This is a genomic window from Collinsella sp. AM13-34, assembly GCF_003473055.1.
GTDB lineage: Bacteria > Actinomycetota > Coriobacteriia > Coriobacteriales > Coriobacteriaceae > Collinsella.
The window spans coordinates 60246-117916 of sequence record NZ_QRLE01000005.1 but is presented as its reverse complement, the minus strand read 5'-3'; the positions used below and the strand labels follow the sequence as shown (position 1 = coordinate 117916).

Genomic DNA, 57671 nt, shown 5'->3' with positions numbered 1-57671 from the left:
CTTTTGTGATGTCTCCGATCACCAACTGGCTCGAGCATCACGGCGTCGGACGTGGCCTCGGTTCGCTCATCGCACTCATTGTGGTTGTTGCCGTGCTCGTCGGCGTCGTCTGCATCCTATCGCCTATTTTGCTCGGTCAAATCATGGAAGTCCTGAGCCGCCTGCCCGAGCAGCTTCGTGTTGCGGGTGGTGATCTCAACGAGATGCTCTCGCACGCTAAGACGCTCAACAACACGCCGCTCAAGGAGTATCTGGACGACAATCTTTCTTCGTTGGTTACCGTAGCGTCCAAGTACGTCTCGCAAATCGCTGCTGAGCTCGGCCGCGGTGTGTTTCCGCTCATTACCAACACGGCCTCGCAGCTGTTCGTCATCTTCCTGGGTCTGGTGCTTGCCTACTGGCTTGCCTGCGATTATCCCCGCATGCACCACGAGGTCTGCACCATCATCGGGCAGGAAAAGGAGACCTCGTACCGCTTTATGGTGGCCATCCTTTCGCGTTCGGTCGGCGGCTACATGCGTGGCATGGTCATCACATCGATCTGTGGCGGTTTTCTTGCCTTTATTGGTTTTACGATCATCGGCCATCCGTATGCAGCACTCATGGCTATCTTTACCGGCATTATGCACCTGGTTCCGGTTGTCGGTCCCTGGGTGAGTGCGGCGATCGCCACGGTGCTCGGCTTTATGTTCAGCCCCATGCTGGCGTTGTGGACGCTTGTCGTGACCATGGTGGCTCAAAACGTCACCGATAATGTCATTTCGCCTAAGGTCATGCAGAGCTCGGTGCAGGTGCATCCCGTTATGAGCCTGACGGCTCTCGTTATCGGTTCGGCACTCATGGGTCCCATCGGCATGGTTATCGCCATTCCGCTGTGCGCGGCCCTCAAGGGCATTTTCGTCTACTACTTTGAGAACGAGACCGGGCGTCAGCTCGTGGCATACGATGGTGCCGTGTTTAAGGGCACTCCGTATCGCGATACCGAGGGTAACCCAGTTGCCGTCTACGACGCGCTTGGCGACGATACGTTCATCTATGAGTCCGAGCTCATCGGCAACGAGACCGCGCCCGAGGCCCAGGCCATGCCCAAGCCCGAGCTCGATAATCCCTGGATTAAGCTCTCAGGCCTGCAGCCCGACGCGACGGGTTTCTTTAAGAACCCCTTTGCCAAGGACGACGACACAAGCTCTGACGACGACACCAAAACCGGCATCGACGGCTCCATGGACGATTCGGATTCCAAATAGGCCCTGTTAGCGTTTCTTGATGTTGTAAATAACAATAAACGCGATCAAAGCGATTGATAAGGGGCCAGCCACATAGAAAAAGATGGCGTCAATTGCGCTTAGGGTGTAATACGCTTTATCGCCAGATGTTACTGCGTACAATGCGTAGCCAAATCTCGGCTGGTTCACATACCAGCTCGAGTAAGCGAAGATTGCTAAAAGGGCTACCGAGGTTAGTGCATTCACGACAAACCGTTTGCTATTCATCGATCGCTCCTTCCGGACGATTCTTATATGCAATTATACCGAAATCATTTTTTTCAAAGTATTTGACAGACCTAAATAACGTGCACTTTCGCTGGAGGGTCGCTGTTTGGCGGCCCTCTTTTTTGCACAGGCGCGGTGGGATGGTAATATCGTTACGTTTGAACTGTTTCGATGTGAAACCGAGGAGATTCCCTCTATGAGTGCTGACTACCCGTCAATGACTACGGCCGAGATTCGCTCCAAGTTCCTCAACTTCTTTGAGGAGCGCGGTCTTAAGCTCTATCCTTCTTCGTCCCTCGTCCCTGACGATCCTTCGCTGCTGCTTGCCAACGCCGGCATGAACCAGTTTAAGGAGTACTACCAGGGCAAGAAGACCATGAAGGAGATCGGCGCGATCTCCTGCCAGAAGTGCGTCCGCACCAACGACATCGACTGCATCGGCGAGGACGGCCGTCACCTGTCCTTCTTTGAGATGCTCGGCGACTTCTCCTTTGGCGGCGTCTCCAAGCAGCAGGCCTGCGCTTGGGCCTTTGAGCTCATCACCAAGGAGTTCAAGCTGCCGCTCGACCGCCTGTACTTCACCGTCTTTACCGAAGACGACGAGACCCACGACGTGTGGCGCTCTCTGGGCGTTGCCGAGGATCACATCTCCCGCCTGGGCGAGGACGACAACTTCTGGGCCGCTGGCCCCACCGGCCCCTGCGGTCCGTGCTCCGAGATCTACTTTGACATGGGCGAGGAGGTCGGTTGCGGCAGCCCCGACTGCAAGCCTGGCTGCGACTGCGACCGCTTCCTTGAGTTCTGGAACCTCGTGTTTACCCAGTACGACCGCCAGGAGGACGGCTCCATGCCGGAGCTGCCGCACCGCAACCTCGATACGGGCATGGGTCTGGAGCGCATGGCCGCTATCATGCAGCACAAGACCGCTAACTACGACGGCGATCTGATGCAGCACCTCATCAAGCTCGGTGAGAAGATCAGCGGCAAGACCTATGACGCCGACGATTACTCCGGTGCCAGCCGCTCCCTGCGCATCATCGCCGACCACTCCCGTGCCGTCGACTTTATGATCTCCGACGGCATCCTGCCCGGTAACGAGGGTCGCGAGTACGTCCTGCGCCGCCTGCTCCGTCGTGCCGTGTTCCACGGTCGTCTGCTGGGCATCGAGGGCGCCTTCCTGACCAAGTTTATCGACGAGGTCAACGCTCAGATGGGCGAGGCTTATCCCGAGCTGCTCAAGAACGTCGCGCTCGTTAAGGGCATCGTCGCCTCCGAGGAGGAGCGTTTCTCAACGACGCTCGACAACGGCCGCGTTTACCTGGACGAGGCCCTGGCCGCGCTCGCCGACGGCGCTGTCCTTCCGGGCGATGTTGCCTTTAAGCTTCACGACACCTTTGGTTTCCCCATTGACCTGACTGTCGAGATCGCCGGCACCGCCGGTCACGACGTCGACATGGATGGCTTTACCGCTTGCATGGAGGACCAGAAGGCCCGTGCCCGCGCCAACGCTAAGGGCGATGCCTGGGGTAGCTTTAACGACGTGTGGGTCGAGCTTTCCGACAAGGTTGCCGCGACCGAGTTCGACGGCTATGACAACGACGCCATCGAGGGCGCCAAGGTTGTCGCCATCGTGCGCAACGGCGAGTCCGTCGAGTCCGCTGCTGCCGGCGAGGATGTTGAGGTCGTGCTCGACCGCACCCCGTTCTATGCCGAGATGGGTGGCCAGCAGGGCGATGCCGGCAAGCTTTCCGCCGAGGGCGTTGTTCTGGCCGTTGCCGACACCAAGAACCACAACGGCCTGTATGCTCACGTCGCGCACGTTGCCGAGGGCACGCTGACCGTCGGTGCTACCGTGACCGCCGCGCTCGACGCCGAGCGCCGTGGCTTCCTGCGCCGCAATCACACCGCCACCCACCTTCTCGACGCTGCGCTTAAGCAGGTTCTGGGCGAGCATGTCTCCCAGGCCGGCTCGCTGGTGACGCCCGAGCACCTGCGCTTTGACTTCACGCACTTCGAGGCTCTGTCTTCCGAGCAGCTCAAGGCTGTCGAGGACCTGGTCAACCAGCAGATCTTCGCTTCCAAGCCGGTTGTGACCCGCGTTATGGGCATCGATGAGGCCAAGGCCGCCGGTGCTGTTGCCCTGTTTGGCGAGAAGTACGGCGACGTCGTCCGCGTCGTTTCCGTGGGCGCCGAGGACCAGCCGTTCTCCCGCGAGCTCTGCGGTGGCACCCATGCCGCCAATACCGCCGAGATCGGCCTGTTCAAGATCATTTCCGAGTCCTCTACGGGCTCGAACGTCCGTCGTATCGAGGCCGTGACCTCTAAGGGCGCTCTCGATTACATGGCCGACCGCCTGGCACTTGTTGACGCCGCTGCCGCTGCGCTCAAGTGCCGCGCGGACGAGGTTCCCGCTCGCGTGGAGAACCTGCAGGCCGACCTGCGCGAGACGTCCAATAAGCTCAAGAAGGCTCTGACCGGTGGCTCCTCCGATGCCATTTCCGGCGCCATCGACGGCGCTGTCGAGCTGAACGGTTACAAGCTCGTTGTCGCTGAGCTCCAGGGCCTTGAGGCTGCTGACCTGCGCAACGTCTGGGATACCGTGCACCAGAAGGTCGCCGGCCCTGTCGCCTGCGTCGTCGCCAGCGTGACCGAGAAGGGCACGCCTGCGCTGCTCGCCGCCGGTTCCGATGACGCCGTGAAGGCCGGTTTCCACGCCGGCAACGTGATCAAGCAGATCGCGGGCCTGGTCGATGGTCGCGGTGGCGGCCGTCCCAACATGGCCCAGGCCGGTGGCAAGAACGCCGCCGGTATTGCCGATGCCCTCGCGGCCGCTAAGACCGCGCTTGGCGCCTAAGAAGTCGCTGTGGTCGCGCTCGCGCTGGACATAGGGGAGACCAGGATCGGTATTGCCGTCTCGAGCCGTGATGGCAAGATGGCGATGCCTGTCAAGGTGCTTCCGGCTGCCGAGGTCACCGGTATGGCCAAGACGTTTCGCTACCTGGTCGAGGACTATGAGCCCGATATCCTGGTAAGCGGACGTCCCTTGACCATGGCCGGTGAGCCCGGCCCCCAGGCCGAGCGCGTTGCCGCCGTGGCCCAAAAGATTGCCGACAAGCTCGAACTTCCGCTGGAGTTTGAGGACGAGCGCTTGTCCTCGCAAGAGGCCAAACGCATCCTGCGCGAGCAGGGCCTCAACGAAAAACAGATGAGAGGCAAGATTGACATGATCGCCGCCAGCCTGTTTTTGCAGACATGGCTTGATCGTAAAAACGAGGAGGTCTCGCATGCCTAGCGCTTCCGATCCGCGCCAGCCGATTCGTACACGTCAGCCTGTGCCGCGCCCTGCCCAGCCTGGCCAGCGTCCGGCACAGCCGACGCAGCGCGCAGCTCAGCCTGCCGCGCGCCCGGTGCAGTCCTCCTCTCGTTTGGCTCAACCTGCTCAGCGGACGGTTCGACAGCCCACTGCTCGTACGGCCCAGCCTGCAGGCGGTACCCGCTTTAAGCAGCAGGCACCTACCCAGCGAGCACAGGCCCCCCAATCGCATTCGCATCACGCTCGCGGCTCGCATGGCGTTGCTCCGGCGACCCGCTCGAGCTACAACACGCATGCTCGTCGCGGTGTCCAAAAGAAGAGTTCTCCGGTTCCCATGATCATCGGCGTTGTGGTGGCGGTGCTCGCGCTTGCTGCGATCGCTTTCTTTGTCGTGCCTGCCGTCAAGGGCTTCTTTGCCGGTGAGGATACGAAGGTCACGGCTGGTCAGCAGGTTACGGTGACCATTCCCGACGGTGCTTCGGGTGATGCGATCGCCTCGATTCTCTCCGAGAACCATATCGTCGAAAATCCCAAGGATTACTACGCGGCGGTGAAAAAGCTTAACGCCGATATGTCGCTCAAGCCTGGTACTTATTCGTTCACCACACTCATGGATGCGACCAAGGTTGTTCAGCAGCTCATGGAAGGCCCCAACGCGGGTTCCAATGCGCTGACTATCCCTGAGGGCCTAACGGTCGATCAAGTCGCCGACCGCGTGGCCCAGGCCTACGACAGCATCTCTAAGGAAGACTTCCTCAACCAGGCCAAGGCCTCCAACTACGTTGACGACTATAGCTTCCTTAAGGGCGCCGCCAACGACTCGCTCGAGGGTTTCTTGTTCCCCAAGACCTATTCGTTGGGTGATTCGCCGACGGCCGATGACGTGATTCGCGCCATGCTCGATCAGTTTAAGACTGAGTACAAGTCGCTTGACTTTGCGAGCTGCGAAGCCAAGATCAAGGAGCGCTACGGTGTGGAGATGTCCGACTACGACATCGTCAACTTGGCCTCTATCGTTGAGCGTGAGGGCCTCAACGCCGATCAACGTGCGCACGTGGCCTCGGTCTTCTACAACCGCCTTGCCGGCAAACTCGACGGTCTGCGCTATCTCAACAGCGATGCGACCATGATGTATGTCACCGGTGGCGAGGTTACCGCCGACGACCTGCAGAGCGATAGCCCGTATAACACCTATAAGCACGAGGGCCTGCCACCCACGCCCATCTGCTCTCCGTCGCTCGAGGCACTCAAGGCCACGCTTGAACCGACCGACTCCGATGACCTTTATTTCTACATTACGCAGGACGAGGAGTACTTCTCGCAAACCTACGAAGAGCATCAACAGTCTTGGAATTAGCATGAGGATTTTTAGCCCCAAACGATACGTTGCCTCGGTCGATCGCATCGACCTTGATACCCTGTGGGCCGGCGGCAAACGCGCCATTCTGCTCGATCGCGATAACACCCTGGTGCCGCGCGACACCGAGCAGGTTCCCGCCGCGGTTTCCGCTTGGCTTGACGCCGCCCGCGCCAAAGGCTTTAAGCTGTGCATGGTGTCCAACAACTGGCATCGCGACCAGGTCATGAGCTCTGCACGCGAGCTGGGACTCGAGGCCATTAGCCACGCCATGAAGCCGGCGCCGTTTGCCCTCAAGGCGGGTCTTCAGCGCCTCGGCGCCACGGCCGACGAGGCGGTACTGATCGGTGATCAGCTCTACACTGACGTGTGGAGTGGCAATTTAGCCGGCGTCGATACCATCCTGGTAAAGCCGCAGGCGACGCAGGACCTGTGGTATACGCAGATCTTCCGTATTTTTGAGCGCCGGGCCCTGCGCGACCTTCCCTGCGAGGAATAGGTTTCGCCATGTCTCAGCACATCAAACACGGCTGCGACCATATTTTCTTTATCGGCTTTTTGGGCGCGGGCAAATCGACGCTAGCGCGCAACGTCGGCACTATGTTCAAGCGGCGTTTTATCGATACCGATCGTTTGGTTGTGCGTCGATGTGGCAAGTCGGTGACCGAGATATTTGAGACCGAGGGCGAGGACCGTTTTCGCGAGCTCGAGACCTCGGCACTCCGTTCGCTTCAAAGCGAGCGCAGCCTGCTGGTGTCGTGCGGGGGTGGCATCGTCGAGACGCCGGTGAACATTGAACTGATGCACGAGATGGGTACATGCGTGTACCTCGAAGGCGACTTTGAGGACTCGTTGCGCCAGATTCGCCGTTCTGATACCCGGCCCGATTTCCGCTCGCCCGAGCATGCTGCGCGCCTGTTTGAGCATCGCCGTCCGCTGTATCGCCAAGCCGCCGATATTACCCTTGATATTCGCAACAAGTCCTTCGAGGACGTTTCCTACCTTTGTGCCGAGATGCTTTTGGAGCGTGGACTGCTATGATTCGCCGCCAACTTATCAATTTCCAAAACCGCAGTGTCGATGTCCGCGTCGGATTGGGCGCGTTCGAGGAACTGTCGCGCATGTTTGCCTCGGCTGTGGGCAAGCCTAAGCGCGCGATGGTGGTTTGGAACGACGCCACATCCGAGCGTTTTGGCGAGGCTGTCGAGCATGCGCTGGTTGACGCCGGTTTTGCCGTGTCGCTGCTCGTCCTCGAGGTTTCACCTGCTGGTGCTACGCTTGCCGATGCCGATACCGTCTTTCGCGCCCTGTCGGCTAACGGCATTACCTGCGACGATCTCGTTGTCGCTGTCGGCGACACGGCGACCTGCTCGGTCGTTTGCTGGTGTGCCAATCAGTGGTGCGGTCGCACCGAGTGCGCCTTGCTGCCGACGACGTTCGACGCCATGCTCACGGTCGCGACGACCATGAAGCCCCTCGTCGCCTCGTCCGCGCATGCGCTTCCCGCTATCGCGTTCCGTCCCGAGCCGGGCTTGGTCGTGTGTGACCTCGACCTTGTTCGCGAGGCGGACCCCGAGGACCTCAAGCTCGGCTATGCGGTACTTGTTGGCACCATGCTTTCGAGCAGCAAGTCCCGCTGGAATCAGTTTACCGAGACCGTTCCCGAGATTCTCGCGGGCGAGGAGGTCGCGCTCGTCAATGCCGTTCAGTGGTCTCAGACTGCCCGCAAGGACGTACTGATGGCTACGAATCCCAGCGCCCGCCATGCGCTCGATTTTGGCAAGACGGGGGAGCGTACCCTGCGCGCCTGCTTGGGCGATGCCGCTTCGCAGGTGCCTGCCTACCAGCTGTTGTCCGAGGGCATGCGCTTTGAGGCGCGCCTAGCACACGATGCCTGCGACTTCGATATCGATTACGTCTTCGAGGTCGATGACTGCCTGGAGGACTTTGGTATCGAGGAGCTTGCCTTCGATCTGGAGCCTGCCGCATATATCGAGGAGTTCCGCAGGCAGCAGTTTGTCCGCTCGAACCGCAGCATGTTGCCGCTGCCCGCGGCACTCGGCGCCATTCGTCTAACGAGCGTTGAGGACGAGGTTCTCGACCGCCATGCTCACGCCTACTTGGCTTCTCGCAAAGAACTTCTCTAAGATTTATTGACATCCATCGTCTTTCGTATCATGTTGAGGGGCGGGTTTTCAATCGGTTGCGGATTGCATGCGATTCCATCGTTCGGTTGAGACCCGTCCCGTCTTTATGGAGACAACAAGAAAGGAATCTGCATGTCTGAGTTTGCTGCCGGTCCTGCCGGTCGTATCGAGCGTGTCCGTGCCCTGATGGCTGAGCGCGGCTACGATGCTATCGTGGTGCGCGACGAGGCCAACCTTCGTTGGCTCACGGGCGTGAAGGGCGTCTTCGATTACACCTTCGAGTTCCCGCACGCTGCGTTTATTACGGCTGACCAGTGCCTGTTCCATACCGACTCGCGCTACCTCAACAGCTTTGAGGAGAACACGCCTGCCGGCAGCCCCTGGGTCTACGACATGGACGAAGGCACCATCCCCGGTTGGGTCGCCGGCAAGATCGCGGCCAACAAGTGCCGCGTCTGCGCTGTCGAGGACGACATGCAGATTAACTTCTACCAGGGTATTCAGCGTGGCCTTGAGGATCGTTCCGTCGCCTGCATGCTGCCGCTGATGCATGATGACATTCGCAAGATGCGCGCCATCAAGGACGCCGAGGAGATCGAGCTCATGCGCCATGCGCAGTCGATTACCGACGCCGCCTTCCAGCACATGCTCGGATTTATTAAACCCGGCATGACCGAGAAGCAGGTTCGCAACGAGCTCGAGAACTTTATGTTCGCCAACGGCGCCGACAGCTTGGCCTTCGGCTCCATCGTGGCGAGCGGCCCCAATACCGCCAACCCGCATGCCGTCCCGAGCGACCGCGTGATCGAGAAGGGCGACTTCGTTCTCATGGATTACGGCGCGGGCTACTGCGACTATCGCTCCGATATGACGCGTACCGTCGTGATGGGCGAGCCCACGCAGGAGCAGCTCGACCTGTACGCGCTCGTGCGCCGTACGCACGAGGAGTGCGTCGCCGCCATCCATCCGGGCGTCGAGGGCAACGACATTTTCAAGCTTTCCAAGAAGATCATTGGCGATGCCGGCTATGGTGATTACTACAACCATGGTCTGGGCCACGGCGTGGGCATTGACATCCACGAGCTGCCTAACTTCAACCGCAGCAAGAACATCATCGAGGTCGGCTCGGTTATCACCATGGAGCCCGGCGTGTACCTGCCCGGTGTGGGCGGCGTGCGCCTGGAGGACTACGGCGTGGTCACCGAGAACGGCTACGAGCCCTTCACCAAGACGCCGCATGACCTTCACGTCATCGATTGCTAGTCTACTTCGGTAGATAGTTTGGGGCGGGGCCTCCGGAGCAATTCGGACGCCCCGCGTTCTCTTTTTATGCGCTCGCTGCAGGCGCCGTCTGCAAGTGTATAATTTCGCTCGTATGTAATTTGGACGCTTGTGCGTTCTGCCCATAACAAGAAAGGTCGCTATGCCTACCATTTCTACCGCCGACTTCAAGAACGGCCTCGGTCTCCGCATTAAGGACAAGGTCTACACCATCGTCGAGTTCCAGCATGTCAAGCCGGGCAAGGGCGGCGCGTTTGTGCGCTACAAGACCCGCGACATCAAGAGCGGCCGCGTCGTCGAGAACACCTGCAACGCCGGCACCAAGTTCGAGAGCGTCATGCTCACCACCCGTGAGTTCCAGTACCTCTACAACGATGGCACCGACTACATCTTCATGGACAACGAATCCTATGAGCAGGTTCCCGTTCCCGAGGACATGGTGGGCGAGAACTCCAAGTGGCTGCGCGAGAACGACATTTGCCAGCTTCTCTTCGCCGACGATGAGCTCATGGGCGTGACTCCGCCGATGTTCATCGAGACCACCATCGTCCAGACTGACCCGGGCTTTAAGGGCGACACCGTCCAGGGTTCCACCAAGCCGGCCACGATCGACACCGGCGCCGTCATCCAGGTCCCCATGTACCTCAACGAGGGCGAGGTCATCAAGGTTGACACCCGCGACGGCAAGTTCGTCTCCCGCGTCTAGCAACCAACTCTTCTAGGAGGACTCATGCCCCAGGAAATCAAGATTGACGGCATCGGCATTTCGCCCGATGTTCTGACCGCCATCGTCTCGCGCGCCGTGTCGGATGTCGAGGGCATCGCCTCCGTTGGCGTCAAGGACCTTGCCACCAACCTTGTCTCCATGATGCTCTCGTCCAAGGCCCCGGCTTCCGAGCCGGCGGTTGAGGCCGAGGTCGTCGGCGACAAGCTCGCACTCACCGTGCGTGTCGTGGTGTTCTTTGGCTATCCGTTCAAGAAACTCGCCGAGGCCGTTCGCGCCGCCGTGGTCGCCGCCATCGATGCCCAGGTGGGCGTTGAGGTCGAGCGCGTTGACGTTTGCATCGACGGCCTCGTTTTCCCCAAGGAGTAACCTTTGAGCCTTAAGGTTTATCGCGGGCGTACGCTTGCCCGCAGTCAGGCGCTGCAGCTGCTATTTCAGGCCGAGGCCACGGACAGCCCGCTCGAGCGCGTCCTCGAGGGTGATTTCCTGATCTCGAAGGGCCCCCTCGACCCCTATGCGCTGGAGCTGTGCCGCGGTGCCTACGAGCATATCGATCGCATCGACTGTGCCCTGCGCGCCGTCGCCAAGAACTGGGATCTTATGCGCATGCCCGGCGCCGACCGCAATCTGCTGCGTATCGCCGTCTACGAGATGCGCTTCCTTACCGACGAAGAGGTCTCGGACGCTATCGTGATCAACGAGGCCGTCGAACTTGCCAAGGCCTATGGCACCGACCAGTCCGCGTCGTTCGTCAACGGCGTGCTGGGCAAGATCGCGCGCAGCGAGGAGTTGCCGGGCGAGGACCTGTACCAGGAACTGCTGGCCGAGGATCGCGCTCGCGAGGAGGCCCAGGCTGCTGAGGCTGCCGCCAAGGTTGCGGTTGCCCAGGCCGAGGCTGGCGTGCTGGCCGAGGATGCGGACGCCGCCGAGGCTGACATCGACTCCGTCGAGGAGTAGCCATGCCAGAGGGTTCTGTCCGCAACTTTGACGAGATCTCGGACCGTCTGGACCAGATCATCGCTACCGTTCGCTCCAAGGATACGTCCTTGGAGCGTTCGCTCGATCTGTTTGACGAGGCGATTGAGCTGGGCTCCCGCGCGGTCGATATGGTCGACAAGTTTGAGCTGACGCCGCGTGAGGCCGACAAGCTCGAGCAGGAATACGATGAGGATGCGGCAAACGAATCCCAGGATAGCTAGGCCGCATCTCCGGATACGAATGGTTGATGGCATTCATGAAACGCGTGCGTCTTGATGACGAACTGATTTCACAGGGCATCTGCGCCGATCGCGCGGATGCCCTTCGCACTCTTATGGCCGGCTTGGTCTCGAGCGGCGGCGAGCGCTTGACTTCGCCGGGGCTTAAGGTGACCCCGGGTCTGCCGCTGCACGTGAAGGGGCGCATTCCCTATGTTGGCCGCGGCGGTCTTAAGCTCGAAGGCGCGCTTGATGCGTTTGGCATCAATCCGACGGGCCTTAGCTGTCTGGATGTGGGCTGCTCTACCGGCGGCTTTACCGATTGCCTGCTCAAGCGCGGAGCTGCGACCGTTATCTCGGTGGACGTGGGTCGCGCACAGTTCGATTGGTCGTTGCGTCAGGACGATCGCGTGACGCTGCATGAGCGCACCAACGTGACGCAGCTGCCTGAGCTTGGCTATGCCGGCGCCATCGACCTGGTTGTTTGTGATGTCTCGTTTACCAGCATCGCGAACATTATCGATGCGGTGCTGGCGTGCCTGGCGCCTACGGGTGCATTCTGCACGCTCGTAAAGCCGCAGTTTGAGGCTCCGGCGGCGCTGGTGGGTGAGGGCGGCATTGTGACCGATCCCGCCGTGCGCCGCGATACACTCGTGGCGGCGGTTGAACTCTTTGCAGCCAAGGGCCTTTTTCCGGTCGATGTGTGCGTGTCGCCCATTCATGGTGCCAAGGGAAACGTTGAGTTTTTCTTGTACGGCACGAGGTATGCCCCCGGCGACCGCTCGCAAGACGAGCTGCAATCCCAGGTATCGGTTATGAGCGAGAAAGCTGCAACGCTATGAAGGTCTTTCTGGTTCCCAATTACTACAAGCAAGAAGCGGTCGAGAGCGGCCTGATGCTCGAGCTTTGGCTGACGCGCCAGGGCTATGAGGTCGCATGGGCTGCCGACCAGCGATCGAAGATTCAAAGCACGCCTGATATTGACGGCTCCGATCTGGTCATTACGCTCGGCGGCGACGGTACGTTGCTGCGCGCTGCCCGCATCCTCAACCATCGCGAGATTCCTATCCTCGGTCTTTCCTATGGTCACCTGGGCTTTTTGACGGCCGCGAGCCCCGAGGAGCGCGACATTTTGCAGGTTGTGAGCGATGCCCTGTCCGGTGAGCTGCACGTGAGCCGTCGCGCTACCATCGCCGCGGATATCGTGTCCGTGCGCGAAGACGGTACGAAGGATGTCGTGCGCACCTTCGCCCTCAACGACATGGCGCTTACCCGCGGTCCGCTGTCCGATATGGTCGAGTTCGACATCACGGTGTCGGGCCACCATATCGATCGACTGCGTGGCGACGGCGTGGTTGTATCGACGGCGACTGGCTCCACCGGCTACGCGCTATCCGCCGGCGGTCCCATCGTCAGCCCCGATTACACGGGCATGGTCTGTGTGCCGATTGCTCCGCATACCATTCAGGCTCGCGCCTTTTTGACCTCGCCGAGCGATGTCGTCGAGATCTTTATGTCTGATGACCGTCCGAGTGTTCCGGCGATCGCTATCGATGGACAGTTTATTACCTGCGATGGCACCGTTGAGAGCGTGGCGGTGCGTCGCGGTCCCGGAGACGTGCTGCTGCTCGATTACGGTCCCGAGAGCTTCTATAACTCGGTGAGCCGCGTGTTCTATGGAGTGCGCCATGATCGATGAGCTGCAGGTTTCCAACATCGCGCTCATTCGCGAGGCGACGCTGGTGCCGAGTGCGGGCCTAACGGTTTTGACTGGCGAGACCGGTGCCGGCAAGACCGCGCTGCTCTCGGCGCTCAAGCTCATTTTGGGCGAGCGTGCAGATTCGTCGACCGTGCGCGAGGGAGAGGCGCTGGCGAGCGTCGAGGCGCGCTTGTTCGACGACCCGCACGACACGGAGGGCTTTACCGTGCAGCGCAGCCTTTCTGCCGAGGGTCGCAGCCGCGTCAAGATTGACGGCCGCATCGCTAGCGTGCGCGAGCTTTCCGAGCGCGTCGGCGTGATGATGGATCTGTGCGGCCAGCATGAACACCAGCGTCTGCTCGATCCGGCGCATCATGTTGCCATGGTTGATGCCTGGGCTGGTCGCTCTGCGCTCGAGGCGCTCGACCGTTACCGTGCCTGCTTCAAGGCGTCGCGTGCGGCTGCCAAGGAGGTCCGTCGCGTGGAGGAAGCCTCACGCGCGCAGGGGAGCCGTGTCGAGGAGGCTCGCTTTGCCCTCGAGCGCATCGGCGAGGTCGACCCCAAGCCGGGCGAGTATGAGGAACTCGAGGAACTGCTGCCGCGCTCCGAACATGCCGAGGTACTGGTTGCCACAGCTAACGATGCCCATGCATCGCTTGCCGCCGAAGGTGGAGCGCTCGATGCCGTGAACAGCGCCGTGGCAGAGCTTTCCCGTATGGCTACCGTCGATCGCAAACTGGGCGACATTGCCGATGCGCTTTCGGATGCCTGCATCTCCCTTGAGGATAGCGCGAACGAGCTTCGTGCCTATCGCGATGGCGTCGCCTTCAACCCGCGCGAGCTCGCTCGCATGCGTGAGCGGTATTCCGACCTCAAGGGCCTGTTGCGTCAGTGGGGTCCCACGATGGACGATGTTTTTGCCATGCGCGATCGCTCGCAAGAGCTGCTGTCCCTGGTCGATGATGGCGATGAACAGATCAAAAAGGCGCGTGAGGCACTCGGGAGCGCCGAGCGCGAGCTGTTCGCTGCCGCCAAGGCACTCAAGCGCGCTCGCAATACGGCGGCCCCGCGCTTCTGCCACGAGGTCGGTCGTCAGATGGCACGCTTGGAGATGGGCGGTGCCGAGCTCGTTTGGGAGTCGCATGATCTTCCGCGCGCTGAGTGGACGCCGGCGGGTCCTTCGAGTTACGAGCTTTTGTATCGCAGCGGTGCCGGCTTGACGCCGCGTCCCCTGCGCCGAATTGCGTCGGGCGGCGAGCTCAGCCGCGTTATGCTCGCGAGCAAGGTGGTCTTGGGTAATGCTGACGGCGTCGATACACTGGTATTTGACGAGGTCGATGCCGGTGTCGGCGGCTCCACGGCTCGTGCTCTTGCTGGTGTGCTGGTCGATCTTGCCGCTACGCATCAAGTGATTGTCGTAACCCACTTGGCGCAAGTCGCCGTCATGGCCGACAAGCATTATGTTGTCAGCAAGGAGCCGGGCGATGTTCCCCAGACGCATTTGGACGAGGTAACCGGCGAAGCGCGTACCGCCGAGATCGCCCGCATGCTCAGCGGCGATCAGTCCGAGGCAAGCTTGGCCCACGCAAAGCAGATGCTCGAAGAAGTTCGAGGCTAGGTCGTATCAGCGGTGTTGGTGGGACAAAATAGACTGAAATTTTTGTCCCACTACGCGTTTTACTCAACGACCTTGTCCGGCTGGATGAGCTCCTCGTAGTAGCTGATATGTTCGCGAGCGTCTTCAATCTCGGGCAGCAGGAAGTTGTAGATAACTTCGATGATCATCGTGGCGCTGATCTTGGAGAACGCAAAGTCACCCGTCGTCAGCAGCGCCTCGTGGTTGACGGTATTAAAAGTGTAGTCTGCCAGGCGCGCGAGTGGAGACTTGCTGTCGCTGCTGATGACGACTACGGTGGCACCGCAGTCGCGAGCCGCTTTTGCCATGCGATTCAGTCGGCGCGACTTGCCGGAGTTTGAGATGAGCACGATGACGTCACCCGGGTGCAACGTGAGCGCAAAGCCGATTGATGTCTCGCTAATGGTGCTCGCCATGCAGCGCAGGCCCAGCTGCGAAAACTTAAACGTCGCATCGAGCGCGACCGCGTTCGTATTGCCCACAGCCGCAAACTCAATAACCCCTGCATGCTTAAGGGCATGCACAACAGCCGCCAACGTATCGTGGTCGATCCCGTCGATGGTCGCATTAAGCTCGCTCACCTTGGCAGCCAGGATGTTCTTAAGGCTCTGCTCCATATTGTCGAGCGAGACTTCGTCAGTCAGGCCCTCGTTGCGCTGGCTTTCCAAATCCCTCGCCAACGAAAACTGAAAGCTGCGGAAGCTGCCAAAGCCAAGCTTGCGGCAGAAGCGCGAAACGGTCGCCTCGGACGTGGCGGCGGCGCGCGAGAGCTGAGCCGCCGTGAGGCGTGGCGCCTCGGACTGGTGCTCCAATATATAGTCGACAATACGCTGCTCGGACTCGCTGTATCCCTGATGGGTACTAATGAGGGAAAGTGCGCTCTTGCTACTATCGGTCATGGATGGCTCCTGGTTGGCATGAAAATCGGACTCGTTTTGTAATGTCATAGTATAGGGGGATTTTCAATTACAAGATACACCTTGCCGTTTCAAGTGTTGATGGTAAACTTTCACCTACCGTTTACGGTTATGAAAGAACCTTTCACCGGAGAATTGCGCCTTGTCTCTTCTCACGCGGACGGTAGGTTGGTATCTTTCAGTTGTGGAAAAGCGCGCAAGGACGCGCGTGTAGGGGAGCGCCTGCGGGCGCAAAACTTAAAAAGGAGGGACACATGGCTAAGTTTGACATCATCGCCGCCACCGGTTGCCCGACCGGCATTGCGCACACCTTCATGGCGAAGGAGGCACTGGAGAAGGCAGCTGCCGAGCGAGGTCTGACTATTAAGGTCGAGACCCATGGCCAGGTCGGTGTCGAGAACGAGCTCACCAAGAGCGAGATCACCGGTGCCAAGGCCGTCGTCGTCGCAGCCGATAAGGATGTCCAGGCTGAGCGTTTCGCCGGCAAGCCCATGGTTTCCGTTGGTGTTTCCAAGGCCCTGTCCGTTGAGGCCGCCGGTAAGCTGATTGACCGCGCGCTCGCCGCCAAGGGCGACAACACGGTTGCAGCCGCTGCCGATGTCGAGGACGAGGCCGAGGAGAAGGAGTCCATCGGTCACGTCATCTACAAGCACCTTATGAACGGCGTCAGCCATATGCTGGTCTTCGTCGTTGCCGGTGGTGTCCTGACCGCCGTCTCGTTCCTGTGGGGCATTACGTCCTTCGATTCGACGGCGTCTGACTACAACAGCTTTGCTGCGATGCTCAAGATCATCGGCGGCATCGCCATGAACCTCATGGTTCCGGTACTTTCCGCCTACATCGCCGAGTCCATCGGTAAGCGCCCGGCGCTCGTCCCTGGTTTTGTTGCCGGTATGATCGCCATTCAGGGCCTGCCTGTTAACGCCGAGACCGGCATGATCGACGCCGGTGGCGCCGGCGTGGGCTTCGGCTTCCTGGGCGGCATCGTCGGCGGCTTCCTCGCTGGCTATGTCATCCTGCTGCTCGAGAAGGTCTTTGCCGGTCTGCCCAAGAACCTGGACGGCCTCAAGGCTATCTTCCTGTACCCGCTGTTCTCGACCGCCATCGTCGGTCTGGTCATGCTCGGCATCTCTGGCCCCATGGCTGCCATCAACACTGCCATGATGGACTTCCTCAAGGGCCTGTCCGCCTCTGGCGCCGTTGTCCTGGGTCTTGCCATCGGCTGCATGTGTGCCTTTGACATGGGTGGCCCGGTCAACAAGGCTGCTTACGTCACCGGTACCGCTATGCTCACCGAGGCGCTGGCTGCTGGCGTTGGCACCGATACCTACAACTTCGGCACCAACTTCATGGCTGCCGTCTCCGCCGCCTGCATCGTTCCGCCGCTGATCACCACCTTTGCCGTCGTTGTCGGCAAGAAGTACTTCAGCCAGGAGGATCACGACGCCGGTGTCGTCAACCTCATCCTTGGTTGCACCCACATCACCGAGGGCGCCATTCCGTTCATGACCAAGAACATCTGGCCGGTCATGCCCATCATGATGCTCGGTTCCTCTATCGCTTCGATCCTGACCATCATGTTCAACGTTCACGATCCGGCGCCTCACGGTGGCTTCCTGGTCCTGCCCGTTGTCGAGAACGGTCCGCTGTGGGTCCTCGCGATCCTCATCGGCGCTGTTGTCGGTGGCATCCTGTTCGTGGCCTTCAAGAAGTACGACTTCGAGAAGAATCAGAAGGCCGCTCCTGCAGCCAAGCCCGTTGAGGCCCCCAAGGCCGCTGCCGTCGAGGCTCCCAAGGCCGAGGCTGCCGACTTCGTGAAGGTCGAGAATGTCTTTGTCGCCGAGGACTTCGCTTCTCGTGACGAGGCTCTGAGCTTCGTTTCCAACCAGGCCGTCAAGGCCGGTATCGCAAACGACGCCGACGCCGTGATGAACGCCTTCCTGGCCCGCGAGGCCGAGGGCACCACGGGCATGATGGAGGGCTTCGCCATTCCGCATGCCAAGTCCGACGCCATTACCGAGGCTGCCGTCATCGTCGTCAAGGACGAGTCCGGCGTGACCGGTTGGGACACCATGGACGGCGCTCCCGTCAACGTGGGCATCGCCCTGCTCATCCCTGGTGCACAGGCTGGCACCACGCACCTCAAGATCCTGTCCAAGGTCGCCGAGGCGCTCATGGACGAGGACTTCCGTGCCACCGTCAAGGGTTCCACCGACGCCGCCGAGATCGCCAAGACGATCAACGCCCGCCTGGTCTAATTCCGCAGTACGCGAATAACATCGCCCCCTGTAACAAAGGCGAGGACTCCACCAGGAGCCCCCGCCTTTTTCTATGCCCTCCCATAAGTTACGGTGAAATGGGGACTGTTTAAACGATTCAACCCCAAATTCAGTCCCTATTTCACCGCAACTTACAAAAGGGCATAGAGTGGGCTGCCTATCGAGTCTTTGTCGCGAACAAGTCATCAGCCAGAATTCCGTTCGCACGATATTACTTTGGACCGACCGAGTTTCCGCAGCTTGCTCGCCCCGGACCCCGCGCGCGGGGGCCATGAGATTTATCGCGAGTTCCGCACGAGCCGAAGAGCACTTAATGTGCTCTTCGTGCGAGCAGGACTGTAGAGCAGGAAATCTCATGGGTCCGCGCGCGGGGTACGGGGCGAGCAAGCGGACAGAACAGACAACTGTCCAACAATTCGTGCGAAACACAATGAAAAACCGTTTGATGTGAGTTAATATAAACAACGTCGTGAATCTGACTCCTGCCACATGCATGACAGGGGTTAAACACAAAAAAGGAGTCAATTATGGTTTCTGAGAAGGCTACCCTCGTTAATCCTCAGGGTCTGCACATGCGTCCGGCTGGTCTGTTCGCCTCCACCATGGGCAAGTACGCCTGTGACGTGACGGTCGTCACCCCCGAGAAGGAGGTCAACGGCAAGTCCCCGATGGCCCTCATGGCTGCTGGTATCCCCTGCGGCACCGAGGTCGAGGTCAAGTGCGACGGCGCCGACGAGGCCGAGGCTCTGGCTGCTGCCATCGAGCTCATCAAGAGCGGTCTTGGCGAGTAGAACTCAAACGGGTCGCATGTTGAACAACTAAGTTCATATTTGGGGGCGCAGTGACCTGTCTTAAGGTAGCTGCGCTCTTTTGTCATGGATATGGCAAAACGCTTTATCACATGACACGGAGAGAGGAATGGGAATGTATCAGGGAGTCAACGCTTCCGAGGGCATCGGTATCGGCACCGTCATGGTCGCCGTCGATCCCGACTTGACGTTTGAGCCGCACGAGGTTGCTGATTCGGCAGCAGAGAAGGAGCGCTATCAGACCGCTCTTTCGGTCTTCTGCGAGAAGACCCAGGCTCAGGCCGACCACATGAAGGAGACGGTGGGCGAGGCCGAGGCCGAGATCATGAGCGGACACATTGTCCTGGCTCAGGATCCGGGCATGACCGACGCCATCAACGCCGCCATTGACGGCGGCACCTGCGCCGAGCAGGCGCTCATGGACACCTCGACCATGTTCGAGAACATGTTCCTGTCCATGGACGATGAGATGTTCCGTCTGCGCGCGGCCGACATCGCCGACATCCGCACCGGTATTCTGGCCGAGCTGCTGGGCAAGGAGGTCGTCGACCTTTCCGTCCTGCCCGAGAACACCGTCGTTGTCGTGCACGACCTCACGCCGTCCATGACCGCCACGATCGATAAGGCCCACGTTGCCGGTATCGTCACCGAGACTGGTGGCCGCACGTCGCACTCCGCAATCATTGCGCGCGCCCTCGAGATCCCGGCTGTCCTTTCGGTTTCCAACAGCTGCACCGCACTGCGCAACGGCATGACCGTTGTCGTTGACGGTGGCAAGGGTATCGTCGAGGCCGATCCCGATGAGGAGACGCTCGCCGCCTACACTGCCAAGGCCGAGGCTTTTGCTGCCGAGAAGGCGGCTCTCGAGGCCTTCCGCGGCAAGCCGTCCGTGACTGCCGACGGTATCAAGAAGATCATTGCCTGCAACATCGGCAACCCCGATGACGTGCCCAACGCGCTCGATCACGATGCCGAGGCTATTGGCCTGTTCCGTTCCGAGTTCCTGTTCATGGACTCTGCTGAGCTTCCTTCCGAGGAGGAGCAGTTCAACGCCTACCGTAAGGTCGCCAGCGCGCTCAAGGGCGCTCCGGTCATCATCCGCACGCTCGATGTGGGTGGCGACAAGGAGATTCCGTACCTTCACATGGTCAAGGAAGAGAACCCCTTCATGGGCTTCCGTGCCGTGCGTTACTGCCTGGCCAACCCCGATCAGTACAAGGTCCAGCTCCGCGCCCTGTTGCGCGCCAGCGCCTTTGGTGACGTCAAGATCATGATCCCGCTCGTCACCTGCGTCGAGGAGGTCGTGGCCGTCAAGGAGCTCGTCGAGCAGTGCAAGACCGAGCTGACCGAAGAGGGTCGCAAGTTCAACGAGAACATCGAGGTCGGCATCATGGTCGAGACGCCTGCCGCCTCGCTGCTCGCTGACCGCCTGGCCGAGGTCGCCGACTTCTTCTCCATCGGCACCAACGACCTGATCGGCTACACCATGTGCGCCGACCGTGGCAACGACACCATCTCCAACCTGTACCAGGTTTACTATCCCGCCGTGCTCCGCTCGCTCAAGAACATCATCGAGAGCGGCGTGAAGGCCGGCATCATGGTCGGTATGTGCGGCGAGGCCGCTGCCGATCCGTTGCTCGAGCCGCTGCTGATCAGCTGGGGCCTGGAGGAGTTCTCGATGAGCGCTCCGTCCATCCTGCGCGCCCGCAAGACCATCAGCCAGTGGACCAAGGCCGAGTGCGACGAGCTTGCCGAGAAGGCGCTCGCCTGCAACACCGCTGCCGAGGTCAAGGCACTGCTCGAGTCCGCAGCTCGCTAATTTGGTATCAGAGGTAACCGCGTGGTTGGAATGGGCCGGCCACGCGGCCCTCACATATACAGGGGGTACTGTAAATGTTCTACACGCTAACCGCTAACCCGGCTGTCGACATGACGGTTTCGAGCTCTCCGCTCGAGCCCGACGAGAACGTCCGCACCGGCTCGGCCAGCTACACGGCTAACGGCAAGGGCCTCGACGTGTCCTTCGCCTTTAAGAAGATGGGCGTCGACACCGTCGCTCTCGGCTTCTTCGCCGGCTTCACGGGCAAGTTCATCGTCGAGGAGGTCATGAACCTGGGTTGCCTTTGCCGCCCGGTCTGGACCGACGGTATCACGCGCATTAACACCTACGTCAACGATGGCCAGCACGAGTACGGCATCCTCAACCCCGGTGCTCCGATCACGCCGCAGCACCAGGAGGAGCTCTACAACATCCTGGACACCGCGGGCGACCTTGAGTGCCTGATCGTCTCCGGCTCCGTGCCTCCCAAAGCTACGCCCGACTTCCTGGCTCAGGTCATGGAGCACGCTCAGGCCCGTGGCGCCGACGTCGTCCTGGACCTGTCCTCCGACAAGCTCAAGGAGCTCGCTCACAAGAAGCCGCTGCTCATTAAGCCGAACCATCACGAGATGAAGGCTATCTTCGGCGTGCCGGTCGACACCGACGACGAGGTCCGCGTTGCCATGAAGCTGGCTCACGAGGCCGGCGTCCAGAACGTGCTGCTCACCCGTGGTAGCCGCGGTGACGCTTACTTCTCCAACGGCGAGGACATCTGGTATGCCAAGCGTGAGTTCAACATCAAGCTTGTCTCTTCCGTCTGCGCCGGCGACTGCACCCTCGCTGCGTTCCTGCACAAGTGGTACAGGGATCGCGACAACGTCGAGGAGGCCATGAAGCTCGCTATGGCCACCGGCGCCAACGTTGCTGAGTCCGTCGGCATCGGCGACTTTGGTCACGTCGACGAGTACAGCAAGCGCGTTGCTGTCCGCAAGCTCGATCGCAAGTAAGCGAAACGCGACAAACTCGTGCGCATACGGCGTCCCGGTTTCGACCGGGGCGCCGTTTTTTTGTCCCACTCGAACCTCGGAGCCGCGCTTCACGCGTTCCACACCGTTTACCGAGTTGTCCTAGCCTTTTACCGATGTGTGGAATATACTTTCATTAACACGTTGCTTCGTGAAAGGAACATTCATGATTTATACGCTCACTGCAAATCCCGCTATTGACTACAACATCTCCTGCGATGGCCTGTCCGCCAACACCGTCACTCGCACCCGTAACGCTGTCTACACCCCCAACGGCAAGGGTCTCAACGTCTCTTTTACGCTCGACCACTACGGCGTCGACACCACGATCCTGGGCTTCTTCGCCGGCTTCTCGGGAGAGTTTATCGTTAAGGGCGCCGAGGCCCTTGGCGTGCCCGTCAAGCCCGTATGGACTGACGGCATCACGCGTGTCAACGTGTTCCTCAACGCCGGTCCCGACACCGAGTACAACATGGTCAATGCCGGTGCCGCCATCAACGCTGCCAACGAGCAGGAGATGTTTGAGCTCATCGATTCACTTGACGACATGACCTGCCTGGTCATTAGCGGCTCGCTGCCCCCCAACACCTCTGAGGGCTTCCTGGCCGAGGTGCTTCGCCGCGTTAAGGCAAAGGGCGCCGAGTTCGTGCTCGATATTTCGAGCCATCAGTTGGCCGACCTCATTGCTATGGAGCCGCTCCTCATTAAGCCTAACGACGACGAGCTGCTCGACATCTTTGGCATTAAGGTGAGCGGTGGCGACGACGAGTCTGTCAAGGGCGCGATGGCCGAACTGCATGCCAAGGGCGCCAAGAACGTGCTGTTGACCCTGGGTGGCGCCGGCGCGTACTTCTCCAACGGCGAGCACATCTGGTTTGCCAACCGTACCTTTGAGGTCAATCTGCTGTCGACCGTTTGCGCCGGTGACTCTTCGCTGGCCGCCTTCCTGTCCGTGTGGCACGACGCTCCCGAGCGCGTCGAGGACGCCCTGCGCCTCTCGATGGCCACCGGCGCCAACGTGGTCGAGTGCCCGGGTCTGGGCGATTTTGCCAAGGTCGATGAGTATCAGAAGGGTATTGCAATCCGTCAGGTTTGCTAGTTCCGGCACCTTGCCTGAATAGTTCAATTATTTCGCATCCGTCTTAGACCAGGACGGATGCGTTTTTGTTTATCGGACTTGCGTGTGCAGTGGAGGCTGTTTCTTGCTAGACTTCTTGCAGACGCAATCGATAGCCAATTTGATAGTCGCAGGAGGCCATAGGCATGTGCAATGTTTCGCTCAACGGTACGCAGCCGACCGATGCCTCTATCCGTGTCCTGCGTGCGCTTGAGGCAGCAGGTCTTGAGGCTTGGTACGTGGGCGGTTGGGTACGTGATGCCCTGATGGGACGCCCCAGCCACGATGTTGACATGTGCTGCAGCGGCCTGTGGCAGGAGTCCAAAGAGGCGCTCGAAGCGGCTGATATTGCCGTGGTTGAGTCGGGCATAAAATTTGGCGGCATCACGGCTATTTGCGATGATGAGCGCATTGAGGTCACCACCTACCGCCTAGACGGCTTTTACACCGACGGCCGCCATCCCCAGAGTGTGGAGCGTGCGGCGTCGCTTGAGGACGATCTGGCGCGTCGTGACTTTACCGTTAACGCTATGGCCTGGCATCCCGAGCGTGGTCTTGTCGACCGCTACGATGGTCAGGGCGACCTAGACCGCAAGCTCATCCGCGCCGTTGGAGATCCCAAGCGTCGTTTTAACGAGGATGCCCTGCGCATGTTGCGCGCGGTGCGTTTTGCCTGCCGTCTGGATTTTATGATCGAGCCTAAGACTAAACAGGCGCTTGCCGAGTGCGCGCCGCTGCTCGATGCTGTGGCGCGCGAGCGCGTGGGCATTGAGCTCGAGGGTATCCTTTCGACCGGCCATGGGGGAGACGCGATGCTGCGCTACCCCGAGCTTGTTTGCGCCGCCGTGCCCGAGCTCGCGTCCGCTCGCGGGTTTGATCAACGCAGCGTCTATCATGCGTTTAACGTTTACGAGCATATCGCCCGTGTGCTGACGGTGGCGGGGGAGTTGGCGCTGTGCGACGGCTTTACACCCTCAATGAGCCTAATGTGGGCGGCGTTTTTGCACGACGTTTCCAAGCCCGATTGCTTTACGGTCGACCATGCGGGCAGCGGCCACTTTTACGGTCACCCCGAGCTCGGGGCCAAGAAGGCGCGCGCCATCATGGATCGCTTGGCGCTTTCGCACGACTTGGTCCGCGACGTGTGCCTGCTCATTAAGTACCACGACAAGCCGCTGCGCCCCGAGCGCTCCTGCTTGCTCAATATGATGCGCTTGCTTTCGGGCGAGGGCGTCGATACGCCGCGCCTGATGGACGAGCTTATGGACCTTAAGCGTGCCGACACGCTGGGCAAGGCGCCGTCGTGCTTCTATTACGTCGAGACGATCGAAGAGATGCGCTCACTCGCCCATGATTTGTTGGAGGCGGGGGAGCCCTATTCGCTCAAGATGCTTGCTATCAACGGCGGCGACTTGATTCGTGCCGGTGTGAAGCCGGGGCCCGAGCTAGGCCAGCTACTCAACGCCGCCCTCGAAGCCGTTATCGAGGACAACATCCCCAACGATCGCGAAACCCTTTTGGTTCATCTCAACTTGAATTAGCTAATTAGTTGACCTGCGCGTTCCATAACCTGTCGACAATTATTCGGCAATTTGGAATTTCTTCTTGCGCTGATGTTTTTTGTCCCGTAATATATTTCCTCGCAGCACGGCAGTGCAGATGTCATGTGGCCCGTTCGTCTAGCGGTTTAGGACGCCGCCCTCTCAAGGCGGAGATCACCAGTTCGAATCTGGTACGGGCTACCACTTCTTTTCTGCCGAGGCCTATGGCCCGTTCGTCTAGCGGTTTAGGACGCCGCCCTCTCAAGGCGGAGATCACCAGTTCGAATCTGGTACGGGCTACCACGCATCTGATACCCGGTCTTTCCACGGAAGGCCGGGTTTTTTATTATCAAACAACTGTCTGTCATTCCCGTTTGAACAAGAGCTTTGCGTTCTGCTTATGGCCCTTACGGGTACAATAACCAAGATATTTTGACTGTTAGAAGGAGTCTCATGACGGAGTCCTCTCAGCATACGTCCAAGCCCCAGGTCGAGGTTGAGGCCTCGGGCGGCGATGACAATAAGAGCGCACGCCGCGGCGCAATCTTTATCGGCGTTGTGCTGGTGGGTTATATCGTCTATCTGGTGGTAACCGGGCAGATGGGGCAGTTCTGGGCTGCTATGTCGAGCGTCCAGGCGCCCTGGCTCGTTGTCGCGTGTCTTTGCATGTTTATGTATCTGTTCTTTGGCATTGTGGCCTATGCGATCGCCGTCTGGCTCGACCCCAATTCACCCGTCGGCATTCGCGACCTGATCTCGGTCGAGGCGAGTGGCATCTTCTTTGGCAACCTGACGCCCATGATGATGGGCTCTACGCCTGCCCAGATCTACCGCCTGACCAAAGCGGGCCAAAACGTGGGCGAAGCGGGTGCCACGCAGTTCACCCGATTTATTGTGTATCAGTTTGGCCTCGTTGCCTGGGGCGCTATCCTATTGCTTGCTCGCATGCCGTTTTTTGCCGAGCGCTATGGCGACATGACGCTGCTGTGCGTCTTTAGTTTTGGCGGTCACTGCTGCATCCTGCTCGGCATCTTCGCCGTCGCGCTCATGCCTAAGACCGTCACGCGCGTCGCCCATTGCATCATCAATTGGCTCGAGCGCATAGGTGTCTCGGCCACTAAGATCGATGGATGGCGCTCGTTTGTCGATGGCGAGATCTACTCCTTCTCCGAGAAGTTCAAGCTTTCGGCCGGACATTTTTCTTCCATGCTGCTCACCGTGTTTATCACCATGCTGCAGCTCGCGTTTTTCTATCTGGTGCCGTATTTTCTGATGCTCGCCTTTGGCCACCACGAGGTCGACTTTTTCTCGGTCATGGCCGCGAGCGCCTTTGTCCAGCTGCTGAGCTCTGCGGTTCCCTTGCCCGGTGGAACTGGTGGCGCTGAGGGCGGCTTTGCTTTGTTCTTGGGTCATTTCTTTGGGTCGGCTTCGACCGCCGGCTATCTGCTGTGGCGTCTCATTACGTTTATCGCGCCGACCATTTTGGCTGCGCCCCTGCTGGGCCTTAAGAGCGCCCACAACGAGAGCATCCATGCGCGCTGGGATCGCGTGATGCGCAAGCTCGGCCGCGAGCCTCAGACGCCCTCTGCGCCCACTAAGCCGCACCCCACGAATGCTGTTACCGTTGATCCCAGGAAGCACGCTCAGAAGGCTTCTGGGACCGCTAAGCCGGCTCATAAAGCCTATGTGCGCCAGACGGGCGACGGTATCCGCGTATCTCCGTCGGCGCTCAATAAGAAGAAGCACCCTAAGTCGCGGTAGGGCAGTCGTGCGTTCTTCATGATGCGGGGCATATTTGAGCTGTATGGGGGATAATCCTCTTACGTAGATTATCTCTCATCTGTTGATGAATGCTCGCATATCGAAGGGACACACCCATGGCCACCAGTAAACCGCGTATTGATCGCCGTATCGTTCGCAGCCGCAATGCCATCCTTTCCGCTTTTGAGCGCTTGCTCATGGAAAAGCCGCTGGCAGACATTACGGTGAGTGCCATCGCGCGCGAGGCCAATGTCGACCGTAAAACCTTCTACGTGCACTTTGGTACGGTTGATGGCTTGCTCGATGCCATTGCCGTCGATGTGGTGGGGATGATTGTCGACTCGGTCGAGAAAACGCTTGCTTCCATGGACGGTGACACCAACGAGCGCGCCCTGGGCGCGGCGGCGACCTTCTTTAAAACCGTTAACGAGGCGCTGTGCAACAACCTGGTGCTCAATCGTCAGCTGATCGAGAACATTCCGCTCGATGATTTTATGGCTCGTCTTCGTGCGCCGCTCGAGCACGAGATTGCCGAGCGCGATCTGCTGCCCCAAGGTCTCAAGGACGAGATGTTCGACTACTATCTGGCGTTTTTGCTGTCGGGTATTATCGGAATCTATCGCACATGGGCGCTGTCTGACGGCTCGGTTCCTATCGAGCGCGTCTCGGAGGTCGCCAACGACCTGACTCTCAATGGCCTGTCGAGTCTGGAATCTCGCTTGGATTAGGCGCAGGCTTGAGTTCGCGAGGCGCTTGTCGGGGTGCAGCCCGATCGACCAGGCGACGAGCATCCCGCCGAAGCAGTCGATGACCGGGCTCAGGTAGACCTTCTCGCCGCCCGGGAGCCTGAACTCGGTGATGTCGGTGAGCCACAGCAGGTTGGGCTCGTCGGCGTGGAAATTCCTGTTTACGAGGTTCTCCGGCGCCTTGTAGACCTCGCCGGCGTAGGAGCTGTAGCCTGAGGATCCTTAAAAGAAAGTCCAGTTTATCCTTTCCACCCCAATTGGGAATCCTCCGATGCGCCTTCGCACGCTCGCATGACCTCGATACCGTGCGAGCGTGCGAACTCGACGAGCTCTGCGTTGCGGGCGTTTATGGTGCCGAAGGCGGCGGGACACACGATAAGGCGCGCGCAGTGGACGAGGAGCTCTTTGGCGCGGGCTATGGTTCTATCCCCGATCGGCTCGAAGGCGCGCTCGGCCACGCATTCCGCCGCCAGGTCGCGCGCGAGCTCGCAGTCGATGTCCCCTTCGTGCAGAACGCCCGTGTAGAACGCCTTGCCCTGCCGGATGAGCTGGCGAAACACAGCCGACCCCGTACCTGCGCCGGCGATGACGAACGTGTGCGCATCGCCGTGCGGGCGTCCAATTTCCACGCTGCCGAAGCGCTCGTTGAAGGTGCCATGTTGAAGGCCGTAGAGCTCGCCAATCGTCTCGCGCGTGAATATGTCCTCGGGTGCGCCGGCGCGGAAGACCCGGCCGTCCTTCACGCAAATCACCTTGTCGGCGCTTTTCTGCGCGAGCTCGAGTTCGTGGATGGACATGATGACAGCCACATTCCGCGATTTCGCAAGGTGGCGAAGTATTCGCAGCAGGTCGATCTGGTAGCGGATATCGAGATATGACGTGGGCTCGTCGAGCACGAGCACACGCGGATCCTGCGCGATGGCGCGTGCGAGCATGACGCGCTGGCGTTGCCCGTCGCTTATCTGCATGAAGTCGCGCTCGGCGAGCTCTTTCACATGTGCGGTTTTCATGGCCTCGTCGACCCGACTATGGTCGTCGGGCGAGAGTGTGCCCATTCGCCCGGTGTAGGGGTGCCTTCCCGCCTCTACGACATCGCGGCAGGTGAGGAGCTCGGTCCGGGGGCGATCTGTCAGCATAACGGCAAGGTTCCTTGCAAACTCCGCCGTCTTCCATCGGGAAATCTCCCGCCCGTCGAGCTCGACCGCGCCGGCAAGCGGTGCCAGATGGCGTGTGATGGTTTTCAAGATGGTCGACTTGCCCGAGCCGTTCGGCCCGATGAGCGCCACGACGTCGCCCGCGCGAACCTCCAGATCGACGCCTTCGACTACGACCTTCTTGTCGTAGCCCGCCGACAGGTCGCTTATGTGGAAAAGCGGCGCTCCGTCAGCCTGCGTTTCGACCGTAGTTTCGAGGTTCGGCTCCGCTCGGAAGAGGCGTTCCGCGCGCAGTTCCGCACGAGCCGAAAGTGCCTTCTGGCGCTTTCGTGCGAGCTCAGGACTGTCTAAGCATGGAATGTCCCCTCCGAGCGTTTTGGGCCGCGGCACGAATTCCCCCATCTACCTCACCCGCTTCTTCAACATGAGCGCGATAACCACCGGAGCGCCGAAGATGGCGGTGACGGCGCTGATGGAAAGCTCGACGGGAGAGAACAGCGTGCGCGCGATCAAATCGCAGCCCGCGCAGAAGATGGCGCCTCCCAAGAAGCACGCAGGAATCACGCGGATGGGCTTCGACGACTTTAGCGCCGACTTCACGAGATGCGGAACCGCGATGCCTACGAACGACACCGGACCAGCGAACGCGGTCACGCAGGCGGAGAGCATGCTCGCTAGAAGGACGAGCACCACGCGGAAGCGTTCGACGTTCACGCCGACGCTTTTCGCGTAGGCTTCTCCCAGCTGGAAGGCGGAAAGGGGCTTCGATATCGCGAATACGCATGCGCTCACGGTGATCACCACGACCGCGATGACCGCGATGTCGTCCCAGCTCGAACCCGAGAAGCTACCCAAAGACCAGTTGTGCAGGTTCACGATGGACTGGTCGTCGGCGAAGGCGATGAGGAAGTTCGTCGCCGCCGAGCAGATGTATCCCACCATGACGCCCGCCACGATGAGCATGGCCATGGAACTTATGCGCCGTGCGATGAGGAGCACGAAGCCGATGGTGATAAGCGAGCCCAGAAACGCTGCGGCCACCATGGCCGGCGAGGACATGGCCTGGTTCGCGCCTAGAAGTACGATCATCGTAAGCGCGACGACGAACTTTGCGCCCGAGGAGACGCCCAAGATGAACGGGTCGGCGATGGGGTTGTTGAAAAACGTCTGCAGCAGGAACCCGGAAAGCGAAAGTGCCCCGCCGAGAAGCACGGCTGAAAGCACGCGCGGCAGGCGAATCTCCCAGATGACCTGGCTTTCCATGGAATTGGCCGCGCCGCCCGAAAGGATGCCGGGGATGTGGTCTGCGGGCACGAGCACGCTCCCGATGCACAGGTTGGCCCCGACGAGCACGATAAGGGCAACAGCGAGCAGCGCCGTTACGACGCGACACCGCGCGGCGCGCCCCGATTCGTCGTATGCCATGGAAAGCCGGCTTCTCATGGCGCTAACCGAGCTTCCTCAGATAATGGAAGTCGCTCGCGTCATCGCCGGTGAACGCCCCGTGCAGCTCGTCGATAATGTCGGCGGTAGAAGTCATCTGCTGGTACATGTCGGCGCTTGTGACCCAGACGTTGCCGTTCTTCACGGCTTTGAACTGCGACAATAGCGCGTTTTTGCCTACGAAGTCGTTCAAGGTGGCAACCGATTCGTCGATGGTGCCGTTGTAGACGATGATGTCGGCATCCTTCGCTGCCGCGTAGAAGCGCTCCATTTCGAGCGTTACTGACGAACCTGACGTCGACGCCGTCTGCGCGTCATCGAGCGCGTAGCTGCCGCCTGCAAGCTCGATCATCTGCGCCACGTAGTCGCCCGCCCGCCGCGTGACGGCGGCCCCGTTCGAGTTAATGTAGAAATACGCCACGGTTTTACCTGACGACGCGAGCCCCGACGTTTGCTCGACGCGGGCCTTCTGCTCGTTGAACAGGTGCGCGGCCTCGTCTTCCTTGTCGAATAGGACGCCGAAAAGCTTAATCCACTCGACGCGCCCGAGTGCTTCGGGCTCGCTCGACGACTGTTCGGTGAGCACGACGAGCCCGAGCTTCTGCAGCTTTTCCTTCACATCGGGCGTGTGGTTGATCATGGTGTTCTCGATGGCGAGCGTACAGCCCGAGGCCGATATTCGCTCGTAGTCGGGCGCGCTGTACTTGCCGCCGTAGGCGATCGCCCCACTTTCGAGTGCGCTTTTGAAGCCCACGACCGAGCAGTCGTCGGCCTTCGTGCCCGACATGATGATATTGTCGTTCGCATCGAGCGCGTCGACTAGGCACATCGTCGCCGACGACACGAGGTACACCTTGTTGGCGGGGCGCCTTATGACCGCGATGTCGGAGCTCAACCCATCAGGTACCTTCGCATCTTGCGGCACCACGAGGAAACGTTCTCCATTCGAAACGCAGATAAGCCGCAGACCGCCTTCGAACTCGTCGACAGTGAAGTGCTCGGCGTATTCAAGCTGAAGCGCCCCCGTCGGCTCCCAGCCACAGCCCAAATCGGCGTTGTGGAAGTCGGCCGCGGCGCTTGAAGCCGTTCCCGCAGGGGAGCCGCCGCTTGCTTCTTCGCCCGATTTCTCCTTCATGGTGGATGAGTCGAAGTGGATCGTGTAGTCGATGGTGTGCGGCGTCGACATGGCGACGGTCTCGGCCGACACGGCGATGTCCTCGTCGAGCGTGACGGGTATCTCGAACGTGGAGTTGCCGCCGTCGTTTACGGGTGCGTAGTCCACGCCGTCGACGGTCATCTTGTCGTAGTTCGAACTCGACCAGGTGATGGTCGCGGTGTAGGTGTCGCCATCCTTCACAATTGTGGTGGGTGAGGCGATGCTTGCGCGCCCTGACCCGCCGGAAAGCGAGACATTCACAGTGTATTCCTGAGAGCCCGCCGTGCCACCGGTCGCGTTCGGGCTCGCACTGCACCCCGCGAAGGGAAGCGCGAGCAGGGCGACGAGAACGCAGGTGATCGCGCGCGCCGCGATGCTGTGGCGCTTCCTGTTTTCCCCCTTGGGGAGAATCAACCGCATGGCGTTACTTCAGTGCGTCGGCGCGCAGATCGACGCCGGCGGATTCGAACACAAGCGTGCGGTCGTACCACTGCTCTTTTCTAATACTCCACGCGGCACAGGCGGTGTCCTCGTCGAGCGCATCAACGGGCACGTCGTAGGTGTACTTGCCTTCCGCGTTTTCCACATAGGGGATGAAGTCGGCCTCGCTCGCGGCGGCAGCCTCGTCGCCCGTGCCCATGAAGAGCTTGCCGTAGCCCGTGCCGGAAAGCGTCATCACGCAGTGCATGGAGCCGTTTTCCACGATGAGCTGGGCGTCCACAATCCTGAACATGTTCGAGCTGGAATCTACGGTGATCGGATAGGTGCCGTCGGCCACCTTGTCGGCGGTGATGGGGGCAGCGCTTGCGCCCTCGGTCGCATCGGCCGCCTGCTCGGTCTTTTCCTGGGAATCGGTATTGCTTGCCTTTGCGCTGTCGCTTGAATTTCCGGCGCAGCCGGCGAGCGAGAACGCGAGAAGCGCCGCCGACAGGGCGAAGACGAGGGTTTTCTTCAACATGGAGGGGTTCCTTTCAATCGCTTCTACCGCCCGCGCCGTGCGGTGGGCGGGCGGGATGCGAATGCAACGGGCATGCGCCGTCGGTCGGGGAAGGCGCATGCCCGTTGCACGGGGACGCGACCGGCGCCCCCGTGCGCGGCGAGTTTACAGCTTGGCGATGGCGTCGTCCACGTGCGAGACGTAGATGTCGTCGACCGCGGCGTTCTGTCCCAGACCCTGGAGCAGGCACGTCACTTCGAAGCCGGCGGCCACGAACTTCGCAGCCCAGCTGTCGGGGTCGGTCTCGTCTGCCATGTCGTTGTTCGCGTGGTCGCCCGCGACCACCATGAACGGCGCGAGCACGGCCTTCTTGTACCCTGCGGCGCTCGCAGCGGCGATAACATCCTCGCAGGTCGGTTCAGCCTCGACGGTGCCGACGAAGAACTGCGTCAAGCCCTCGTTCTTGAACACTTCCTGCATCTTAGCATAGTCGGCGTTGGAATCGGCTTCGGTGCCGTGGCCCATGAGGCACAGCGCCGTCTTGCCGTCGTCGAAGGACGCCATGTTCTCCTTAATGGCTGCGGCCACCTTCTTGTAGTCGTCGTCGGAGGTGAGCAGCGGGTCGCCGAGCGAGATCTTGTCGAACTTGTCGGCGTACTTGTCGAGCTCGTCTTTCACGTCGGCGTATTCCAGGCCAGCCATGAGATGCGTCGGCTGCACGACGATTTCCTTCACGCCGTCTTCCACGCAGCGGTCGAGCGCCTCGGTCATGTTGTCGATCGTGATGCCGTCGCGCTTCTTCAGTTTGTCGATGATGATCTGCGCGGTGAAGGCGCGGCGGATGTCGTAGTCCTGCCAGTACTTCTCGCGGATAGCGTCTTCGATGGCGCCGATGGTGATGTGGCGCGAGTCGTTGTAGCTCGTGCCGAAGCTCGTGACGAGAATGACCGGCTTCACGGCCTTCTCCTTTTCGCTCGATTTCTCGGGACTCGCGGAGGTGCTGGAGCAGCCCGCGAGCGCGAATCCGGCGAGCGCGACGGCTCCGGTTGCTGCGGCGCCCATGAAGCCGCGGCGTGACATCTGGTCGGACATGGTTTTCCCTTTCCTCGGTTTGCCGGTCCCCCGGCGACAGTTGCTTATCGGCACAAGCGAAAGAAAAGCGCGCTCGTCCTCAAAGGGATAGCGCGCCTGTTTCTTGCATTCGAAAGGGAAGCGCACTCCTCGGGGTTCACAAGGAGATAACGCCACGGCGATGCCGTGAGGAAAAGGCGAAGCAGTCTGGCTTGGGGCGCGAGGCGGTTCGCCCGCGCGTCCTACACAGTAATGTCCCTTGCCCAGGATTCCCACCTGGTTCCCTCCGCAAGCCAGCGCGGGCTGTGTGGGCGCCGCGCCGGTCATTTCCTTTTATTCGATTGTCATATGCTCGTTGCCGAAACTACCACTATGATAGTGGGCGTTTGTGGGCGTGTCAAAGCCAGGGCGGGCGGCATTGCGCCTCCTGCCTACGTATTTGCGCCGATTGCCGCTGCGGGCGCCGTGTCTTGCCTGCTGCGCGAAGGTCGGCGTAAACGGTTGCGATGAGAAACGGGAAGGGAAGGCTCGGATGATTTATATCGTTGGCGCAGGTTCGGGCGCCGCCGACCTTATCACGCTGCGCGGGGCGCGTCTTCTGCGCGCGGCCGACGTGGTCGTTTGGGCGGGGAGCCTTGTGAACCCCGAGCTGCTCGCCGAGTGCAAGGAATCCTGCGTCGTCTACGACAGCGCGCACATGACCTTGGAGGAAGTGCTCGACGTGATGTGCGCGGCGGATGCGCGGGGCGAGGAAGTGGTGCGCCTGCACACGGGCGACCCGTGCCTGTACGGCGCCATCCAGGAGCAGATGGACGCGCTCTACGCGCGCGGCGTGGACTACGAGGTGGTGCCCGGCGTGTCGAGCTTTTGCGGTGCCGCGGCGGCGCTTCGCCAGGAATACACGCTGCCGGGAATCAGCCAGTCGGTCGTGATCACGCGGCTTTCCGGGCGCACCCCCATGCCCGCGGGCGAGGGCATGCGCACCATGGCGGAAAGCGGCTCGACTATGGTCATCTTCCTGAGCTCGGGTATGCTCGCCGAGCTTTCCGCCGAGCTTTTGGCCGCGGGCCGCAGCTCCGACGAGCCGGCGGCGCTCGTGTACAAGGCGACCTGGCCTGAGGAGCGCGTGGTGCGATGCACAGTGGGCACGCTCGCCGATGCGGGCGCGCGAGAGGGCATCGACCGCACGGCGCTCGTGGTGGTGGGCCGCGTGCTCGGAGCTCGCGGCGGGCTTGCGCACAACGGCGCGCAAGCGGAGTCGTACGAGCGCAGCAAGCTTTACGACCCTTCGTTTGCCACAGGGTATCGGAAGGCGAGCAGCTAGCGTGGCCTTCGAGCACTACATATATACCGGGACGACCCGCCTGCGCTGCGGCTACACCACGGGGAGCTGCGCCGCGCTCGCGGCGAAGGCGGCCTGCGAGATGCTCTTGTCACGAAAGCCCGTCGGCCGCGTGTCGATCGTCACCCCCGGCGGGCTGCCCGTCGAGGCGAACGTGGTCGACGCATGCATCGGCGAGGGGTGCGCCCAGTGCGCCGTGCGAAAGGACGCAGGCGACGATGCCGATGTGACCGACGGCGTGCTCGTGTACGCGCGCGTGGAACATGCGGGGTCGGGCACGGGCGCTGCGGGCAGCAAGGGCGTGCCCGCGCGCGAATCGGAAGTTTCCGTCGATGGCGGCGTGGGCGTGGGGCGCGTGACGTTGCCCGGGCTCGAGCAGCCGGTGGGGGCGGCCGCCATCAACGCGACGCCGCGCGCGATGATCACTTCGGCGGTGCGCGAGGTGTGCGCCGCGCACGGCTTTTCTGGAAATATTGCTGTGACGATTTCGGTACCCGAGGGTGTTGCCCTTGCCGAAAAGACTTTCAACCCGCACCTGGGGATAGAGGACGGCATTTCCATCCTGGGCACGACGGGCATCGTCGAGCCGCGCAGCCTTGCTGCCTTGCGCGACAGCATCGAGCTCGAGATCCGGCAGCATGCGGCTATGGGGCGACGCGGAGTCGTGCTTACGCCCGGCAACTACGGCGGGCAGTTCATCTTGGGGCATTTCCACCTAAACGGTGCGCCGGTGGTCTTCATCTCCAACTTCGTGGGCGATGCGATTGATTGCTGCGTTCGCGAGGGATTTACCAATGTCCTTCTTGTGGGACACATCGGCAAGCTGGTGAAGGTTGCGGGCGGCATCATGGACACCCATTCGCGTACCGCCGACTGCCGCGCGGAGATTCTGGCCGCCCACGCGGCCTTGGCCGGCGCTGGCGCGAAGACCGTGCGCGAGATCATGTCGTCGGTCACGACCACGGCGGCGCTCGAGGTAATCGAGGCCGCCGGCGTGGGGGACGCTGCGCGCGCCTCGCTCGCTGCGGCAATCGATGACAGGTTGCGCCGCCGCGCGGCGGGCGCATGCGACATCGCCGCGGTCGTGTTCGACGCCGAGCGCCGAGAGCTTTTCCGCACGTCGGGCGCCGATGCAGTTATCGGGGAATTGGGGGCTACGTATGAGTAAAGGCGTGCTGTACGGGGTGGGCACGGGGCCTGGCGACCCCGAGCTGCTCACGATCAAGGCCGTCCGCACAATCGAATCGTGTCCGGTCATCGCCGCACCGCAGACGGCGGACGGGGCCATGGTCGCGCTCGACATCGTGCGCGGCGCCGTCGACCTTACAGGCAAGACGGTGATCCCCGTGCGATTCTCGATGACGCGCGACGCCGAGCGCCGCACGGCCGAGCATGCCTCGCTTGTTCGCGAGCTTGTCGTGCATCTGGATGCGGTCCGCGACGTCGCGCTGCTGAACCTGGGGGACCCGAGCATCTACGCCACCTTCCAGCGCATAGCGCCCGACGTGCGCGCCTGCGGGTTCGAGGCGCGCGCCATTCCCGGCGTGCCGAGCTTCTGCGCGGTCGCCGCAGCGCTCGAGCGCGACCTCACGCCCGAGATGTCGTCGCCTCTGCACATCGTGCCCGGCGGCTACGACGACGTGCGCCGCGCATTCGGCTGGCCGGGGACGAAGGTGGTCATGAAGGCGCGCCGCTCGCTTGCGGACACGAAGCGCATCCTTCGCGAGGAGGGCGCCTTCGACGGTGCCGAGCTCGTAGAGGACTGTGGGCTTCCGGGCGAGCGCGTGTACCGCTCGGTCGACGATGTGCCCGATCGGGGCAGCTACTTCTCGACGATGGTGGTGCGCTAGATGAGGGTTTCCTGCATAGCGTTCACTGAGAGGGGATATGCGTTGGCGGAGCGCACCGCACGCGCGCTTTCCGATTGCGCGCAGACAGGTGAAGATGACCCTGGCTGGGACGTTTCCGTTTCGCGCGGGTTCGGCGAGGGGAAGGCCGACCTGCGCGCATGGACGGCGCTCGCGTGGGAAGCGTCGGACGCGCTCCTGTTCGTGGGCGCGGCGGGCATCGCCGTGCGGGCGATCGCGCCGCATGTCGCCTCGAAGGCAAACGATTCCGCGGTTGTGGTGATCGACGAGGCGGGGCGCTTTGCTGTCCCGCTTTTGTCGGGGCATTTGGGCGGTGCGAACGAGCTTGCGCAAACTGTGGCACGCGCGGCAGGGGCCATCCCCGTCATCACCACGGCGACCGACGTCCGCGGCGTGTGGGCGGTGGATACGTGGGCGCGCTGTGCGGGGCTCGCCGTTTCGAATCCCGAGGCCATCAAGCGAGTGTCGGCGCGGCTGCTTTCGGGCGGGCGCGTGGCGCTCTATTCCGACATGCCGATTTCGGGACAGCCGCCTGAGGGGGTTGACATTGCGTCCGACCGCGCTCGGGCCGATATTGTCGTGTCGCCGTTCGCTGGCGCGAATGCAGGTGCGTCCGTTCGCGCGGCGGAGACGACGGGCGAGGTCGTGCCCGCCGGTGAGACGGGGAAGCCGGCGGGCGTGCGGGCGCAGGCGTCTGCGCCCGAGCCGCTTCGCCTTGTCGTGCCCTGCATCGTTGCGGGCATAGGGTGCCGTCGCGGTGCGTGCGCCGAAGCGATCGGGGAGACGTTTCTTCTCGCGTGCGGGCAGGCGGGTATCTCGCCTTCGGCCGTGCGCGAAGCGGCGACGATCGACGTGAAGGCGCACGAGGAGGGTCTGCTCGCCTTCTGTCGCGCGCGCAATATCCCGCTTGTGACGTATTCCGCAGAGGAGTTGTCGCAGGTCGAAGGCAGCGTTTCGCCATCTGATTTCGTGCGCGCGACGGTGGGGGTCGACAACGTGTGCGAGCGCGCGGCGCTCGCGGACGGGGGCAAACTTATCTTCCCGAAGCTCGCTCACGGCGGCGTGACCGTCGCGTTTTCCAAGGTAACTATCGAACTTTCGTTTAAGGAGCGGTGATGGGAAAGCTCTTCGTGGTGGGGATCGGTCCGGGCGGCCCCGACGGCATGACGATTGCGGCTCGGCGCGCGCTCGAGGCGGCCGACATCGTTGTGGGGTACACGAAATACGTGGAGCTCGCGCTCGCCGCCGTGCCCGACGCGGCGCATCTCGCGACGCCGATGATGCACGAGGTCGAACGGTGCCGCCTGGCGCTTTCGCGCGCGCAGAGCGGAGAAGCCGTGGCGCTCGTGTGCAGCGGTGACGCGGGCGTGTACGGCATGGCGAGCCCCGTGCTGGAGCTTGCGGAGGACTACCCCGATGTAGATGTGGAAGTTATCGCCGGGGCCACCGCGGCTCAGAGCGGGTCGGCGGTGCTCGGCGCCCCGCTTGCCCACGACTTCGCGGTCGTGTCGCTCTCCGACCTGCTTACGCCGTGGGAGGTCATCGAGCGCAGGCTCGCCGCCGTGGCGAGCGCCGACTTCTGCATCTGTTTGTACAACCCGCGCAGCAGAAAGCGCGCCGACAGGCTCTCGCGCGCGGCGAAGATTATGCTCGAATGGAAGGCCCCCGACACGCTCTGCGGCTGGGTACGCAACATCGGGCGCGAGGGGCAGCAGTCGGGCATGTGCAAGCTCTCCGAGCTGGGGGAGTTCGACGCCGACATGTTCACCACCGTGTTCGTCGGCAACGCGGACACGAAGCGCGTAGGCGGCCGTATGGTCACGCCGCGCGGGTATCGGGAGATTCCATGCGAAAGGTAACGATCATCGGGGCGGGGCCCGGAAACCCCGACTTGCTCTCGCGCGCGGCGCTCGACGCGATCGACATCGCCGACGTGGTCATCGGCGCTCATCGCGCGCTTGTCGGCATCGACGTGCCGCCCGACGTGGTGAGATGCGAGCTCGTGAAGACGGCGGACATCGTCGCCGCTCTCACCGATGCGGCGTCGTGGCAGCGCGCCGTGGTCGTGATGACGGGCGATGTGGGGCTGTTCAGCGGCGCGCGCCGCCTGGTGCAGGCGCTCTCCGGCGACGCGCGGGTGGACGTGCGCGTCATTCCCGGCATAAGCTCAGCGTCGTATCTCGCCGCGCGCCTCGCGCGTCCATGGCAGGATTGGCGCTTCGCGAGCGCTCACGGCGTGGCGTGCGACATCGTGGCCGAGGCCGAGCGCGCAGGTGAGCTCTTCCTCGCCACGTCGGGCGGGGAAGACCCCTCGCGGCTTTCGGGCGAGCTTGTGCAGGCGGGCTTCGGGGACGCGCGCGTGACGGTGGCCGAGCGCCTGTCGTACCCCGACGAGCGCATCACCTGCGCGACCGCAAGTGAAATCGCAGGTCAGACGTTCGACGACTTGAACGTGATGCTTGTCGAGCCCGCAGGCGGCGCCGGGTCGCCTGCGGGCTCTAGTGCAGCCTCCGAGGCGCCGGCCGGCGCGTCTGCGCCCGCGGCGGCTTCTTTCGCGGCGGACTCTGCGGGCGCATCCCGCGCCGCGAGCTCCCGCTGGCCGTACGCTTCCTCGGGCATTCCCGACGAGCTCTTCATCCGCGGCGACGTTCCCATGACCAAGCAGGAGGTGCGCGCCGTCGCGCTCGCGAAGCTGCGCCTTACCGCGACTGACACCGTGTGGGATGTCGGCGCCGGCACGGGGAGCGTGTCGATCGAGGCGGCGCTCGTCGCGCGAGCGGGGTCGGTATGGGCGATCGAGCGCAACGCGGCCGGCGTGCGGCTCATCCGAGAGAACGCGGATGCATTCGGGTGCGGCAACGTGCATGCGGTCCCCGGTGTCGCCCCCGAAGCACTCGCGAAACTGCCTGTCCCCGACGCCGTGTTCGTCGGCGGGAGCGCGGGCGAGCTTCCCTCCATCGTGGAGGCGGCGCTCGAGAAGAACTCGCAGGTTCGCCTGTGCGTGCCATGCGTCACCGTTGAGACGCTCACCGAGGCGTGCGCGCTCCTCTCGGGTTCGCGCTTTAAGGGGTTCGAGGCGTGCCAGGTGTCGGCCGCCCGTGCCGAGGCTGTAGGCTCGCACCATCTTATGAAGGCGCAAAACCCCGTGTTCCTCGTCAGCGCGCGTGGTGCGGGCGCGGATGCCGAGGAGCTTGCCGAAGTCGGCGCGCTTGCTGAGTCGCCTGTCGGGGAGGACCTCTCTGTCGAGGGGAACCCATCCGTCGAGGTGGTCTCGCTTGCTAGCTGCAGCGCCGCAGGTGGGGAAGGCGGCGCCCGGTGAGCACGTCCATCCCGCGCTTCATGGTCGCTGCGCCCTCGAGCGGGAGCGGCAAGACGGTCGTAACGTGCGCGCTCCTGCGCGCGCTCGCGCGCCGCGGCATTGCATGCGCGGCCTTCAAATGCGGCCCCGACTACATTGACCCGCTCTTTCATCGCCGCGTCGTGGGTGCGCGCTCGGGCAATTTAGACGGCTTCTTCACCGACGCCCCGACGCTGCGCGCCCTGCTCGCACGCGGCGCCGCGGGCGCGGATGTCGCGGTGCTCGAGGGGGTTATGGGCTTCTACGACGGCATGGCGCCCGGCGTGGCCGACGCGAGCAGCTACCAGGTTGCGCGCGACACGGAAACGCCGGTCGTTTTAGTGGTGAACGGGCGCGGGGCGTCTTTATCGCTCGCCGCTGTAATCCGCGGCATCGCCGAGTTCCTGCCTTGTGCGAACGTGCGCGGCGTCGTGCTGAACAAGACGAGCGCCGCTGCCTGCGCCTACGCGGCGCCTGCTATCGAGAAGCACACGGGCGTCGCGGTTTTGGGGAATATCCCCGCCGACGAGGCGTTCTCGCTCGAAAGCCGGCATCTGGGGCTTGTGACCGCCGACGAGGTCGAGCAGCTCTCCGCGCGCATCGACAAGATGGCCGAGCTGGTGGAAAAGAGCGTCGACGTCGACCGCTTGCTCGAAATGGCGGCGACGGCACCCGATATCCGCGAGGAACCTTACCGGTTGGAGCCGATCGCGGGAGCGCGGCCCATCGTCGCCGTTGCGCGTGACGAGGCGTTCTCGTTCTACTACGAGGAGAACCTGCGCGCGCTCGAGGATCTGGGTTGCGAGCTGGCCTTTTTCAGCCCCCTGTGTGATAGCGAGTTGCCCCGGGGGACAAGCGCCCTCTATCTGGGGGGCGGCTACCCGGAGCTCCATGCGCGGCAGCTCTCCGAGAACGCGACGATGCGCGAGGCGGTGCGGCGCGCGGTGGAATCCGGCATGCCGACGGTCGCCGAATGCGGTGGGTTTCTGTACCTGCAGCGCGAAATCGCCGATAGCGAGGGGCGGCGCTGGCCTGTTGCGGGCGCCCTTGAGGGCGCAAGCGAGAACGGGGGAAGGCTGTCCCATTTCGGGTACGTGGAGCTTACTTCCCAACGCGACGGGCTCTACGGGCCGCGCGGCACACGCATCCGCGCGCACGAGTTCCACTACTGGCAGTCCACCTGCCCGGGCGGCGACTTTTGGGCGCAGAAGCCCCGGCGCGACAAGGGCTGGCCGTGCATGACGACCACCCCGTCCCTGGTGGCGGGCTTCCCGCATGTGTACTATCCTGCGAACCCCGACGTTGCGCGCACGTTCGCGTCTGCCGCAGCGTCGTTCGCAGAGAGGAGACGGCATGGCTGAAGCAACCGAAACCGCGCTTGCCTGCATCCGCGAGGAAGTCGAGCGAGCGTTCTCGTCGGCTCCGTGCGCCGTGCTCGAAGCCGCGCTCTCCCGGATCGCGCCTGCAGACGAGTGCGCCCGCGCCGCCGCGTACGCCGCGTGGGACTCCATCGCGCACCCCTTGGGGGGATTGGGCGACTTTGAAGACGCTGTCGCGTGTATCGCCGCAGCTCAGGGGAGCGCCGAGGTGGCCGAGTTTCCTCGTGCGCTCGCGGTATTCTTCTCCGACAACGGGGTCGTTGCCGAAGGCGTGTCGCAAAGCGGACAAGACGTGACGCGAGCCGTCGCGCGCAACATGTGCGAGGGGGCCACGAGCGCCTGCCGCATGGCGGCGTTCGCGGGTGCCGAGGTCGTGCCCGTCGACGTGGGTATGGCTCGGGGCATAGAAGACGCGCGCATGGTGCGCGCGAACGTGCGGCGGGGGAGCGGCAACATCGCGCACGGCTCCGCTATGTCTCGCGATGGGGCCGTGCGCGCGATCGAGGTCGGAATTGCCGTCGCGTGCGGGCTTGCCCGCGCCGGCGTGCGCCTTCTCGCCGCGGGCGAGATGGGCATCGGCAACACGACCACCTCGGCGGCGGTGGCCGCAGTGCTCATCCGGGCGGACGCGCGGAGCCTCGTCGGGCGCGGCGCGGGGCTCTCGGACGCCTCGCTCGCGCGCAAGCGCGACGTGGTCGAACGCGCTATCGACGCGAACTCGCCCGATCCCGCCGACCCGATCGACGTGCTCTCGAAGGTGGGCGGCTTCGACATCGCGGCGATGTGCGGCTTCTACCTAGGGGCCGCTGCCTCGAAGGCGCCGGCACTCCTCGACGGGGTCATATCCTGCACGGCGGCCCTGTGCGCGGCGCGCCTGTGCCCCAACGCCTTGGGCTACCTCGTGGGCACCCACGCATCAAGCGAACCCGCAAGCCAGGAGCTCCTTCGCGAGCTCGGCATAAAGGCACCCCTCGACGCAGGCATGCACTTGGGCGAGGGCGCGGGCGCCATGGCGTATCTGCCCCTTCTGGATTCGGCGTTGCGCGTGTACCGGGATGGGAAGACGTTCACGGCGACCGGTATGGCTGCTTACGAGCATTTCGAGGCCGGGAAATGACGGTGACGCTCGTCATCGGCGCCGCCGCGAGCGGCAAGAGCGCCTACGCCGAGTCCCTGTGCCTCGGGCACGACGGCCCCCGCGTGTACCTGGCAACGATGGAACCCTTCGGGGAAGAGGGCGCCCGCCGCATCGCGCGCCATCGGGCGTTGCGCGAGGGCAAGGGGTTTTCCACCCTCGAACGCACGCGTGACGTGGGCGCCGCAGTGCCCGGGCTTCCGCGCGGCTGCACGCTTCTTTTGGAGGACGTGGGCAACCTGGTTGCGAACGAGCTCTTCGCGGAAGGCGGCTTGTCCCCGCGTGACCCCGACGCCGCGGCGCGCGAGGTGCTCGGAGGCATTGAACGGCTCGCTCAGGCCGCTGCGCATACGGTGGTGGTCACCGTCGACGTGTTCGCCGATGGGATGCGCTACGATGAAGGGACCGAGGCATGGAGGCGCGCGCTCGCGCGCGTGAACGCGGGCGTGGCGGCGCTGGCCGACCGCGCAGTCGAAGTGGTATGCGGGATTCCCGTGTGGATGAAAGGCGAAGGACCTACAAGGTGAAGATAGCAGAGGCAATCGGCGCGGCGTTCGGAACGTTCTCGCGCATCCCCGTCCCGAAATCGGCCTGGACCGATTTCGGGTCAACCCATGCGCTTGCCGCGTTTCCCCTGGTGGGCCTTGCGGAAGGGTTCCTCATGACGGCGTGGGGACACGTTGCGAACCTGCTCGGCGTGCCCGCGACCATCGTCGCGGCCGTGCTCGTGGCGCTGCCTGTGGCGGTGACGGGAGGCATCCACCTAGACGGGCTCTGCGACACCTCCGATGCGCTTGCAAGTTGGGCCCCGCGCGAGCGAAAGCTCGAGATCATGCACGATCCGCGGGCGGGCGCCTTCGGGGTTATCGGTGTTGTTGTGTACCTTATTCTGCAGTTTTCCCTGTTCACCGCGCTGCCGCTTACGGCGGGGGCGTTCCTCGCGCTTCTGTGCTCGCTCGTGTTCTCCCGCGCGCTTTCGGGACTCGCCGTTGAATGCTGGCCTGCCGCGCGGGCGGACGGCATGGCCGCGGGGCTCTCGCCTGCGAAGAAGCGCGCGGCGATCGTCGTGCCGCTTTGCGCTTTCGCTGCGGCTTCGGCTGCAGGGATGGTCGCGTGCGCTCAGGCCGTCGGCGCCCTTATGGCGGTGGCGGGGCTTTTGGCGCTCGCGTGGTACCGCCATGTTGCCCTGTCCCGCTTCGGCGGGGTGACGGGGGATTTGGCCGGATGGTTTCTGCAATGGGCCGAGCTCGCGATGCTTGCCATGCTGGTGGCGGGGGGCATGCTCCTATGATGCTCGTGGTAGGTGGCGCGCATTCGGGGAAGAGGACCTTCGTGCGTGAAAAGCTCGGGTTCGCGGCGGACGATTTCGTCGACGCGGCGCAGCTTGCGGAGGGCGGCGTGCCCGCGGCTTTTGCCGGCCGCGTCGCATACCGTGCTGAGGAACTCGTACGCGCGCTCGACGCTGACCGGGCGCTCGAGCGGCTGATCGGCTTCGACGCAGTGATTCTGCCCTTGGTCGGCTCGGGGGTCGTCCCCATGAGTGCGGAAGACGCCCAATGGCGCGAGCGCGCGGGGCGCCTGGGATGCGCGCTCGCTGCGCGCGCCGACGTCGTCGTGCGCATGACGTGCGGGATTCCCCAGGTCATCAAAGGAAACCTTGCCGATGCACCTCGAGGGACGCAGGGCGCGGGTGCGCTTTTGGAAGTCGTCTTCGTGCGCCATGGTGCCACGGCGGGCACGGAAGACCATCGCTACAGCGGGGCGGGCACCGACGAGCCCCTGTCGAGTGCGGGCGAGCGCGCTTTGCGCGACCTCGCGTGCGATCGTGACGTGTTCCGTGTTATCACGAGCGGCATGGCCCGCACCGACCAGACGGCGCGCATCCTCTTCCCGAACGCGGAGCTTATGGCGTGCCCCGGTCTGCGCGAGATGGATTTCGGCGACTTCGAGGGGCGAAGCGCCGCCGAGCTTAAAGAGGATGCGCGCTATCGCGCCTGGGTAGACTCCTGGTGCGAGACGCGCTGCCCGCATGGCGAGGGCAAGAGCGATTTCACCCGCCGCGTCATCGCGGCGTTTCGGGAGGCGTGCGAATCGGAGCGCGCCCAGGGGAGTGGGCGCGCCGTCTTCGTCGTTCACGCGGGTACCGTGAAAGCGCTGCTCTCCGAGCTAGCTGTCCCGAAAATGGGATACTTCGACGTGCATACCGAGCCGGGCGGCGCATGGGCCGCCACTTGGGATGGGCGCTGCCTTCGCGACGTTCGCCCCGCTTCGGGGGGCGATGCCCGGTGATGACGATTCTTGCCGTCGCCGCCGGGTTCGCGGCCGACCTTGCCTTCGGCGACCCGCGCTGGCTTCCCCATCCCGTCGTCGCCATGGGGCGCGCGATCACGTGGGCCGAAGGCCGCCTGCGGCGCGCATTCCCGCAAACGTCCGCGGGCACGCGCGCCGCAGGGCTTGTGCTCGCCGTGGCGCTTCCGCTTGCGTGTGGGCTTTTGACCTGGGTAATCCTGCATCTTTGCGGCATGGTTTACTCCGGCCTGCGCTTCGTGGCCGAGGCATGGGCGAGCTATCAGATTCTCGCGGCATGCGAGCTGCGCCGCCAGAGCCTGGCCGTTGCCCGCGCGTTCTCGAAGGGCGGCCTTGTCGCGGCGCGCGAAGCCGTCGGGCTCATCGTGGGACGTGACACGTCTGTTCTCGACGAGCAGGGCGTCGCGCGCGCCGCCGTGGAAACGGTGGCGGAGAACGCGAGCGACGGTGTCATCGCGCCGCTTTTCTACCTTATGATCGGGGGTGCGCCCTTGGGCATGGCGTACAAGGCGGTGAACACGCTCGACAGCATGGTGGGCTACAAAAACGAGCGCTACATCGACTTCGGCTGCGCCTCGGCGCGCCTCGACGATGCGGTGAATTGGATCCCCTCGCGCTTATCGGCCCTGCTCATGATCGCCGTGTGCCCGATCGTCGGGCTCGACGCGCGCGGGGCGGCGCGCATCTGGCGCCGCGACAGGCGTCGCCATGCGAGCCCGAACGCGGCACAGACTGAGTCAGCGTGCGCGGGCGCGCTCGGGCTGCGCCTGGCGGGACCCGCGGTGTATTTCGGCAAGCTCGTTGAGAAACCGACGATAGGAGACGCGTCCCGCGAAATCGAGTGGGGCGACATCGCCCGGGCGACAAGGCTCATGCTCGCTGCGTCCGTATGCGCGCTCGTCGTCTTCGGCGCCGCGCGCGCGGCGGTCGTGCTCGCCGTGGGGGCGATGGCATGAGGGAAGACCACGCCGCGCCCCGGGCTGCCGGGGGAATCCTGCGCGCCCGTACGCATGGGGGCAGCGCGCAATCGCTCGGCATCGCTTGCGAAGGGGGCGCCTCCGACCTCATTGACTTCTCGGTGAACGTGAATCCGGCAGGCCCCTCGCCGCGCGCCGTCGCCGCAGCTTGCAAGGCGCTTTCTCGAATCGACGCCTACCCCGATAGGGAAAGCCTCGCCCTCGTTCGCGCCCTAGCGCGCGCCCAGGGCATTCCCGAAGATACTATCGTCTGCGGCGCGGGCGCGTCCGACATCATCTGGCGGCTCGCCGCGGCGGTGCGCCCGAAACGCCTCGTCGTGTGCGCGCCGACGTTCTCTGAATATGCGGAGGCGGCATCGTACTACGGCGCATGCGTGCAGGAGTTCCCGCTCTCCGAAGCGGACGACTTCGACGTGCCTGCCTCCTTCGCCCGCGCGATCGAGGGGCCGAGAGACGTGGCGTACCTCTGCAATCCGAACAACCCGACGGGGCGCCTCGTCGACCCCCGTGTGATCGATGCTGCGGCCTGCCGCTGCGAGCAGGTGGGCGCGCTGCTCGTCGTGGACGAGTGCTTTCTCGGATTTGCGCCCGACGCCCGCGAAAGGAGCGTGGCCGCACGCGCCGCGTGTTCGCGCCATGTGGCCGTGCTCTCCGCGTTCACCAAGCTCTACGGAATGGCGGGGTTGCGGTTGGGATATCTGATCAGCGGAAACACCCAACTCATCGAGGGGATTCGCCGGGCGGGGCAGGCGTGGCCCGTCTCCTCGGTCGCCGAGGCCGCGGGCATCGCCGCCCTGGAGGACGTTGAATACGTCTCGCGCACGCGCGATGTATTGGCGGGCGAGCGAGCGTGGCTTTCCCACGAGCTCTCCTCGCTCGGGCTTTCCGTCGTGCCGTCGGATGCGAACTTCCTTTTAGTCCGCACGCCGGCGAAAGACATCCCCGAGCGCCTGTATAAACAGGGGGTTTTGGTCCGCACGTGCGACTCGTTTTCGGTACTGTCCCGTTTCTGGTGCCGCGTCGCGGTGCGCACGCGCAAGGAGAATGCCCGGCTTGCGATGGCGTTCGGCCGTGCGCTTCGGGCGGAAGGCGCATCGGGCGAAGGCGAACCCGACGAACGGGGCGGCGCTTCTTTCAGCGGCGCTATGGCGGGCGCGGATGGCCGAGGCTTGGCGAAGGAGGTCGATACCCGTGGGTAGGGCGAAGCCCATCATGATCCAGGGCACCATGTCGAACGCGGGGAAGAGCCTGCTTGCGGCTGGGCTGTGCCGCGTGCTTTCGCAGGACGGCCTGCGCGTGGCTCCCTTCAAGAGCCAGAACATGGCACTCAACAGCGGTGTCACGGCCGACGGGCTCGAGATGGGGCGCGCCCAGATCATGCAGGCCGAGGCGTGCGGCATCGCGCCCGACGTGCGCATGAACCCCATCCTGCTCAAGCCCGAAAGCGGCCACCGAAGCCAGCTCATCGTGGCCGGCAAGGCGCAGGGAGCCTTCGCTGCGAGGGACTACTTCGCGCGAAAGAAGGCGCTCATGCCGCAGATTTTGGAGGCGTTCGATTCGCTCGCGGAGGAAAACGACGTCATCGTCATCGAGGGCGCCGGCAGCCCCGCCGAAATCAACCTTGCCGAAAATGACATCGTCAACATGGGGCTCGCGCGCGCCGTGTCCTCCCCCGTGCTGCTTGCGGGCGACATCGACTCGGGCGGGGTATTTGCCCAGCTCTACGGCACGGTCGCGCTCCTTGCGCCCGAGGACCGCGCGCTTTTGCGGGGGCTTGTGGTGAACAAGTTCCGCGGCGATGTGGAAATCCTGCGCCCGGGTTTGGCCCCGCTCGAGAAGATGTGCGGGGTTCCCGTCGTGGGTGTCGTGCCGTATCTTACGCTCGACCTGGACGACGAGGACTCGCTCGCGCCGCGCCTATCTGCCCGCGAGGCGCGCGGCGTCATCGACGTCGCCGTCGTGCGTCTTCCGCATCTGTCGAACTTCACCGACTTCGACCCGCTTTCGCGCGTGCCCGGCGTGGGCGTGCGCTACGTTTCCTCGACGACCGATCTGGGCCGACCCGACCTGGTGGTGCTTCCCGGCTCGAAGACTACGCTCGACGACGCGCGCTGGCTTGCGGCTAGCGGCATCGGAGCCTGTGTACGCGCGCTTTCGGGCGCGGGCACGCCGGTGCTCGGCATATGCGGAGGCTACCAGCTTTTGGGAGACGAGCTTTCCGACCCGCACGGCAGGGAAGGCGCTGGCACCGCGCGCGGGCTCGGGCTCATCCCTGCAAGTACGGTGTTCAAGGAGGAAAAGCGCCTCGCCCAGTCGACACTGCGCATCACGGGCGCCCAAGGCGCGTTTTCGGTGTGGAACGGCATGACGGCGCGCGGGTACGAGATTCACGACGGCGAAACGACCGTCTCCTGCGCTCCTGCGGGCACGATTGGCGGCAAACCGGAAGGCGCGGCCTGCGGAAACGTGTTCGGAACCTATCTCCACGGCCTGTTCGACGAACCGGGGGTTGCGCTCGCCCTCGCGCGCTCGCTCGCGCGCATGCGCGGCCTGCCCGAGAGCGTCGTGGGTGCTGCGGGCGCGGCGTCCGCGGCCGATCACCGTGCGCGCGAGTTTGACCGCCTGGCCGACGTCGTGCGCGGGGCGCTCGACATGGAGTATGTCTACCGCATTATCGAGGAGGGCGTATGATCCACGTGTATCATGGCGACGGCAAAGGCAAGACCACGGCGGCGATGGGCCTCGCCCTTCGCATGCTCGCTGCAGGCCGCCGCGTCGTCGTCGTGCAGTTCCTGAAAGACGGCGAAAGCGGGGAGGTGCGCCTGCTCGCCGAGCATTTTGGCGTGCCCGTGTTCGCGGGGAAGGCGTCGGACAAGTTTACCTGGTCGATGACGTCGGAAGAACTTGCCGCGACGTGCGAGCTGCACGATGGGAACCTCGCTTCCGCGCTCGCCGAGCTCGAGGGCGCGCAAGAGGGACTGCTCGTGCTCGACGAGGCGCTCGACGCGCTTTCGAAGGGGCTTGTCGACGAGGCACTCGTGGACCGCGCACTCGATATGTCCGCGCTCGGCGTCGAAGTAGTGCTCACCGGGCGCGCGCCTTCCCGCAAGATCGTGGAGAAGGCCGACTACATAACCGAGATGCGGTGCAAGAAACACCCCTACGAGCAGGGGATATGTGCAAGGGAAGGAGTGGAGTACTAGATGGATTCCAAGGAGATGGCGCCCGGCGACATCGAGCGGCGCAGCTTCGAGATCATCACCGAAGAGCTCGGCGGCCGCACGTTCCCGCCGCTCGAAGAGCCCGTCGTGAAGCGCGTCATCCACACCACTGCCGACTTCTCGTACGCCGATTCCCTCGTGTTCACCCATGACGCCGCGCACTGTGCGCTCGACGCACTGCGCGCAGGGGCCACGGTGCTCACCGACACGAACATGGCGCTCGCAGGCATAAGCAAGCCCGCGCTCGCGAAGCTCGGCTGCAAGGCCGTGTGCTTCATGGCCGACCCCGATGTCGCCGCGGCTGCGCGCGCCGCGGGCACGACTCGCGCCGTTGCGAGCATGGACAAAGCTTGCGGCATCGAGGGTCCGCTCATCGTGGCCGTCGGCAACGCTCCCACAGCACTTCTGCGCCTCGCCGAGCTCATGGACGCGGGGAAGATCGCGCCCGCGCTCGTCGTTGGGGTGCCGGTCGGGTTTGTGAACGTGGTCGAGGCGAAAGAGGAGCTACTCGCACGACGCGTGCCAGCCATCGTCGCGAGGGGTCGCAAGGGCGGCTCGACCGTGGCGGCTGCCATTCTGAACGCGCTGCTCTACCAGATCACGCGCCCAGGCGGCCCGAAGTGACGGCGCCCGCATCCGCGCCGGCGCTGCGCATCTTCGCCGGCACCACCGAGGGCCGCCTTCTGTGCGAATGGGCGAGCAGGGCGGGCATCCCCGCCCGTGCCTACGCGGCAACCGAGTACGGAGGCGAGCTTTTGGGCGAGCTTCCGGGCATCGAGGTGCATGCGGGCAGGCTCGACGATGCCGACATGGAGCGCGAGCTTTCCGGCGCGTGCATCGTTGTCGACGCCACGCACCCCTTCGCTACGCTCGCAAGCGGCAACATCCGGGCCGCTTCGCTCGCCGTGGGTGCACGATGCCTGCGCCTTGCGCGCCCGGTCGAGGCGCTGCCCAAAGGCGTCGTGCCGGTCGCGTCGATCGCCTGCGCGGCGCGCTTTCTCTCCGAGAACCCGGGTCGCGCGCTTCTCACGACGGGGAGCAAGGAGCTTGCTCCCTACACGAGCGTCGCCGATTTCGCGGAGCGCTTCTTCGTGCGTGTGCTCCCGCTGCCCGGTGCTATAACGAAGTGCATCGACGCGGGGTTTTCGCCGTCGCACGTCATCGGCATGCAGGGGCCCTTCACCCGCGAGCTCAACGAGGCGATGCTTCGGCAGGTGGGCGCCCAGTGGCTTGTGACTAAGGACTCGGGAACCGTAGGCGGCACGGCCGAGAAGCTCGCCGCCGCGCGCGACGTGGGAGCGCGCTGCATCGTGGTCACCCGTCCCGCCGAGGGAAGCGGGGCCCTTTCGCTTCGGGAAGTGGAAGACGCGCTCTTACGGGAGTTCGCGCGCTAGGCGCTTGCCGCGCCTAGCGCGCCCTCCCGCCCGCGAGGAGGAGCGTCCCGAGCAAGCTCGACCCGTACAAGCCCGTCATCCATCAATAGCTCGAGGACGACGCCCAGAACTGGCGCAAACAGCCCTTCAATAAGTTGCGGTGAAATAGTGTCTGTTTTTGCTGCTAGATAGCATATTCAGTCCCTAATTCACCGCAACTTGTTGGTGGTGGCTTACTGGTAGCGTAGGCACTCCACCGGGTTGAGCTTTGCCGCGCGGCGAGCGGGGTAGAAGCCAAAGATTACGCCGATGCCGACGGAGACGCCGAAGGCCAGCAGCACCGTGGCGATTGAAAAGCTCGGTGTGATCTCCCCACTGGCACCGAGCTCGTTGAGAACCCCTGATCCTGCGGCAAACATCGCGAGGCCCCAGGCCAGCAGATAGCCAATCAGGACACCCAGCAGGCCACCGGTGACGCACAGCGCCGAGGACTCGGCCAAAAACTGCGCGGTGATATCACGTCGGCTTGCACCAAGCGCACGGCGAATACCGATCTCGCGGATGCGCTCGGTCACGTTGGTGAGCATCATATTCATAATGCCAATTCCGCCGACAAGCAGTGAGATACTGGCGACAGCGCCCATGATGAGCGAGAAGGCGCCCATAAACGAGTTGAGTGCATCGATGGCGCTTTTCATGGAGGTCGCCGATACGCTGTCGTACTCATCATCCTCCGAGATGCCCTTCATCGCGCGCACCTTAGACTCGATGGTCTTGCAGAGCTCGTCCATGTCTGTGCCCTCGGCGGCAAGTGCCGTCACGCTGGGAAATGAAGGATTCTCGTCGCCAAACAGGCCGGAGATGGTTTCGCGTGGCATATACAGCGTGAGCGAGCCCATGGAGTCGCTGCCGCCATCAATCACGCCTACAATCTGCACCTCGCCGTTGGACACCTTGATGGTTTTCCCCAGTGCGTCCTGTTCGTTGCCGTAAAGCTGATCGGCGCCGCCGCGGCTGATGAGCGCCACGCGCGAGCCTGATTGAGACTCTGCCTGTGAATAGACACGTCCCGCAACGAGCTTGCTGGCGCCCACGGCATCGAGCATGTCGCTATCGACGCCGTGTGCCATGACGGTATAGCTTTTATCCCCGACCTTGTACTCGGAATACGCGCTATCGACGATGCCGATCTGCTCAATCTGCGGCACCAGTTTTTTAAGCTTCTGGGCGTCAGAATCAGAGAGTTCTTGGGACGAATAGATCTGAACCATGCGAGCTGCGTTGAGGCCCAGGCTGTTGACCAAGCTGTTTTGGATGCCGCCGATGAGCGAAGTCATGGCAATGACCGAGGCGATGCCGATGACGATGCCCAGGATGGTGAGCAGGCTGCGCCCCTTGTTGGCCTCGAGCGAGTGAAGGGCTTCCTGGATAAGATCGCGGGCGCTCATGCCATCACTCCTTTCGGCGGGTTGGCGGAGGCGGAAATCATGGGCAGGTTATCTACGGCGCTGCGTAGGGTCCGCGGTGCATGCGGAATATACGCGCCGTCGTGAATGCGACCGTCGCGGATGGTCACGGCGCGGTCGGCCTCGGCGGCGATGCCGGGGTCGTGTGTGATAAGCACGATGGTTTTGCCGCGCTCCTGGAGCTTGTGGAAGGTTTCCATGACGAGCGCTCCCGTGGCGGAGTCCAGGTTGCCCGTCGGCTCGTCGGCCAAAATGATGGGTGGATCGTTGACAAGGGCGCGCGCGATGGCGACGCGCTGCATCTGGCCGCCCGAGAGCTCGGATATGCGGTGGTCCCAGTGGTCGACGGGCAGCGTGACGGCCTGCAGCGCGTGTACGGCGCGCATCTCGCGCTGGCTGCGCGGCACATTGGTGTAGGACAGCGGCAGCATGACGTTTTCGATCACCGTCAGGCGCGGCAGCAGATTAAAGCTCTGAAAGACAAAGCCGATGCTCAGCGCTCGCACCTCGGTGAGCTCATCATCGTCGAGCTCGGCGACGTTGAGCCCTTGCAGGAAATAATCACCCGCCGTCGGCTTGTCCAGGCAGCCCAGGATGTTCATGAGCGTCGACTTGCCCGAGCCCGAGGGGCCGGTGATGGCGACGAACTCACCGGGGTTCACCGCCAGGTCCACGTTGTGCAGGATGTGGGCGCAACCGGCCTCGCTCTCAAAGATGCGGTGCACGTTGCGGATGTCGATGACGGGACGCATTACTTGCCCTCGTCGGCAGACATATTGTCGCCGCCGTCTGCCGTCATGCCTGTGCCGGTATCCGTCACGATGGTGTCGCCGTCGCGTAACTTGGTAACCGGGACGTCTGGGTTGATCTCGTTGCCCTGGTCGTCGCGCTTGACCTGCGTCTTACCGACTACAGCCTCGTTGTCGTTTTGCGTCACGACGGTCACCTTCACGCGGCGCGTCTTCTTGCCTTCCGAATCGGTGGCCAGATTGACGTAATAGTGCTCGCCGTCTTCGGTCATCAGCGCCATGGTCGGCACCATAACCACGTCGTCGAGCTTCTCGGTCACTACCGAGACCTCGGCAGTCATACCCGGCTTAAGGCGACTGTCAGGTGCTTCGATGAGGATGTCGACGTTAAAGGTCACACTGCCGCCGCTCCCGGAGGAGGAGTCGGAGTTTGCCACCGAGGCGATAGCCGTGACGGTGCCCTGGCTCACGATGTCGGGAAACGCGGGATAGGTCACGTTGGCGCTTTGGCCCACGGCAATTTTGGCGATATCCTTTTCGCCCACCTGAACCGTCACCTTCATCTTGGACAGGTCGGCGATCTGCATGCACTGCTTGCCGCCGCTCGTATCGCTTTCGCCCATGATCATGCCGCCTGTTACCGTGGCGCCCACCTTGGCGTTGAGCTCGACGATGTTGCCCGAGCTGGGGGCCTTTACGGTGCGCTCGGCCGCCTTTGCAGTTGCCTGCTCCAGCGTTGCCTGGGCCGAGGCGAGGTTGCGCTGGGCGGTCGAGACGGCATTTGCGTTGGTGCTTGCGTCCGATGGGCCGGTCGATCCGTCACCGTCCGTTGCCGGTGCGGCCTGTGCGGCCGCGAGCGTCGCCTTTGCATTGTTCAGGTCTTCCTGGGCGGCCGCGACCGCGCGCTGCGCCTCGGAAACAGCGTTATCGAGCGCGTCGTTCTTAATAGTCATGAGCACGTCGCCCTCGTTGACGCTCTGTCCGGCCTGCACGTTGATCTGCGCCACCGTACCATCGACGGAAGGGGAGACGACCGAGGCTGAAATAGGCTTGAGCTGTCCCTTGGCTTCGACTGTGGTGGTAAACGTGCCTTCGGTGACCATGTCGGTCACCGGTCCGTTGGTGCCTGCGGGTTGCGCGTTGATGACCAGCGTTGCGATGATGGCAATGAGCGCGATGGCAACAACGACACCGACGGCGATACCGCGTCGGATGAGCTTTTTGCGCCGACGCTCGGCACGCTTTGCCTTGAGCTTTGCATAGGCTTCTTCATCGGAAATCTCGGCGGTATCGTTCGTGCGTCCGCTCTGCTTTTCGGCATGTACGTTTGTAATCAAAGGAATCGTTTCGGTGGCACCTTCGGGCGTGTACTCGGCATCATCCGGGCCTGGGGTGATGGTGGGGACATTCGGCATAGCGTCTCCTTTATAGAAAGTTCCTCAATAAGTATATGCGCCCGTCGCGTAAGGCGGGCGCATATGGCGGATTCTTTCGGAACTGTTAGATTGGTCGCAGCGGCTCCACGTTGTGGGAATGCGCGCGTTGCACTACGAGTGGACAACCACGCACAGGCCGACTTTGATGCAGTCGTGAAGTGCCTTTGCATCGGCCAGGCGCAGGTTGATGCAACCGTGGCTGCCGCACCACTTGTACGACTCGGCATTATCGAAGCTCTTGTCGTTTTGCCAGGTGGCGTCGTGGAATCCGACCATATTGCCCTCGAACGGCATCCAATAGCTGACCGGGCTCTCGTATTTGGGCTTGCCGGTCTCAGGGTCCTTGGCACCGATGAGCTTGCTGGCGCCATCGTTGCTGTTAATCTGCCATACGCCCTCGGGGGTGGCGTCCTCTCCCGGCTTGCCGGAGATAAAGTTGGCCTCCCACACGATGTTGCCGCTCTCGTCGTAGTAGCGCGCGTGCTGCTCGGATAGATCGACATCGACGTATGCCTTCCAGTCGGGCTCTCCCTTTGCGGTAAAGGTGTCGGCCTTCTGGGAGTACTTGATCTCGATTTCGCCGGTCTGCTTGTTGTTAATGGCGTCCTCGACCTGCTTGGCGAGCGAGCTGCTGTCGATGGACCAACCAAAGTCGCCGCCTTCTACGGCGCATTGCTTGCCATCGGCGCGCGTCCACCAGCGAGTGGAGCCCACGGTGTTAAAGCCGTTGGCGAGCTCGGCTGCCCAGCTGCTGATCTGCGACGTATCGAGTGTGGGGTTGGCCGGATCGGCAAAGCTGATCCACTGCAACACGGAGCTGCCATCAACCTTGCCGGCATCCTCGCCGTTGAGCTTGAGGGTCACGTTGACGCCCAGGAAGTTGTTGGCGGCATCGCATGCGGCCTGAATCTGATCATCGGTCAGCGTTCCATTGAGCGGCTCATAGGCATCGTTGCCGAGCTTGGAAAGGTCTACGGTCTCGGACAGCGAGGAAAGCTCGAGCTCGGCATACTTAATGACATGCTCACGGTCGAGTTTTTCGTTGGAGCGCGCCTTCTCGACAGTAAACTTGCCGGCCTGCTCGTCATAGGAGCTATTGGCTTCGAACGTGCCCGAACGCCCCTCGTTAAACTCGTCGATGGCGGCGCCCAGATCCTCCTCAAACTTCTTTTGGTCAAAAGTGTCGGAGAGCATGGACAGGTCGACGTCTTGATCAAGATCGACTTCGTTGGAGGTAGCGGTTGTTTTGGTTTTGCCGCTTAAGGATTCCACAAGGCGGACCGGCCATACAAAGGCTTCGTTGTGGCTGATGATCTCTTTTGCGGCAGCTTCGCCGTCGACGATGGGCTCATCGGACTCGGGCTGATACGTCCAGCTAAAGTCATCGCCTGTCACGGTGAGCTTATAGTGCTTCCATGCCGAGTTGACCTTGGTGGCGGCAGACGAAGCGTTGGAGAACGAGACGTCGACGCCGGCGATGGTGGTATTGGGGTAGGCTAGCTGGGAAAACGCTACGACGCCTACGATATAGACAATGACGATAAGACCCAGGACGACAAAGAGCGTCGTCTTTTTGCCCGACTTATTGTTCTCGGCGGGTTTGCGCGTGGGGCCGCGATCGCCCCGAGCGTGCGTGGGGGGCTGCTTGGGCGCATTTCCGTTTGCCTGGCGCTGCTGACGTTGCTGACGCTGCTGGTTCGGCCGTTGGGAAGCGTTTGCCGCACCACGCTGCTGACTGTGACTCGGCGCGATAGGACGCGGCGACTGAACGCCACCGGTGTGCCTGCTCGGCTGCTGCGGATCGGGAATCAGTTGAGTTCGATCGTTTTGCGACATCGTATGCATATCCTTCGAATTTCGCCTTGCGGCTCATCGTGTTTTTACTGGGCTTGCATTATAGCGATTACCTAGTTGTTTGTGGTACGGAAACGGTGGCATTCAAAAGAGGTGGGACATTTGTCCCACTATCGAGTCGTTCTTGGTCACTACCCGCATACACCGCATTTTCCACAGGCCGAAAGTGCGGCCGGAGCCTGCGCGATGCCGCCCTTTGCCGTCTCGCGCAGCGTGGCCGGCAGGGCGTGGCCCACCGAGAGCATGACATGTGCCATCTGGTCAAACGGCACCAGGCTCTTGATGCCGGCGAGGGCGAGTTGTGCGGAGCTAAAGGCGGCTGCCACGCCGATGGCGTTGCGGTTTTGGCACGGCACCTCCACGAGGCCACCGACGGGGTCACAAACGAGGCCCAGCAGATTACTCAGCGCGATGGAACTGGCATCGAGCGCCTGCTCGGGTGTGCCGCCGAGCATCTGCACCAGCGCGGCGGCAGCCATGGCGGCCGCACTTCCTACCTCAGCCTGGCAGCCGCCCTCGGCGCCGGCAACGCAGGCGCTCGTGGTGAGGTTGAGGCCGATGGCGGCGGCGCAATAAAGGGCATCCATGACCTGCTCGTCGTCCAGCTGCAGATGGTCTGCGAGCGCCAGCACGCAGCCGGGCACAACACCCGCGGATCCTGCCGTCGGAGCTGCGACGATCACGCCCATGGTGGCGGAGCGCTCGAGCACGGCCATGGCGCGGGCCACGGCGTCGGTCTGGACGGCGCCCATCAGGCTTATGCTCAGATCGTTTCGGCTGGTGGCATCGACAAGCTTTGCCTCGCCGCCGATGAGGCCGCCGAGCGAGCGCTGTGGATTGGAAATGGGGGCTGTGGTCTCTTCGCGCATGACGTCGAGCACGCGGCGCATGGCGGCGATAGCGTGTGCCTCGCCGGTCAGACGTGCCTCGCGCACGGCCATGACGGCGCCGATGTTGAGCCCCAGTTCCTCGCACGCATCGAGCAGCTGCTCGCCGTCGTCGAAGATTTCCTTTGCCGAGACGCCGGGGGAGAGCGACGAGGCAGAACCGGGGAGCTCGATAAAGGTCGCGTAATCGACATTGTCGAGCTTGCGGAGCATGGGGACGACGGTGTCGTCGGGGGCGCCGTCGGTCTCAAAGACGGAGTAGGCCTGGCCGCCCACTTCGGTGCGGTAGGTGCGGCAGAAGGCGATGTTCACATGGGCGTAGGCGAGCAGGTTGGTGAGCGCTGCGAGCACGCCGGGGACGTCCTGGTGCGCCACGAAGAGCGTGGAATACATACCCGAGATGTCGACGCCGACGCCGTTAATGCGGCTGATGCGCATCTTGCCGCCGCCCAAGCTCTCGCCGCGGACCTCTGCTGTGGCGCCCGTGACGTCGACCATATCGATGTCGACGGTGTTGGGGTGGATGGAGGCGTCGTCGCCCTTGATGTCAAAGTGATATTCGAGGCCCTGCTCACGTGCGAGGTCAAAGGCCTGCTTGATGTTTTCGTCATCGGTGTCGAGGCTCAGGATGCCCGCGACGAGCGCACGGTCGGTGCCGTGGCCGCGGTAGGTGTGGGCGAAGGAGTTCCACAGGCCAAAGGTGACTTTGGTGATGCGGCCTTCCAGCAGGCTGGCGGCAACTTGGGCGCAGCGCAGGGCGCCGGCGGTGTGCGATGAGCTGGGGCCGACCATGACGGGGCCCAAGATCTCGAATGCCGAGGTCGTAGCTAGTGTTTGTGGCTTGCCTGCCATATGCGCTCCTGTTCTATCCCGTCGTTCCGAGGGCTTTGGTATTTGGTCGCCTGCTCTACAGTCCTGGCTCGCACGGAGGCCACATTAAGTGGCCTCCGGCTCGTGCGGAACTCGCGATCGACCAAATACCAAAGCCCTCGGAACTTAGGATACATGGTTGGAGTGGCTGGATGTCAAAATTTATCAGCTGGGGACGTGCTGTTCATTGCGCATCGAAATATTCACACCACCGTGTAAATAAAAAGAAGTACCGGTTGGGGCCGGTACTTCTTTTGGTTCTAATGCTTTGCTTTCTGGGCTCTGTGAACCTATTTATAGGCCGCAGGCTGCTTTGAGTTCTTCGACTCGGTCGGTATTCTCCCAGGTGAAGTCGGCGTCTTCGCGGCCGAAGTGACCGTAGGCTGCCGTCTTTTCGTAGATGGGGCGACGCAGGTCTAGGTCGCGGATGATCGCGCCCGGGCGCAGGTCGAAGGTCTTCTCGACGGCCTCGACGATCTTGTCCTCGGCAACATGCGCAGTACCGAAGGTGTCGACCATGATTGAGAGGGGCTTGGAAACGCCGATGGCGTAGGCAAGCTCGACTTCGCAGCGGTCGGCCAGACCGGCGGCGACCACGTTCTTAGCGACCCAGCGCGCGGCATACGCGGCAGAGCGGTCAACCTTGGTGCAGTCCTTGCCGCTAAAGGCGCCGCCGCCGTGACGGCCGTAGCCGCCGTAGGTGTCGACGATGATCTTGCGGCCGGTGAGGCCCGTGTCTCCCATGGGGCCGCCCACGACAAAGCGACCGGTGGGGTTCACGTAGATGTCCGCGTTGTCCCACGGCATGTTCTCGGCGGCCATGACCGGGGTGATGACGTGCTCGATGAG

53 protein-coding genes, 2 tRNA genes and 1 pseudogene (2 of these 56 cut by a window edge) are annotated in these 57671 nt (G+C 62.8%); 42 read left to right on the top strand and 14 right to left on the bottom strand.

From position 1 onward, the window contains the following. A protein-coding gene (locus DW151_RS03225) for an AI-2E family transporter (protein ID WP_118334419.1) crosses the window boundary here: on the top strand, positions 1–1247 show its 3' portion. The gene continues 166 nt to the left of window position 1, outside the view; 1247 of the gene's 1413 nt are visible here — the last part of the coding sequence; its start codon lies beyond the left edge, outside the window; the stop codon is at positions 1245–1247. Positions 1248–1253: 6 nt separating this feature from the next. Here the strand turns inward: DW151_RS03225 and DW151_RS03220 are convergent, their stop codons facing one another. Further along, on the bottom strand, positions 1254–1493 hold the full coding sequence (locus DW151_RS03220) for a hypothetical protein (RefSeq protein ID WP_089571736.1): 240 nt from the start codon (positions 1491–1493) through the stop codon (positions 1254–1256). Between the two features lie 196 nt (positions 1494–1689). On the opposite strand from DW151_RS03220, the gene alaS reads away from it, so the two are divergent. From alaS to DW151_RS03150, 14 genes are all read left to right on the top strand, one after another. Further along, positions 1690–4347 (top strand): alanine--tRNA ligase, encoded by a 2658-nt coding sequence (alaS, locus tag DW151_RS03215; RefSeq protein ID WP_118334417.1) that lies wholly within the window; start codon positions 1690–1692, stop codon positions 4345–4347. 9 nt (positions 4348–4356) lie between these two features. Beyond that, positions 4357–4785, top strand: a complete 429-nt coding sequence (ruvX, locus tag DW151_RS03210) for a Holliday junction resolvase RuvX (RefSeq protein WP_117806180.1) — start codon at positions 4357–4359, stop codon at positions 4783–4785. Further along, the gene (gene mltG, locus DW151_RS03205; RefSeq protein ID WP_233543326.1) at positions 4778–6163 is read left to right on the top strand and encodes an endolytic transglycosylase MltG; all 1386 of its coding nucleotides are present in this window, start codon (positions 4778–4780) and stop codon (positions 6161–6163) included. The genes ruvX and mltG overlap by 8 nt, the downstream gene beginning before the upstream one ends. A gap of 1 nt (position 6164) precedes the next feature. Beyond that, complete coding sequence (locus DW151_RS03200; protein ID WP_118334414.1) at positions 6165–6662, top strand: YqeG family HAD IIIA-type phosphatase; 498 nt, start codon at positions 6165–6167, stop codon at positions 6660–6662. An 8-nt stretch (positions 6663–6670) separates the two neighbouring features. Continuing rightward, a complete protein-coding gene (locus DW151_RS03195) occupies positions 6671–7204 on the top strand; it encodes a shikimate kinase (RefSeq protein ID WP_099431675.1) in 534 nt (177 codons plus the stop codon). Next, complete coding sequence (locus tag DW151_RS03190; protein ID WP_118334412.1) at positions 7201–8310, top strand: 3-dehydroquinate synthase; 1110 nt, start codon at positions 7201–7203, stop codon at positions 8308–8310. Before DW151_RS03195 ends, DW151_RS03190 begins: the two co-directional genes overlap by 4 nt. A 132-nt stretch (positions 8311–8442) precedes the next feature. Continuing rightward, positions 8443–9573 carry a Xaa-Pro peptidase family protein gene (locus tag DW151_RS03185; RefSeq protein WP_117806185.1) on the top strand — a complete coding sequence of 377 codons (1131 nt, stop codon included), beginning with the start codon at positions 8443–8445 and terminating at the stop codon, positions 9571–9573. 160 nt (positions 9574–9733) lie between these two features. After that, positions 9734–10297 (top strand): elongation factor P, encoded by a 564-nt coding sequence (gene efp, locus DW151_RS03180; protein WP_006233983.1) that lies wholly within the window; start codon positions 9734–9736, stop codon positions 10295–10297. Between the two features lie 24 nt (positions 10298–10321). Continuing rightward, the gene (locus DW151_RS03175; protein WP_006233982.1) at positions 10322–10684 is read left to right on the top strand and encodes an Asp23/Gls24 family envelope stress response protein; all 363 of its coding nucleotides are present in this window, start codon (positions 10322–10324) and stop codon (positions 10682–10684) included. 3 nt (positions 10685–10687) lie between these two features. Continuing rightward, on the top strand, positions 10688–11272 hold the full coding sequence (nusB, locus tag DW151_RS03170) for a transcription antitermination factor NusB (RefSeq protein WP_118334411.1): 585 nt from the start codon (positions 10688–10690) through the stop codon (positions 11270–11272). 2 nt (positions 11273–11274) lie between these two features. Next, complete coding sequence (locus tag DW151_RS03165) at positions 11275–11514, top strand: exodeoxyribonuclease VII small subunit (protein WP_006233978.1); 240 nt, start codon at positions 11275–11277, stop codon at positions 11512–11514. A 35-nt stretch (positions 11515–11549) separates the two neighbouring features. Beyond that, positions 11550–12353 (top strand): TlyA family RNA methyltransferase, encoded by an 804-nt coding sequence (locus DW151_RS03160; RefSeq protein ID WP_233543331.1) that lies wholly within the window; start codon positions 11550–11552, stop codon positions 12351–12353. Continuing rightward, the gene (locus tag DW151_RS03155; RefSeq protein WP_035138200.1) at positions 12350–13210 is read left to right on the top strand and encodes an NAD(+)/NADH kinase; all 861 of its coding nucleotides are present in this window, start codon (positions 12350–12352) and stop codon (positions 13208–13210) included. The genes DW151_RS03160 and DW151_RS03155 overlap by 4 nt, the downstream gene beginning before the upstream one ends. Continuing rightward, a complete protein-coding gene (locus DW151_RS03150) occupies positions 13200–14828 on the top strand; it encodes a DNA repair protein RecN (protein ID WP_118334408.1) in 1629 nt (542 codons plus the stop codon). The genes DW151_RS03155 and DW151_RS03150 overlap by 11 nt, the downstream gene beginning before the upstream one ends. A 59-nt stretch (positions 14829–14887) precedes the next feature. Here the strand turns inward: DW151_RS03150 and DW151_RS03145 are convergent, their stop codons facing one another. Continuing rightward, positions 14888–15745, bottom strand: coding sequence for a MurR/RpiR family transcriptional regulator (locus DW151_RS03145; protein WP_233543324.1), 858 nt, complete (start codon positions 15743–15745; stop codon positions 14888–14890). Between the two features lie 272 nt (positions 15746–16017). Here DW151_RS03145 and DW151_RS03140 point away from each other — a divergent pair, with 272 nt between their 5' ends. The 10 genes from DW151_RS03140 to DW151_RS03095 all read left to right on the top strand — a co-directional run bounded on the left by DW151_RS03140 (position 16018) and on the right by DW151_RS03095 (position 26842). Then, the gene (locus DW151_RS03140) at positions 16018–18021 is read left to right on the top strand and encodes a fructose-specific PTS transporter subunit EIIC (RefSeq protein ID WP_118334405.1); all 2004 of its coding nucleotides are present in this window, start codon (positions 16018–16020) and stop codon (positions 18019–18021) included. Between the two features lie 548 nt (positions 18022–18569). Then, positions 18570–18833: an HPr family phosphocarrier protein gene (locus tag DW151_RS03135; RefSeq protein WP_022094575.1), complete on the top strand. Its 264-nt coding sequence runs from the start codon at positions 18570–18572 to the stop codon at positions 18831–18833. 133 nt (positions 18834–18966) lie between these two features. Continuing rightward, on the top strand, positions 18967–20670 hold the full coding sequence (ptsP, locus tag DW151_RS03130; RefSeq protein WP_118266421.1) for a phosphoenolpyruvate--protein phosphotransferase: 1704 nt from the start codon (positions 18967–18969) through the stop codon (positions 20668–20670). A 74-nt stretch (positions 20671–20744) separates the two neighbouring features. Next, positions 20745–21677, top strand: coding sequence for a 1-phosphofructokinase family hexose kinase (locus DW151_RS03125; protein WP_055250439.1), 933 nt, complete (start codon positions 20745–20747; stop codon positions 21675–21677). 184 nt (positions 21678–21861) lie between these two features. Then, positions 21862–22794: a 1-phosphofructokinase family hexose kinase gene (locus DW151_RS03120; RefSeq protein ID WP_118334403.1), complete on the top strand. Its 933-nt coding sequence runs from the start codon at positions 21862–21864 to the stop codon at positions 22792–22794. 164 nt (positions 22795–22958) lie between these two features. Beyond that, a complete protein-coding gene (locus DW151_RS03115; protein ID WP_118334402.1) occupies positions 22959–24353 on the top strand; it encodes a CCA tRNA nucleotidyltransferase in 1395 nt (464 codons plus the stop codon). Positions 24354–24480: 127 nt separating this feature from the next. Then, positions 24481–24557, top strand: a tRNA-Glu gene (locus DW151_RS03110). 22 nt (positions 24558–24579) lie between these two features. Continuing rightward, positions 24580–24656: transfer RNA gene (locus tag DW151_RS03105), tRNA-Glu, on the top strand. A 150-nt stretch (positions 24657–24806) separates the two neighbouring features. Then, positions 24807–26114, top strand: coding sequence for a lysylphosphatidylglycerol synthase transmembrane domain-containing protein (locus DW151_RS03100; protein WP_055250433.1), 1308 nt, complete (start codon positions 24807–24809; stop codon positions 26112–26114). Between the two features lie 116 nt (positions 26115–26230). Further along, positions 26231–26842, top strand: coding sequence for a TetR/AcrR family transcriptional regulator (locus tag DW151_RS03095; RefSeq protein ID WP_158571645.1), 612 nt, complete (start codon positions 26231–26233; stop codon positions 26840–26842). A gap of 3 nt (positions 26843–26845) precedes the next feature. Here DW151_RS03095 and DW151_RS10725 read toward each other — a convergent pair. From DW151_RS10725 to DW151_RS03065, 6 genes and pseudogenes are all read right to left on the bottom strand, one after another. Further along, positions 26846–27070: pseudogene (locus DW151_RS10725) on the bottom strand (DDE-type integrase/transposase/recombinase); the annotation flags it as partial. A gap of 29 nt (positions 27071–27099) precedes the next feature. Then, positions 27100–28404, bottom strand: coding sequence for an ABC transporter ATP-binding protein (locus tag DW151_RS03085; protein WP_233543322.1), 1305 nt, complete (start codon positions 28402–28404; stop codon positions 27100–27102). Between the two features lie 12 nt (positions 28405–28416). Then, positions 28417–29439 (bottom strand): iron ABC transporter permease, encoded by a 1023-nt coding sequence (locus tag DW151_RS03080; protein ID WP_117637717.1) that lies wholly within the window; start codon positions 29437–29439, stop codon positions 28417–28419. A 22-nt stretch (positions 29440–29461) separates the two neighbouring features. Then, positions 29462–31033 (bottom strand): ABC transporter substrate-binding protein, encoded by a 1572-nt coding sequence (locus tag DW151_RS03075; RefSeq protein WP_147351752.1) that lies wholly within the window; start codon positions 31031–31033, stop codon positions 29462–29464. A 4-nt stretch (positions 31034–31037) separates the two neighbouring features. Next, on the bottom strand, positions 31038–31571 hold the full coding sequence (locus DW151_RS03070; RefSeq protein ID WP_089571779.1) for a hypothetical protein: 534 nt from the start codon (positions 31569–31571) through the stop codon (positions 31038–31040). Positions 31572–31715: 144 nt separating this feature from the next. Further along, positions 31716–32642, bottom strand: coding sequence for a sirohydrochlorin cobaltochelatase (locus tag DW151_RS03065; protein ID WP_089571781.1), 927 nt, complete (start codon positions 32640–32642; stop codon positions 31716–31718). A gap of 511 nt (positions 32643–33153) precedes the next feature. Here DW151_RS03065 and cobM point away from each other — a divergent pair. The 17 genes from cobM to cobK are packed head-to-tail and all read left to right on the top strand — an operon-like array spanning position 33154 to position 49581. Then, positions 33154–33945 (top strand): precorrin-4 C(11)-methyltransferase, encoded by a 792-nt coding sequence (gene cobM / locus DW151_RS03060; protein WP_118334396.1) that lies wholly within the window; start codon positions 33154–33156, stop codon positions 33943–33945. Position 33946: 1 nt separating this feature from the next. Next, complete coding sequence (gene cbiD / locus DW151_RS03055) at positions 33947–35131, top strand: cobalt-precorrin-5B (C(1))-methyltransferase CbiD (protein WP_233543320.1); 1185 nt, start codon at positions 33947–33949, stop codon at positions 35129–35131. Beyond that, positions 35124–35813, top strand: coding sequence for a precorrin-2 C(20)-methyltransferase (cobI, locus tag DW151_RS03050; RefSeq protein WP_118225779.1), 690 nt, complete (start codon positions 35124–35126; stop codon positions 35811–35813). Before cbiD ends, cobI begins: the two co-directional genes overlap by 8 nt. A 42-nt stretch (positions 35814–35855) precedes the next feature. Beyond that, positions 35856–36947, top strand: coding sequence for a cobalt-precorrin 5A hydrolase (locus tag DW151_RS03045; RefSeq protein WP_233543314.1), 1092 nt, complete (start codon positions 35856–35858; stop codon positions 36945–36947). Then, positions 36947–37690, top strand: coding sequence for a precorrin-3B C(17)-methyltransferase (gene cobJ / locus DW151_RS03040; RefSeq protein ID WP_117564102.1), 744 nt, complete (start codon positions 36947–36949; stop codon positions 37688–37690). The genes DW151_RS03045 and cobJ overlap by 1 nt, the downstream gene beginning before the upstream one ends. Beyond that, the gene (gene cbiE / locus DW151_RS03035; protein ID WP_118334392.1) at positions 37678–39150 is read left to right on the top strand and encodes a precorrin-6y C5,15-methyltransferase (decarboxylating) subunit CbiE; all 1473 of its coding nucleotides are present in this window, start codon (positions 37678–37680) and stop codon (positions 39148–39150) included. The genes cobJ and cbiE overlap by 13 nt, the downstream gene beginning before the upstream one ends. Further along, complete coding sequence (locus DW151_RS03030; RefSeq protein ID WP_233543313.1) at positions 39147–40529, top strand: cobyrinate a,c-diamide synthase; 1383 nt, start codon at positions 39147–39149, stop codon at positions 40527–40529. The genes cbiE and DW151_RS03030 overlap by 4 nt, the downstream gene beginning before the upstream one ends. Then, positions 40522–41664, top strand: a complete 1143-nt coding sequence (locus DW151_RS03025; RefSeq protein WP_118334390.1) for a nicotinate-nucleotide--dimethylbenzimidazole phosphoribosyltransferase — start codon at positions 40522–40524, stop codon at positions 41662–41664. Before DW151_RS03030 ends, DW151_RS03025 begins: the two co-directional genes overlap by 8 nt. Continuing rightward, positions 41661–42209, top strand: a complete 549-nt coding sequence (locus DW151_RS03020; protein ID WP_118334388.1) for a bifunctional adenosylcobinamide kinase/adenosylcobinamide-phosphate guanylyltransferase — start codon at positions 41661–41663, stop codon at positions 42207–42209. The genes DW151_RS03025 and DW151_RS03020 overlap by 4 nt, the downstream gene beginning before the upstream one ends. Next, positions 42095–42973 carry an adenosylcobinamide-GDP ribazoletransferase gene (gene cobS, locus DW151_RS03015; RefSeq protein WP_118334387.1) on the top strand — a complete coding sequence of 293 codons (879 nt, stop codon included), beginning with the start codon at positions 42095–42097 and terminating at the stop codon, positions 42971–42973. The genes DW151_RS03020 and cobS overlap by 115 nt, the downstream gene beginning before the upstream one ends. After that, complete coding sequence (locus DW151_RS03010; RefSeq protein WP_233543309.1) at positions 42907–43971, top strand: histidine phosphatase family protein; 1065 nt, start codon at positions 42907–42909, stop codon at positions 43969–43971. The genes cobS and DW151_RS03010 overlap by 67 nt, the downstream gene beginning before the upstream one ends. Beyond that, complete coding sequence (cbiB, locus tag DW151_RS03005) at positions 43971–44945, top strand: adenosylcobinamide-phosphate synthase CbiB (RefSeq protein ID WP_118270303.1); 975 nt, start codon at positions 43971–43973, stop codon at positions 44943–44945. The genes DW151_RS03010 and cbiB overlap by 1 nt, the downstream gene beginning before the upstream one ends. Beyond that, positions 44942–46165 (top strand): histidinol-phosphate transaminase, encoded by a 1224-nt coding sequence (locus DW151_RS03000; RefSeq protein ID WP_158571644.1) that lies wholly within the window; start codon positions 44942–44944, stop codon positions 46163–46165. Before cbiB ends, DW151_RS03000 begins: the two co-directional genes overlap by 4 nt. Then, the gene (locus DW151_RS02995) at positions 46158–47657 is read left to right on the top strand and encodes a cobyric acid synthase (RefSeq protein ID WP_233543308.1); all 1500 of its coding nucleotides are present in this window, start codon (positions 46158–46160) and stop codon (positions 47655–47657) included. Before DW151_RS03000 ends, DW151_RS02995 begins: the two co-directional genes overlap by 8 nt. Beyond that, positions 47654–48169, top strand: a complete 516-nt coding sequence (locus DW151_RS10640; protein WP_117647859.1) for a cob(I)yrinic acid a,c-diamide adenosyltransferase — start codon at positions 47654–47656, stop codon at positions 48167–48169. Before DW151_RS02995 ends, DW151_RS10640 begins: the two co-directional genes overlap by 4 nt. Next, a complete protein-coding gene (locus DW151_RS10635) occupies positions 48170–48811 on the top strand; it encodes a precorrin-8X methylmutase (RefSeq protein WP_199579888.1) in 642 nt (213 codons plus the stop codon). Continuing rightward, on the top strand, positions 48808–49581 hold the full coding sequence (gene cobK / locus DW151_RS02985; RefSeq protein WP_118094584.1) for a precorrin-6A reductase: 774 nt from the start codon (positions 48808–48810) through the stop codon (positions 49579–49581). The genes DW151_RS10635 and cobK overlap by 4 nt, the downstream gene beginning before the upstream one ends. Positions 49582–49793: 212 nt before the next feature. Here cobK and DW151_RS02980 read toward each other — a convergent pair whose 3' ends face one another. The 6 genes from DW151_RS02980 to metK all read right to left on the bottom strand — a co-directional run. Continuing rightward, positions 49794–51008 carry an ABC transporter permease gene (locus tag DW151_RS02980; RefSeq protein WP_118334381.1) on the bottom strand — a complete coding sequence of 405 codons (1215 nt, stop codon included), beginning with the start codon at positions 51006–51008 and terminating at the stop codon, positions 49794–49796. Further along, positions 51005–51778: an ABC transporter ATP-binding protein gene (locus DW151_RS02975; RefSeq protein WP_118334379.1), complete on the bottom strand. Its 774-nt coding sequence runs from the start codon at positions 51776–51778 to the stop codon at positions 51005–51007. Before DW151_RS02975 ends, DW151_RS02980 begins: the two co-directional genes overlap by 4 nt. Next, on the bottom strand, positions 51778–53190 hold the full coding sequence (locus tag DW151_RS02970) for an efflux RND transporter periplasmic adaptor subunit (protein WP_118334378.1): 1413 nt from the start codon (positions 53188–53190) through the stop codon (positions 51778–51780). Before DW151_RS02970 ends, DW151_RS02975 begins: the two co-directional genes overlap by 1 nt. Positions 53191–53322: 132 nt before the next feature. Beyond that, positions 53323–55047 carry a L,D-transpeptidase gene (locus DW151_RS02965; RefSeq protein ID WP_158571643.1) on the bottom strand — a complete coding sequence of 575 codons (1725 nt, stop codon included), beginning with the start codon at positions 55045–55047 and terminating at the stop codon, positions 53323–53325. 149 nt (positions 55048–55196) lie between these two features. Then, positions 55197–56804 (bottom strand): L-serine ammonia-lyase, iron-sulfur-dependent, subunit alpha, encoded by a 1608-nt coding sequence (sdaAA, locus tag DW151_RS02960; protein WP_118334375.1) that lies wholly within the window; start codon positions 56802–56804, stop codon positions 55197–55199. 312 nt (positions 56805–57116) lie between these two features. Then, a protein-coding gene (gene metK, locus DW151_RS02955) for a methionine adenosyltransferase (RefSeq protein ID WP_089571822.1) crosses the window boundary here: on the bottom strand, positions 57117–57671 show its 3' portion. 726 nt of this gene lie beyond the right edge of the window; 555 of the gene's 1281 nt are visible here — the last part of the coding sequence; its start codon lies beyond the right edge, outside the window; it ends in the stop codon at positions 57117–57119.

Coding starts and splice junctions, on each gene's coding strand:
- DW151_RS02980 (WP_118334381.1), bottom strand. CDS start 51,008: ATGAGCGCCCGCGATCTTATCCAGGAAGCCCTTCACTCGCTCGAGGCC.
- DW151_RS03155 (WP_035138200.1), top strand. CDS start 12,350: ATGAAGGTCTTTCTGGTTCCCAATTACTACAAGCAAGAAGCGGTCGAG.
- DW151_RS03080 (WP_117637717.1), bottom strand. CDS start 29,439: ATGGCATACGACGAATCGGGGCGCGCCGCGCGGTGTCGCGTCGTAACG.
- DW151_RS03150 (WP_118334408.1), top strand. CDS start 13,200: ATGATCGATGAGCTGCAGGTTTCCAACATCGCGCTCATTCGCGAGGCG.
- DW151_RS10635 (WP_199579888.1), top strand. CDS start 48,170: ATGGATTCCAAGGAGATGGCGCCCGGCGACATCGAGCGGCGCAGCTTC.
- DW151_RS03000 (WP_158571644.1), top strand. CDS start 44,942: ATGAGGGAAGACCACGCCGCGCCCCGGGCTGCCGGGGGAATCCTGCGC.
- DW151_RS03175 (WP_006233982.1), top strand. CDS start 10,322: ATGCCCCAGGAAATCAAGATTGACGGCATCGGCATTTCGCCCGATGTT.
- DW151_RS03010 (WP_233543309.1), top strand. CDS start 42,907: ATGGTTTCTGCAATGGGCCGAGCTCGCGATGCTTGCCATGCTGGTGGC.
- DW151_RS03185 (WP_117806185.1), top strand. CDS start 8,443: ATGTCTGAGTTTGCTGCCGGTCCTGCCGGTCGTATCGAGCGTGTCCGT.
- DW151_RS03120 (WP_118334403.1), top strand. CDS start 21,862: ATGATTTATACGCTCACTGCAAATCCCGCTATTGACTACAACATCTCC.
- DW151_RS10640 (WP_117647859.1), top strand. CDS start 47,654: ATGATCCACGTGTATCATGGCGACGGCAAAGGCAAGACCACGGCGGCG.
- DW151_RS03075 (WP_147351752.1), bottom strand. CDS start 31,033: ATGCGGTTGATTCTCCCCAAGGGGGAAAACAGGAAGCGCCACAGCATC.
- DW151_RS03160 (WP_233543331.1), top strand. CDS start 11,550: ATGAAACGCGTGCGTCTTGATGACGAACTGATTTCACAGGGCATCTGC.
- DW151_RS03140 (WP_118334405.1), top strand. CDS start 16,018: ATGGCTAAGTTTGACATCATCGCCGCCACCGGTTGCCCGACCGGCATT.
- DW151_RS03195 (WP_099431675.1), top strand. CDS start 6,671: ATGTCTCAGCACATCAAACACGGCTGCGACCATATTTTCTTTATCGGC.
- DW151_RS03165 (WP_006233978.1), top strand. CDS start 11,275: ATGCCAGAGGGTTCTGTCCGCAACTTTGACGAGATCTCGGACCGTCTG.
- DW151_RS03135 (WP_022094575.1), top strand. CDS start 18,570: ATGGTTTCTGAGAAGGCTACCCTCGTTAATCCTCAGGGTCTGCACATG.
- alaS (WP_118334417.1), top strand. CDS start 1,690: ATGAGTGCTGACTACCCGTCAATGACTACGGCCGAGATTCGCTCCAAG.
- cobJ (WP_117564102.1), top strand. CDS start 36,947: ATGGGAAAGCTCTTCGTGGTGGGGATCGGTCCGGGCGGCCCCGACGGC.
- DW151_RS03145 (WP_233543324.1), bottom strand. CDS start 15,745: ATGACCGATAGTAGCAAGAGCGCACTTTCCCTCATTAGTACCCATCAG.
- DW151_RS03070 (WP_089571779.1), bottom strand. CDS start 31,571: ATGTTGAAGAAAACCCTCGTCTTCGCCCTGTCGGCGGCGCTTCTCGCG.
- DW151_RS02965 (WP_158571643.1), bottom strand. CDS start 55,047: ATGTCGCAAAACGATCGAACTCAACTGATTCCCGATCCGCAGCAGCCG.
- DW151_RS02970 (WP_118334378.1), bottom strand. CDS start 53,190: ATGCCGAATGTCCCCACCATCACCCCAGGCCCGGATGATGCCGAGTAC.
- mltG (WP_233543326.1), top strand. CDS start 4,778: ATGCCTAGCGCTTCCGATCCGCGCCAGCCGATTCGTACACGTCAGCCT.
- DW151_RS03095 (WP_158571645.1), top strand. CDS start 26,231: ATGGCCACCAGTAAACCGCGTATTGATCGCCGTATCGTTCGCAGCCGC.
- DW151_RS03200 (WP_118334414.1), top strand. CDS start 6,165: ATGAGGATTTTTAGCCCCAAACGATACGTTGCCTCGGTCGATCGCATC.
- DW151_RS02975 (WP_118334379.1), bottom strand. CDS start 51,778: ATGCGTCCCGTCATCGACATCCGCAACGTGCACCGCATCTTTGAGAGC.
- ptsP (WP_118266421.1), top strand. CDS start 18,967: ATGTATCAGGGAGTCAACGCTTCCGAGGGCATCGGTATCGGCACCGTC.
- DW151_RS03190 (WP_118334412.1), top strand. CDS start 7,201: ATGATTCGCCGCCAACTTATCAATTTCCAAAACCGCAGTGTCGATGTC.
- cobI (WP_118225779.1), top strand. CDS start 35,124: ATGAGTAAAGGCGTGCTGTACGGGGTGGGCACGGGGCCTGGCGACCCC.
- cbiE (WP_118334392.1), top strand. CDS start 37,678: ATGCGAAAGGTAACGATCATCGGGGCGGGGCCCGGAAACCCCGACTTG.
- DW151_RS03065 (WP_089571781.1), bottom strand. CDS start 32,642: ATGTCCGACCAGATGTCACGCCGCGGCTTCATGGGCGCCGCAGCAACC.
- cbiB (WP_118270303.1), top strand. CDS start 43,971: ATGACGATTCTTGCCGTCGCCGCCGGGTTCGCGGCCGACCTTGCCTTC.
- efp (WP_006233983.1), top strand. CDS start 9,734: ATGCCTACCATTTCTACCGCCGACTTCAAGAACGGCCTCGGTCTCCGC.
- DW151_RS03220 (WP_089571736.1), bottom strand. CDS start 1,493: ATGAATAGCAAACGGTTTGTCGTGAATGCACTAACCTCGGTAGCCCTT.
- DW151_RS03100 (WP_055250433.1), top strand. CDS start 24,807: ATGACGGAGTCCTCTCAGCATACGTCCAAGCCCCAGGTCGAGGTTGAG.
- cobM (WP_118334396.1), top strand. CDS start 33,154: ATGATTTATATCGTTGGCGCAGGTTCGGGCGCCGCCGACCTTATCACG.
- DW151_RS03125 (WP_055250439.1), top strand. CDS start 20,745: ATGTTCTACACGCTAACCGCTAACCCGGCTGTCGACATGACGGTTTCG.
- DW151_RS03020 (WP_118334388.1), top strand. CDS start 41,661: ATGACGGTGACGCTCGTCATCGGCGCCGCCGCGAGCGGCAAGAGCGCC.
- DW151_RS03025 (WP_118334390.1), top strand. CDS start 40,522: ATGGCTGAAGCAACCGAAACCGCGCTTGCCTGCATCCGCGAGGAAGTC.
- sdaAA (WP_118334375.1), bottom strand. CDS start 56,804: ATGGCAGGCAAGCCACAAACACTAGCTACGACCTCGGCATTCGAGATC.
- cobS (WP_118334387.1), top strand. CDS start 42,095: ATGGAGGCGCGCGCTCGCGCGCGTGAACGCGGGCGTGGCGGCGCTGGC.
- DW151_RS03115 (WP_118334402.1), top strand. CDS start 22,959: ATGTGCAATGTTTCGCTCAACGGTACGCAGCCGACCGATGCCTCTATC.